This is a genomic window from Streptomyces sp. NPDC021562 (genome assembly GCF_040640875.1).
Lineage (GTDB): Bacteria > Actinomycetota > Actinomycetes > Streptomycetales > Streptomycetaceae > Streptomyces.
On the sequence record NZ_JBFACN010000027.1, the window covers coordinates 1 to 57,388 of the forward strand.

A 57,388-nucleotide genomic window follows, 5' to 3' on the forward strand; every position below is an offset into this window, starting at 1 on the left:
AAAAAATAAACTTTTTTTTTTTTTTTTCCCCTGTCTCCCTCTCCCTTTCTCCGGGGGGGGTTACCCCCCCCCCCCCCCCCCCCGGGGCCCCCCCCCCCCCCCCCCCCCCCACCACGCCCTAGTCGAGCAGGCGTTCGCGCAGCCGCTCCCGGGTCGCCGGGGTGAGCCCGAGTCCCTGCTCCAGGTAGGTGTCGACGTCGCCCCAGGTCTCCTCGATGCTCTCGACGGCCGCCGCCAGGTACTCCGCGCGCGCGTCGAAGAGCGGGCTGAGCAGTTCCATCACCTCGGGGCTGTAGACGCTGTCCCCGCTGCCACTGCGCTTCACCCGGTAGCGGCGGTGCTTGGCGTTGGACTCCAGGTAGTCGGCGAGGATCGCGTCCCGTTCCACACCCACCGCGAGCAGCGTCACGGCGATCGAGATGCCCGCGCGGTCCTTGCCGGCCGCGCAGTGCATCAGCGCCGGGACGCTGTCCTCGGCGAGGGCGTGCAGCACGCGCGCGTGCTCGCCGGTACGGTCCTTGACGATCATGCGGTACGAGTTGACCATCCGGGCCGCCGCCCTGCCGTCGCCCAGGAGCCCCCGCAACTGCTCGATATCACCCTCGCGGACCATCGTCCAGAACTCGGCGCCGTGCGCCGGGTCGCTCAGGGGCAGGTTCACGTTCCGCACGCCGGGCAGTTCGACGTCCGGGCCCTCCAGCTTCTGGTCCGCCGCGTTGCGGAAGTCGAAGATCGTGTGCAGGCCCAGGGAGGCGAGGAACTGCGCGTCCTGCTCCGTCGCGTGCGCGAGGTGCCCGCTGCGGAACAGCACGCCGTGCCGCACCCGGCGCCCGTCCACGGTCGGCAGGCCGCCCACGTCACGGAAGTTGCGCACACCGGCCAGCTCGGGCTCGGTGGACGGGACCTGCTGCGTCACGGGGGCTCCTCCCGGCCGGCCCCGTCGGCGCGGCTCGTCGACGGGCACTGCGTCGACCATACGACATCGGTTTCCACAGGCAATGAGTTGTCCACAGACGTTGCCTCCGGGGCCCGCGGCCCTTGATGATGTTGGGGCTTGAGCGGATCTGTTGGCACCTGTGTGAGGTTTCTCGATGGTGGACATCGCCGAAAACGGTCGTACCTGGCTCCTGTCGGGCCCCGGGAGCAGCTACGCGCTGCATCTGACGGAGGCCGGCGAACTGCTTCACCTGCACTGGGGGCCGCGTATCCGGCTCGCCGACGCCGAGGCCCTCAGCACCCGGGTGCTGCCCGGCTACTGGCCCTTCGAGTCCCCGCTCGACGGCCGTGAGGAGTACCCCGTCGAGGGCGGCCCCCGCTTCGTGCGCCCCGCGCTGTCCGTGCGCACCGAGGAGCGCCGCGGCACGGAGTGGACCTTCGAGTCGTACGAGACGGCGGGCGACGCGGGCGACGAGGAACTGCGCCTGCGCTTCCGGGACGACGGGATCGTCATCACCCTGCACTACCGGATGCGCGGCGACGTCGTCGAGCGCTGGGTGACCGTCGGCAACGAGGGCCAGGCGCCCGTGGAGCTGCTGCGCGCCGACGCGGCCACCTGGACGCTGCCCGACCGCGAGGGCTGGCGGCTCTCCCAGCTGCACGGCCGCTGGGCCGCCGAGTCCCGGCTGGTCAGCACCCCGCTCACGTACGGCGAGAAGGTCATCGGCAGCCGTCGCGGCCACACCGGCCACCAGCACCTGCCCTGGGTCGCCCTGGAGACCGACGCCACCGAGGAGCACGGAGAGGTCTGGGGCTGCGCCCTCGGCTGGTCCGGGTCCTGGCGGATCGCCGTCGCCCAGCTTCCCGACGCGCGCGTGCAGATCACCGGCGGCGCCGGCTACGACGACTCGGGCCTGCTGATGCTGGCCGAGGGCGAGTCGTACACCAGCCCCGTGTTCGCGGCCCTGTGGTCCGACGGCGGCTTCGGCGGGGCGAGCCGGGCCTGGCACGCCTACCAGCGGGCGCACGTCATCCCCGACGCGGACCGGGACCGGCCGGTGCTGTTCAACTCGTGGGAGGCGACCACCTTCGACATCTCCGAGGAGCAGCAGGCCACCCTCGCCCGGCGGGCCGCCGCGATCGGCGTCGAGCTGTTCGTGGTGGACGACGGCTGGTTCGGCGCCCGCACCTCCGACCGCGCCGGCCTCGGCGACTGGACACCGAACCCGGACCGGTTCCCGAAGGGCCTGGCGCCCCTCGCCGAGTACGTGCACGCGCTCGGCATGCAGTTCGGCATCTGGGTCGAGCCCGAGATGGTCAACCCGGACAGCGAGCTGTACCGCGCGCACCCCGACTGGGTGCAGTACCAGCAGGGCCGGAAGCGCACGGAGCTGCGCAACCAGCTCGTCCTCAACCTCGCCCGCGAGGACGTCCAGGAGTACCTCTGGGAGCAGCTCGACGCCCTGCTGTCCAGCGCGCCCATCGACTACGTCAAGTGGGACTTCAACCGCTGCTTCACCGACGCGGGCTGGCCGGGCGAGCCCTACCCGCAGCGCCTGTGGGTGGACCACGTGCGGGGCCTGTACGCCCTGCTCGACCGGATCCGCGCGGCCCACCCGGACGTCGCCATCGAGTCCTGCTCCGGCGGCGGCGGCCGGATCGACCTCGGCATCATGAGCCGTACCGACGAGGTGTGGACCTCCGACAACACCGACCCGCTGGACCGGCTCGCCATCCAGCACGGCTTCAGCCAGATCCACCCCGCCCGGGTGATGTCCGCCTGGGTCACCGACAGCCCGAACCACCAGCTCAACGGCCGGGTCAGCTCGCTGCGTTTCCGGTTCGTCAGCTCCATGGCCGGGGCGCTCGGGGTGGGCGGCGACCTCTCGAAGTGGACCGAGGAGGAACTCGCCGAAGCCGGTCACTGGGTGGGGCTCTACAAGGAGATCCGGCCGCTGGTGCAGCGCGGCGAGCAGTTCCGGCTGCGGCCCCCGGCCGGCGGGCTCAGCGCGGTGCAGTACACGCTCGGCGACGAGACCGCCGTCCTCGCCTGGCTCCAGGCGCAGAGCTACGGCGAGCCGGTGCCGGCGCTCCGGCTCAGGGGCCTCGACCCGGAGGCGTCGTACGAATGCCGCGAAACGGGCGAAGTGCACCGCGGCGCCGTGCTGCTGCACCACGGGCTGCAGGTGGGGCTCAAGGGTGACCTGGATGCGGCAGTCATCCGACTCCGTCGCATCTGATCCTTCTGCCTGATTTGGTGCCTTCGTTCCAACTCGCTCTGGAATAGGGGGACGTGGCGTGACGTGCGTGAGGAGCGTCATATCGGTGACCGACCGTCGCGCGTCATGTCCACGTAATGGAGGTGCCTCACAAGGAATTCCCGGGAGCGGAAAAGGCCGGGATGCACGGAGGGTGACCGGGAATTCCCGTAACGGATCAACCGGAGCCAGGAGGTCGGGAACCGATCGCTTGTCCGGGTGCGTCCTGCTCGCTTACGTTCGCCACGCATCCGGACGGAACGCCGAATCCTGCCGCCGCCCGGAGTCCCCACACACTCACCCGTGCCCGGCAGGAGCGGGGGACCCACCAGGCAAGACCGCCTGTTCCGGTTCCCGGGACAGGCCAGGGGTGTAGTCACGCCTTCCGGCGTGGCCGGGCAGCTCCAGCCCGAACCCGACAGCTCACCTCGCAGGCGCCGGAGAGGAACGCGCCATGCCCGCGAGGGGTAAGCACCGCCGCCCGAAGACCCAGCGTCTCACCCGTTCGATGGCCGTCGCCGGAACCGGTGGCGCCGCGCTGGCCCTGCCGCTCATGGGGGCCACCGGCGCCCACGCGGCCACCGCGCAGTCCGTCTCCGCGAAGGCTCCGCAGGCGCTGCCGGCCGTCGCGAAGGCGGCGCCCGGGAAGGCGACCGTACGGACGTCCGCCGCCGCGCGTTCCGCGCACCGCACGTACACCGTGGTGCCGGGCGACTGCCTCTCGGAGATCGCGCGCGACCAGCACATCAGCGGGGGCTGGCACCGGCTCTACGCCGACAACCGGCAGGCCGTCGGAGACAACCCCTCGCTGATCCACCCCGGCCTCGAGCTCACGCTCGGCGGCCGCGGCGCCACGACCACCGGTACCGCCGACTCCGGTGCCCGGCCCGAGGCGCACTCGGCCACCTCGCCGGCCGCCTCGTCTCCGGCGGCCACCCCGTCCGTGCCGTCCACCCCGTCGACCCCGGACGACTCGACGGCGGCCGCCTCCGGACACGTCCTCCCGGTCAGCGGCGCCACCGTCGGCACCGGCTACCACGTGCCGGGCGCCATGTGGTCCAGCGGCTACCACACCGGCGTCGACTTCGTCGTGCCCACCGGCACCCCCGTCAAGGCCGTCGGTGCCGGCACGGTCGTCACGGCCGGCTGGGGCGGCGCCTACGGCAACCAGGTCGTCATCCGGCTCGCCGACGGCTACTACGCGCAGTACGGTCACCTCTCCGCGCTCTCCGTCTCGGCCGGCCAGACCGTGACCGCGGGCCAGCAGGTCGGCCTCTCCGGCGCGACCGGCAACGTGACCGGCCCGCACCTGCACTTCGAGATCCGTACCACCCCCGACTACGGCTCGGACGTGGACCCGGTCGCCTACCTCCGCTCGAAGGGCCTCGCCGTCGGCTGACGGCCGCCCCCGTCGGCCCGGCAATCATCGCGTCAACGTCGCTGAGCAGGCCGTTATTCCAGCCTTGGCCCACTATTTAAAGGTGTCTTATCTCACCGATCGTCAACCCTTTATTACGGTCGCGTAGGTCACAGTCAAAGGTGAATCATGATCCGACGTGGCAGACGATTCGAAGAGTGACAACGCATCAGTGATCGGGTCGTACGTGGCGCTGGGGGACAGCTTCAGCGAGGGCGTCGGCGACCCGGGCCCCGACGGGGCGTTCGTCGGCTGGGCCGACCGGTTCGCGGTACTGCTGTCGGACCGGCGCCCCGAGGACGACTTCCAGTACACCAACCTCGCCGTGCGCGGGAAACTGCTCGACCAGATCGTGGCGGACCAGGTGCCCAAGGCCCTGGAACTCGCCCCGGACCTGGTCTCCTTCTGCGCCGGCGGCAACGACATCATCCGTCCCGGCACCGATCCGGACGAGGTGGCCGAGCGGTTCGAGCGGGCCGTGGTCCGGCTGACCGGGGCCATCGGCACGGTCATGGTGACCACCGGCTTCGACACCCGCAACGTGCCCGTCCTCAAACACCTGCGCGGCAAGATCGCCACCTACAACGGTCATGTGCGGGCGATCGCCGACCGGTACGGCTGCCCCGTGCTGGACCTGTGGTCCCTGAAGACCGTGCAGGACCGGCGGGCCTGGGACGACGACCGGCTGCACCTCTCTCCCGAGGGGCACACGCGGGTGGCGCTGCGGGCCGGTCAGGTGCTCGGCATCGAGGTCCCCGCGGACCCCGACCAGCCCTGGCCGCCGCTGCCGCCCCGCGGCACCCTCGAGATCCGCCGCGACGACGTGCACTGGGCCCGCGAGTACCTGGTCCCGTGGATCGGGCGACGGCTGCGCGGCGAGTCCTCGGGGGACCACGTCACGGCCAAGGGCGCGCTCTCGCCGGACGACATCAAGATGCGGATCGCTGCCGTGGCCTGAGGCGCCCGCCCGCGGGGCGGGCCGGCGGCGGCCCTCTGGGGGCCGCCTCTCACTGCCCCGCGGGCAGCCCCAGTTCCCTGGCCAGCGCCTCGTCGGCCCACTCCTGCGCCCGGGAGCGCGGTACGGCGCCCGGGTAGGAGGTGAGCTGGACGGCGAGCCCGTCGAGCAGGGCCGTCAGCCGCAGGGCCGTGGCCATCGGGTCGGGGCACCGGAACTCACCGGCGGCCACCCCCTCGGCGATGACCTCGGCGAGCGCGGCCTTCCACTGCTGGTCCAGACTGCGGGTCACGTCCCGCAGAGCGGGTTCGCGCAGCGCCACCGCCCAGCCCTCGATCCACAGCCGCCACCCCTTGGCCTGCCCGGTCGGCGCGTACCAGCGCACCGCCGCCCGCAGCCGGCGCAGCGCCGACGTCCGGCGGCCGAGGAGCCGGCGCAGATGCGCGAGATCGCCCTCGGCGGCGTGGGTGAACGCGGCGGCGACCAGCTTCTCCTTGGTGGAGAAGTGGTACAGCACCAGAGCGTTGCTCACGCCGAGCGCCGACGCGACGTCGGCGATGCGCACCGCCGCCACGCCCCGCGCCTCGATCTGCTCGACGGCGGCCCGCAGCAGCTCCTCGCGCCGCTCGGCCACACTCAACCGCACTCTCGCCACGCGGTCACCCTAATCGGTCGTCCCGCCACCCGCGTCGCGGTCTCAGGACAGCGGCAGCCGCATGAGCGTCAGGTCCAGCCAGCGGCCGAACTTGGTGCCCACCTCCCGGACCGTTCCGGCGTGTTCGAAGCCGAACCGCTCGTGCAGCCGGACGGACGGGTCGTTCCGGGCCTCGATACCGGCGATCATCACATGGTGGCCCGCCTCGCGCGCCGCGGCGATCAGCGCGGCCAGCAGCGCGGAGCCGATGCCGAGTCCCTGGCTGCCCTCGCGCACGTAGACGGAGTCCTCCACCGTGTGCCGGTAGCCGTCCAGGGCGCGCCACGGTCCGTAGACCGCGAATCCGGCCACCTCGCCCGGAGCGCCGGCGGCCTCGGCCACGAGCGCCGAACCGCGTGCCAGGTGCGTGGCGAGCCAGGCCGCTCCCTCGGCCGGGGTCTGCGGCGTGTCGGTCCACAGGGCGGTCGAGTGCTCGATCGCGTGGTTGCGGATCGCCCGCACCGCCTCCGCGTCACCGGCCTGTGCCGGGCGGACCGTCACCACGGGGGTCCTCTCGTATAGTGGATTCATGTCCAACATAGTAGATCCCGCGCCGGACGACCTCGTGGCGAGGATCGCGGCCAGGGTCCGCGCCGAACGGGAACGGCGCCGCTGGACCCTGGCGCAGCTCGCGGACGCGTCCGGGGTGTCCGCGGCGATGATCAGCCGGATCGAACGGGGCGAGAGCAGCCCCACCGCCGTCGTCCTCGGCAAGCTGTCCGCCGCCTTCCGGCTCGGCGTCGCCTCCCTGCTCGCCCTCGCCGAGGGCGCGCCGGACGCCGTGGCCGACACGGCGGGCGTACTGCGCGGCGCGGACGCTGCCGAGTGGCAGGACCCCGGCACCGGCTACCGGCGCCGTCAGGTCACCGGCCCGCGCTTCCCGGCGGAGATCGCCGAGATCCGGCTGCCCGCCGGAGCCCGCGTCCCGTACCCGGCGGCGGCCTTCGCCTTCGTACGACAGCTCGTCTGGGTCCTCGACGGGCGGCTGACCTTCCACGACGGCGACGCCGTCCACGAACTCGGCACCGGCGACACCATCGAACTCGGCGCCCCCGCCGACCGCGTCTTCGCCAACACCACCGCCACCGAGTGCCGTTACGCCGTGGTCCTCACCCGCGACACCCGGCCGTGAGCCACCGGCGCCCCGCACGCCTCGCCTCGGGTGGTTCCTCCGACGCGGTTCCCGTGCGCCGCTCGCACGGCTGTGCCGCGCGACATCCGGCCGTGAGCCACGGCCGGATGCACGCCTCGGCACCGCGCGGCTCCTCGACGCGGCACCCGTGCGCCGTCGGCCCGTCAGCGGTACCAGCCGAACCGTTCCGCGATCACCGGCAGCCGGTCGGTCACCAGTGCGTGCGCGGCGGCCCGCGGCGTCGTGCCGTCGGACTCCGCACGGTCCAGCATCAGCCCCACCAGGGCCCGCATCGAGCGCCGCATGTGGGCGAACGCCTCGTCGGCGTCCGGGCCGATGTCGCCGAACAGGGTCCACCACCACCAGGCGTTGGTGCCCGAGTTGACCACCACGTCCGGCAGCACGGTCACCCCGCGCGCGGTGAGCCGTTCCTCCGCCTCGGGCAGCACCGGCATGTTGGCCGCCTCGACGATCCAGCGGGCGGTGACCAGGTGCTCGTTGGCCGTGTCAATGGCGTACGACACCGCGGCGGGCACCAGCACCTCCGCGTCCGTGCCGAGCCAGGCGTCCCCCGGCAGTTCGAGGTCGCCGGGGCGCAGCACCGCGCGGTCGACGGTGCCGTACGCGTCCCGCGCGCGCAGCAGGGCCTCGACGTCCAGGCCCGCCGGGTTGGCGATGGTGCCCTTGACGTCGGCGACGGCCACCACCGTGAGCCCCGCGCGGGCGAGGAAACGTGCCGTGGCCCCGCCCATCGTGCCGAGCCCCTGAACGGCGACCCGGGTCCCCCGGTGCGGCACCCCGGCCCGGTCCAGGGCCGTCAGCGCCGACTCGGCGACCCCGCAGCCGCCGGCGAGCTCGTCGAGTCCGAGGCCGTCCACCTCGACGGCGAAGGCGTCCGCCAGCCGTCGCCGGGCCGCCGTCTCGTCGTCCAGCAGCGGGTACACCGCCTGGACCGAGGAGACCAGGCCCGCCTCCGCGGCGGCCCGGTCCACCAGGTCCTGGGTGAGCCCGAGGTCCTCGCCGGTGGTCCAGAGGCTCTCGATGTACGGCCGCATGGCCCGCAGGTAGCGGACCAGCAGCGGATACGCCCCCGGGTCGCGCGGATCGCAGTCGATGCCGCCCTTGGCACCGCCGAGGGGGACGTAGCGGCCCTCGGGGTCGTAGTGCAGGGCCTCCTTCATCGTCATCCCCCGGGCGAGCCCGGTGACCTCCTCCAGGGTGCAGCCCGGCCGCATCCGCAGACCGCCGCTGGCCACGCCCCGCACCAACCGGTCCACGACCAGGAAGCCCTGGCGGCCGGTGACGTGGTCGGTCCAGACGAGAGACATCAGGGGAGCGGACACGGGGGCTCCTCGCGAACTGTGTGAAGAAAGAGTGTTACTGAACAGTGGGTCAGTATTGGGACGCGGGTGGCGCGGTGTCAACGCCGACCGCCCGCGGGGCCGACCATAATGGAGGCCTCGGCAACAGCACTGGAGGCACCGTGACCGGTTCGAGTCCCCTGAGCTCCGGGCTCCGCGCGCTGCGGCCCGCCGCCTTCGGCGCGGACCCCGGCGGTGAGCGCCTGGCCCGCATCCAGGGCTCACCGCACTTCAAGGACGGTGTCTTCCAGAACCCCGGCGGGGTCGCGCGCACCCGGCCCTCGGGTTCGATGCTGGACTTCGCGAAGAAGTACTTCGAGAAGGAGCAGCGCGCCCGCCGCGCTCCCCGGGGCACCGTCCCCGTGCACCCCACCGCCGTCGCCGACCTCGCCAAACCCGCGGCGAGCGGTCTCCGGGTGACCTGGATGGGGCACTCCAGCGTCCTCGCCGAGATCGACGGGCACCGCGTCCTGTTCGACCCCGTCTGGGGCGAACGCTGCTCGCCGTTCCCCTTCGCCGGCCCCAAGCGCCTGCACCCGGTCCCGGTGCCGCTCGCCGCGCTCGGCCCGGTCGACGTGGTCGTCATCTCGCACGACCACTACGACCACCTCGACCTGCCGACCATCAGAGCGCTGGCCGGCACGGACACCCTGTTCGCCGTGCCGCTCGGCGTCGGGGCCCACCTGGAGCAGTGGGGGGTGGCGCCCGGCCGGATGCGCGAGCTGGACTGGCACGAGGCGACCGAGGTCGGCGGTCTCACCCTGACGGCCACCCCCGCCCGCCACTTCTGCGGCCGGGGGCTGCGCAACCCCCAGCACACCCTGTGGGCGTCCTGGGTCGTGGCGGGCGCGGAGCACCGGATCTACCACAGCGGTGACACCGGCTACTTCGACGGTTTCCGGGACATCGGAGCCGACCACGGCCCCTTCGACCTGACGATGATCCAGATCGGCGCGTACAGCGAGCACTGGCCCGACATACACATGACACCCGAGGAGGGCATGCGCGCCCACCTCGACCTCCAGGGGGGCCGCCCGCACGGCGTGCTGCTGCCGATCCACTGGGGGACCTTCAACCTCGCCCCGCACGCCTGGGCCGAGCCGGGGGAGTGGACCAAGGACGCGGGTGACGAGGCGGGCCAGGCGGTGGCGCTGCCGCGCCCCGGCGAGCCCTTCGAACCGTCCGGGAAGCTGCCCGCCGACCCCTGGTGGCGCACGGTGTCGGCGCCGATCACCCGGCCCTGGCGCCTCGCGGTACGGCCGGAGAACGCACCGGGACGAGGAGACCTCGACCTCGCGGGCGAGGCGTGACCCGGACGCGTCGGTGACGAGACCGTGAGGTGAAAGTGGCGTGCGTGCCCCTGCCCGGACCGGGCGGGGGCACCGTCATGACCGGCCGTGCGGTCGTGCCGTTCCTCTGCCGCCGGGGGCCGGCGGCAGTCGGCAGGCGGAGGCCAAAGGGGTCACTCTGGGTGATGCTTTCGGGGTGGTGGTGAGGGTGTGAGGGGGTGGTCCGGTCCTCGGTCCGGTCGGTCGGTGCGTTGTGCGGCGCGCTCCGCTGCGGGGGAGCGGTACGACGGGCGGCCCGGCTCGCCCCTTCTGGCGGTGACCGTTTTTGAGCAGGTCGGATCGGTCGGTGGTCGTTCGGGGACGTGGCGCCGACGAGGTTATCGGGCTTTCGTACGACGGCTCATACCAGAGCGGGACCATCTCCGGGTGACTTTGTCAACTGCCCACCGCACATGATGCCTGGGCGACTACTGTGAGTGTCCGTCGGACGACGCGGGGCCGGAATCTTCTGCGATCCCCTCGGCCGGCACCGCGATGGCGCATGCCCAGCTCGCGCGACCCGCGCGAGAGACCAGGCCCGACGGACCAGTACGAGGACGCAGATGTCTCACCTCCGTGCACCGGCCGCCCGCGCCGACCGCCGTGAGGGCGGCCGGCACGGACGTCCGGTCGCCCGACCCGTTCCCGCGCTGCCCGAGGCACACATACGGCCGCAGCTGATGCGTCTCGCCGTGCTGCCGCCGGTCGCGGTGGCGCTCAGCGGCTGCGCCGCCGTCCTCTTCACGATCCGCTCCACCGGCGCCCGCCCCGGCCTCGGCCTGCTGGCCGTGCTCGCCGGAGCGCTCTCGGTGACCGCCGCGGGCATCGTGATCGCCGCCGTGGCCGCGGCCCGCGCCGCCCGCTCGGTCAGCGACCGCGTGGACGTGCTGCGCCGCACCGCCGCCCGCGGGGAGACCGATCTGCGCGCGCTCGTCGAGGCGCTGCGCCGGGGCGAGAACCCGCCCCCGCGCACACCGCGCGGCGGACCGCCCGAGGACGCCGACGACTTCGAACTGCTCGCCGCCGACCTGTCGCGCGCGCACGACGGCGCCGTCACCGCCGTCGTTCAGGCCGCCCAGCTCTCCAGCCAGGCGGGCAGCGAACAGAAGCTGGAGGTCTTCGTCAACCTGGCACGGCGGCTTCAGTCCCTCGTGCACCGGGAGATCTCCATCCTCGACGACCTGGAGAACGAGATCGAGGACCCGGACCTCCTCAAGGGCCTCTTCCACGTCGACCACCTGGCCACCCGCATCCGGCGGCACGCCGAGAACCTCGCCGTGCTCGGCGGAGCCGTCTCCCGGCGGCAGTGGAGCAACCCCGTCTCCATGACCGAGGTGCTGCGCTCCGCCATCGCCGAGGTCGAGCAGTACTCCCGGGTCAAGCTCGTCCCCCCGATCGACGGCGAACTGCGCGGACACGCCGTCGCCGACGTCATCCACCTCCTCGCCGAACTCGTCGAGAACGCCACCGTGTTCTCCGCCCCGCACACCCAGGTGCTGCTCCGCGCCAACCTCGTCACCTCCGGCCTCGCGGTCGAGGTCGAGGACCGCGGGCTCGGCATGCCGGTCGGCGAACAGTCCAAGATGAACGCCCTGCTCGCCGACCCCGACCAGGTCAACGTCGCCAGCCTGCTGGCCGACGGCCGCATCGGCCTGTTCGTGGTCTCCCAGCTCGCCCGCCGCCACGGCATCCAGGTGCGCCTGCAGACCAACATCTACGGCGGCGTCCAGGCCGTCCTCGTCGTCCCGCAGGCCCTGCTGGGTACGGCGCCGGGCGCACTCGGGGCCGTACCGCAGCCGCGCGGCACGGCGGCCGGAGGCGGTACGCCGACGGCGCCGGGGGGTGCCCCGGGCACCGGGACCGCGTGGCCGTCCGCCGGCACCGGGGCAGCGGAGGGCGGCGCACCGCCCGGCGCCGCGGGGACCGGCACCTTCACCGGCACCGGCACCGACACCGGCACCGGGAGCCGGGCGGCGACCGAGGGCGGCCCGCCGGCCGGAGGACGCACCGGGCGACAGCCGGGGGCTCCCGGTGCGGCCGGCGGTGAGCGTCGTCGGCACGCGCAGCCCGGCGGGGCACCCGCGCCGCTGCCCGTGCGCGGCGCCCGGGACACCCGGCCCAACCCCGCCGAGGCGCTTCCCGGTATCCGGCCCGAGGACCGGCCCACGGTCGCCGGGAACGCCGGCGCCCCGCCCGTGCCCCGCGTCGGCGCCGTGCGCGGCACCATGGGCAAACCCCAACTGCCGCGCCGTCGCGCCCAGGAGCACATCGTCCCCCAGTTGCGCGGCGGCCCGGCGCCCCGCCAGGACAGCACCGAGGCTCCGGCCGGACACGACCCCGGCCTGATGGCCGCCTTCCAGCGGGGCATCGGCCTCGCCGAGGCCCAGCAGCACCTGGAGGCCACCCAGCCGGACCCACCGGCACCGGCCACCGCACCGGCCGAACCGGCGCCCCCCGTCATCGGAGCGCTCGACACGGCGGTGACGGGAGCAGGCGGCGGCGCGGGCGCCTCCGGGGGCGACCCGGCGAGCAGCACCTCGGGCGCCACCCACGTCCACGCCACCCACGTCCACACCGCGCACGACCACCTGGCCGACGAGTACATGGCCGGCGACCACTCGGCCCAGACGCACCTGAGCTGGGCACACCGCGACCCCGCCGACCCCCCGTCGGTGTCCCGGCCCTCGTCGCACTCCCAGGCCCTGCGCCCGGTGCACACCTCCGAGTTCACCGCCCGGCCCGACGGGAGCACACCGGCCGGATGACCAGCACCGTCACCACCCCCACCGCCCACTCCACCCCCACCCCCAGTGCTCCCGGGGACCTTCGTACTTCAAGGAGTCGATCCACCATGGCGAGCGATGCGACGACCGCCCAGGTATCCGACCTCGACTGGCTGATGAGCGGCCTCGTGCAGCGCGTACCGCACACCACCAGCGCCGTGCTGCTCTCCTGCGACGGGCTGGTGAAGTCCGTCCACGGCCTCGACCCGGACAGCGCCGACCACATGGCGGCGCTCGCCTCCGGGCTGTATTCGCTCGGCCGCAGCGCGGGCGTCCGGTTCGGCGACGGCGGCGACGTCCGCCAGGTCGTCGTCGAACTCGACTCCACCCTGCTGTTCGTCACCACCGCCGGCTCCGGCACCTGCCTCGCGGTACTGGCCGGCCGGGAGGCCGACGCCGCCGTCCTCGGCTACGAGATGGCGATGCTGGTGAAGAGCGTCCGCCCGTACCTCGTCACCGCGCCCCGGCAGCACGCCGTCGAACCCACGGCGATGAGGCCTTGAGGGTGGCGGCAGCCGGCGACGGGCCGTGGCTGGACGACGCGGCCGGACGCCTCGTGCGCCCGTTCACGGTCAGCAACGGCCGCACCGAGCCCAGCATCGCCCTCGACCTGATGTCTCAGGTGATGGCCACGGGGACCACGCCCCTCGGCTACCTCGGCCCCGAGCACGCGCAGGCGCTCGACCTGTGCCGCGGCCCCCTCTCGGTCGCCGAGATCGCCGCGCACCTCAAGCTGCCCGCCGTGGTCACCAAGGTGCTGCTCTCCGACCTCGTCGACTGCGGGGCGCTCACCGCCAAACCCCCCGCCTTCCGCCACAACCCCACTGACCGGTCCCTCCTGGAGGCAGTGCTCGATGGACTACGACGACAGCTCTGACCCCTTCCCCACCGCGCTGAAAATCCTGGTGGCCGGTGGGTTCGGGGCCGGCAAGACCACTTTCGTGGGCGCGGTGAGCGAGATCGCACCGCTGTCCACGGAGGAACTGCTCACCACGGTCAGCGCCGCCACCGACGACCTCGAAGGCATCGAGAACAAGGTCGAGACGACGGTGGCCATGGACTTCGGCCGGATCACCCTGGACCCGGAGCACGTGCTGTACCTGTTCGGGACGCCCGGGCAGGAGCGGTTCTGGTTCATGTGGGACGAGCTGTCCGAAGGCGCGCTCGGCGCGGTCATCCTCGCCGACACCCGCCGGCTGGAGGACTGCTTCGCGGCCGTCGACTTCTTCGAGGAACGCGGCCTCGGTTTCATCGTCGCCGTCAACGAGTTCGACGGCTCCTACCGCTACGACCCGGAGGAGGTGCGCGCCGCCATCGACCTCGACCCGCAGATCCCCGTCGTCCGCTGCGACGCCCGGATCTCCAGCTCCGGCGTCCAGACCCTGCTCACCCTCGTCCGCCACCTCATCGCCCACGCGCCGGTCTCCGCGCCAAGCCACGGCGCCCACAGGTGAAGCCCGCACATCCCTCACGGAGCCCGTACATGACCCACGTCCACAGCGCCGGAGCCCGCGCATGAGGTACGACCCTGCGCGCCCGGCCGGCCGTCTGCTGCTCACCCCGGAGGACAAGGAGGCACCCGAGCGCACCCGGCGCCTCGGCCAACTGCGCCTGGGCGGCCGCCCCGACCCCGAGCTCGACATCTACGCGGACCGGCTCGCCGAGATCACCAGGGCGCCGTACGCCATGGTCAACTTCATCGACCAGGACCGCCAGTTCTTCGCGGGCCTGCACCTGCCGGCCGTGGCGCCACCCGTGGTGAAGCCCGACGGCAGTACGCCGGTGCTCGGCCGTGAGCTGGCCCGCGACCACGGTTTCTGCCCCCACGTGGTGGTGCGGCGCAAGGCGCTGGTCCTGGAGGACGTCTGCGACTACCCGCGGTTCGCGGGCAACCCGATCGTCGACGAGTTCGGCATCCGCTCCTACCTGGGCGCCCCGCTCGTGGACAGCACGGGGACGGTGCTCGGCACGGTGTGCGCGGTCGACGTGGAGCCACGGCCCTGGGGGCGGCCCGGTCTGGAGACCATCAAGGCGTCGGCGGCGGAGCTGGTGGCCCGCCTGGAGCGACGCGAGGCCGACGGGTTCCCGCTGCTGTGACGACGGGAACGCCCCGGTCACCAGCCGACCGGTCTAGTACCTCCGTACCCTGGTCCCATGGGACGTACCAGTGACGCCAAGCTGAAGATCCTCGCCGCCGCCCGGTCGCTGATCGAGGGGCGCGGGTACGCGGCGCTCGGGGTGGCCGAGATCTGCCGGGCGGCCGGGGTGCCCAAGGGCAGCTTCTACTACTTCTTCGAGTCCAAGGAAGCGCTCGCGCTCGCGGTCGTGGACGAGCACTGGGCGGCGCAGAAGCGTGACTGGACCCGGGCCCTGGCCGGTGACGGTGAGCCGTTGCGGCGGCTGCGGCGGCTGTTCGAGGAGACGGAGGCCGGGCAGCTCGCGGGCCAGCGGGACTGCGGCACCGTTGCGGGCTGCCTGTTCGGGAACCTCACCCTGGAGCTGAGCAACCAGACCGAGGCGGTCCGCGGACGGCTGCAGGAGATCTTCGACGCCCAGGTCGACATGGTGGAGTCAGTCGTCACCGAGGCCCGCCGGCGTGGTGAGGTGGACGTGACCGACAGCCGGGAGGCGGCGCGGGCGGTGGTGGCCCAGCTGGAGGGCCAGGTGATGTTCGCCAAGCTCTACAACAGCCCGGGCCGGCTGAGCCCCCTGTGGCAGAACTGCCGGGCCCTGCTGGGGGCGACGGAGGGCTAGCCCCCTCGGGGGACGACGGCCGACGCCCGTGCCGTGGCGAGCGCGGGCCGGGGCCGCCGAGGGGCGGGCGCGCTGCCGCGCGGCCAGGACCGGCTGCCTCGCGGCTGAGAGGCTCGGCCTTCCAGCACGCGTAGCATGGCGCGCGTGGAACTCCGCCAGCTGCGGTACTTCGTCGCGGTCGCCGAGGAACTGAACTTCGGCCGGGCCGCCGAGCGGCTGCTCATCGCGGGGCCCTCGCTCTCCCAGCAGATCAAGGCGCTGGAACGGGACCTGGGCGTCCGGCTGTTCGACCGGGACCGCCGCTCGGTCTCCCTCACCCCGGCCGGCGCCGACCTGCTCCCCCACACCCGCGCCCTGCTGGAGCGGGCCGACGACCTGCGACGCCGGGCAGGCCGCCTCTCGGGCTCCCAGTCGGTGCGGCTCGGCTACGTCAACTGGCTGCCACCGGACCTGACCTCCCGTACGGCCGCGGTGGCGCGGGTGCACCTGGACGCCTGGGTCGCCCCCTCCCACACCCAGGCCGCCCGGGTCGCCGACGGCAGCCTCGACCTCGCCGTCTGCTGGGTGCGCACCGAGGACCTGAAGCGGCTCGGACTGCGCGCCAGGCTGATCGGCGCCGACCGGCTCTACGCCGTCGCGAAGGGCCCCGACACCGGCGAGGTGCGGGCCGGTGACGTCGACGTCCTCATCGACGACGACGTCACCTCCTGGGCCTCCTGGAACGCGTACGCCGAGGAACTGACCGAGACCGTCGGCGCCCGCGCCGTACGCATCTCCGACGGCGCGGTCACCGGTCCGGCCTTCTTCGACCACGTCCGCCGCTGCACCCGCCCCGTCCTGAACTCGCCCAAGGGACAGACCGCCCCGCTCCCGCCCGACCTGGTCCGCCGGGAGGTCGCCGGGCCGAAGGTGTACTGGACCTGGTCCCTGGTCATGCGGGAGAGCGAGGACCGCGCCGGGGTCCTGGCCGCCGCCGACGCCCTGTGCGACGGCGTCGGCGACCTCGGAATCCAGGCCCCGGACGCCTGGCTGCCCACCGGCGACCCGTACGCGCCCCTGCGCTGAGCTGCGCTGGGAGGCAGCGCCTCCCAGCCAGGAGGAGACTGATCCTGGCATGCCCCGCCCGTCCGACCTACCGTCCAAATAGTCGACCGGTCGGCTAGTAACCGGTCAGCCATACGGAGAAGGTCATCATGAGCACACCCCAGCAGAAGGTCGCGATCGTCACCGGTGCCTCCCAGGGCATCGGTGCCGCCCTGGTCGAGGGCTACCGCAAGCTCGGCCACGCCGTCGTCGCCACCTCGCGCACGATCACCCCCGCCGACGATTCCGACGTCCTGACCGTCCAGGGCGACATCGCCGACCCGGAGACCGCCGAGCGGGTCGTGGCCGCGGCCGTCGACCGGTTCGGCCGTGTCGACACCGTGGTCAACAACGCGGGTGTCTTCGTCGCGAAGCCGTTCACCGAGTACACGGCCGCGGACTACGCCACCGTCACCGGCATCAACGTCGCCGGCTTCTTCCACCTCACCCAGCGGGCGGTCCCGCACCTGCTCGCCCAGGGCGGCGGACACATCGTGAGCGTCACCACCAGCCTGGTCGACAGCCCGGACGCCCGCGTCCCCTCCGTCCTCGCCTCCCTCACCAAGGGCGGGCTGCAGTCCGCGACCAAGTCCCTGGCGATCGAGTACGCCACCCGCGGCATCCGCGTCAACGCCGTCTCGCCCGGCACCATCAAGACCCCCATGCACCCGACGGAGACCCACGAGTTCCTCGCCGCCCTGCACCCGGTGGGCCGGATGGGCAACGTCAGCGACATCGTCGACGCGGTGCTCTTCCTGGAGACCGCGCCCTTCGTCACCGGCGAGATCCTGCACGTCGACGGCGGCATGAGCGCCGGGCACTGACCGGGCGCCACACCGAAGACAGGAGTGGACATGATCACCACGGCTGACGACACGGCGGTCCTGAGCCGGGTGCTGGACCGGTGGAAGGCGGCCGTCGACGGGCACCGTCCCGCGGACGTCGCCGCCCTCTTCACCGAGGACGCCATCTTCCAGGGACTGCACCCCTACTCGGTCGGGCGGCCGGGCGTCGCCGCGTACTACGCCTCCCAGCCCCCGGGTATGAAGGCGGCGTACCGGATCCTGGAGACCCGGCGGCTCGCCGACGGGGTGGTGCTCGGCTACCTGGCCGTCGAGTTCTCCTTCCGGGACCGGTCACCGCTGGAGGTGAAGCTCTCCGTCGTCGTCACCCGGGTGGCGCAGGACTGGTACCTCGGCCACTACCAGGTCTCGCGCCTCGAATAGGCAGACGCCGCCGGGGGTTTCGGGGGGCGTGAAGCGCAGCTGTGGCGGCGCTTAAGAAAACCTCGATGGACCCCGGCGCCCGGGTGCGGCAGATTTCTGTGCGATACCACCCCCCATGCCCGGTCGCGGGCCGCTTCGGCGTGCCCGCGACCGGCATCTCACGCACAGGAGCCGTAGCGTTGAAGGCGCTGGTCAAGGAGAAGGCGGAGCCCGGCCTGTGGCTCGCGGACGTGCCGGAGCCCGCGGTCGGACCGGGTGACGTCCTGGTCAGGGTGCTGCGGACCGGGATCTGCGGCACCGACCTGCACATCCAGGCCTGGGACGGCTGGGCGCAGCAGGCCGTCACCACGCCGCTGGTGGTCGGGCACGAGTTCGTCGGCGAGGTGGTGGCCACCGGACGCGACGTCGTGGACATCAAGGCCGGCGACCGGGTCAGCGGCGAGGGCCATCTGGTGTGCGGCAAGTGCCGCAACTGTCAGGCCGGGCGGCGTCACCTGTGCCGGGCCACGGTCGGCCTCGGTGTCGGCCGCGACGGCGCGTTCGCCGAGTACGTGGCACTGCCCGCCGGGAACGTCTGGGTGCACCGGGTCCCGGTCGACCTCGACGTGGCCGCGATCTTCGACCCGTTCGGCAACGCCGTGCACACCGCGCTCTCCTTCCCGCTGGTCGGCGAGGACGTACTGATCACCGGTGCCGGACCGATCGGCCTGATGGCGGCGGCGGTGGCCCGGCACGCGGGCGCCCGGCACGTCATGATCACCGACGTCAGCGAGGAGCGCCTCGACCTGGCCCGCAAGATCGGCGTGAGCCTGGCACTGAACGTGGCGCAGGCCTCCATCGCCGACGGTCAGCGGGAACTGGGCCTGCGCGAGGGCTTCGACATCGGCCTGGAGATGTCCGGCCGGCCCGAGGCGATGCGGGACATGATCGCCAACATGACGCACGGCGGCCGGATCGCGGTGCTCGGCCTGCCCACCCAGGAGTTCCCCGTCGACTGGGCCCGTATCGTCACCTCGATGATCACCATCAAGGGCATCTACGGCCGGGAGATGTTCGAGACCTGGTACGCGATGTCCGTCCTGCTGGAGGGCGGTCTCGACCTCGCCCCCGTGATCACCGGCCGCTACGGCTACCGCGACTTCGAGGCCGCCTTCGCCGACGCGGCGAGCGGCCGCGGCGGCAAGGTCATCCTCGACTGGACTGCGTAATCCCTTAGGAGCTTCTGCCATGTTCGACTCCGTACGCGACGACCTGCGCGACACCCTCGACGAGATCCTCGCCGCCGGGCTGCACAAGCCCGAGAGGGTCATCGGCACCCCGCAGTCCGCGACCGTCGCCGTGACCGCCGGAGGCCGCCCGGGTGAGGTCCTCAACTTCTGCGCCAACAACTACCTCGGCCTCGCCGACCACCCCGAGGTGATCGCCGCCGCCCACGAGGCACTGGACCGCTGGGGCTACGGCATGGCCTCGGTCCGCTTCATCTGCGGGACCCAGGAGGTCCACAAGGAGCTGGAGGCGCGGCTGTCGGCGTTCCTCGGCCAGGAGGACACGATCCTCTACTCCTCCTGCTTCGACGCCAACGGCGGCGTCTTCGAAACCCTGCTCGGCGAGGAGGACGCGGTGATCTCCGACGCCCTCAACCACGCCTCGATCATCGACGGCATCCGGCTCTCCAAGGCCCGCCGCCTGCGCTACGCCAACCGCGATCTCGACGATCTGGAAAGGCAGTTGAAGGAGGCGGCCGGGGCGCGGCGCAGGCTCGTCGTCACCGACGGGGTGTTCTCCATGGACGGCTACGTGGCGCCGCTGCGCGAGATCTGCGACCTGGCCGACCGGTACGACGCGATGGTCATGGTCGACGACTCGCACGCCGTCGGCTTCGTCGGCCCGTCCGGCCGGGGCACCCCCGAGCTGCACGGCGTGATGGACCGCGTCGACATCGTCACCGGCACCCTCGGCAAGGCCCTCGGCGGCGCCTCCGGCGGCTATGTGGCGGCCCGCGCCGAGATCGTCGCCCTGCTGCGTCAGCGCTCCCGTCCCTACCTCTTCTCCAACACCCTCGCCCCGGTGATCGCCGCGGCCTCGCTGAAGGTCCTCGACCTGCTGGAGTCCGCCGACGACCTGCGCGTGCGCCTCGCCGAGAACACCGCGCTGTTCCGGCGCCGGATGACCGAGGAGGGCTTCGACGTCCTGCCCGGTGACCATGCCATCGCCCCTGTCATGATCGGCGACGCGGCCGAGGCCGGACGGATGGCCGAGCTGCTGCTCGACCGGGGCGTGTACGTGATCGGCTTCTCGTACCCGGTGGTCCCGCAGGGCAAGGCCCGGATCCGCGTCCAGCTGTCCGCGGCCCACTCGACGGCCGACGTCAACCGCGCGGTGGACGCCTTCGTGGCGGCCCGCGCGGAACTGACGAGCTGAGCGCGGGGCCCGCCGAGCAGCCCAGCACCGGCTCCGGAGACGACCGGCACCAGCGACCGCCGCCCACGCGCTCGACCGGGAAGCCGGGGGAAGCAGCGCTTCCCACCCGGTCGGCACCCGCGGCCGGTGCCCGGGGGCGGTGCCTGCGGCCAGTGGCCGGTGTCGGCGGCCCCCTGCCTGCATTCCGGTTGCCGTAACCCGGTGTCCGCGCCCCCCTGCCTCCCCGCCGGCGGTTCGGGGGCGCGGACATATTGCAATAATCGGCCCCGTGATCGAAGCGCGGCGGCTCCATATCCTTCGTGCGGTGGCGGACCACCGCACCGTGACGGCGGCTGCCGCCGCGCTCTTCCTGACCCCGTCGGCCGTCTCCCAGCAGCTGGCGGCCCTGGAGCAGGAGACCGGCCACCGCCTGGTCGAGCGCAGCGCCAAGGGGGTACGGCTCACCCCGGCCGGCGAGATCCTGCTCGGCCACACCAACGTGGTCCTCGCCCAGCTGGAGCGGGCCGAGGCCGAACTGGCCGCGTACAGCTCGGGCGAGGCCGGCACGGTCACCGTCGCCGCGTTCGCGACCGGGATCGCGCAGGTGGTCGCCCCGGCCGTGGCCCACCTCGCCCGTACCGCCCCCGGCATCCGCATCCGGGTCCAGGACGCCGAGGGCGACGCCAGCCTCCCGATGGTCCTGGACCGGCAGGTCGACGTCGCGGTGGCCGTCGAGTACCGGGGGGCCCCGCCCGCCGACGACCCGCGGCTCACCCACGTGCCCCTGTACGCCGAGCCCTTCGACGCCGTCGTCCCGCTCCACCACCGTCTCGCCGAGCTCCCCGAGGTCTCCCTCGCGGAGCTGGCGAAGGACGTCTGGATCGGCCCGTACCCCGGTAACCCCTGCCATGACGTGGTCGTCCTGGCCTGCGAGAACGCCGGTTTCCAACCCCGCCTCGAACACTCCTCGGACGACTTCCGTGCCGTGGTCGCCCTGGCCTCGGCCGACGCGGGCGTGGCCCTCGTACCCCGCTCCGCGCTGCGCGGCATGGACCTGACCGGTGTGGTCGTACGCCCCGTCGACGGGGACGCCCCCACCCGCCGGGTGTTCGCGGCCGTACGGCGCGGCGCCGAGGGGCATCCGCTGATCCGTCCGGTGCTGGAGGCACTGGGCGGGGCGGCGCGGCCGTGAGGCATCCGTAACACCGGTGTTTCACATGTGGGATAGCGTCCCGAATGTGAAACGCGACGACGATGTGATCGCCCCCGCCCCCGCCCCCGCCGGTACCGGTCTCGATGTGCGTCTCGGGGCTCGCCTCGCCGCCCTGCGTGCCGAACAGGGCTGGTCCCTCGGGGAGCTGGCGGAGCGCAGCGGGTTGAGCAGATCGACCCTCTCCCGGGCCGAACGGGCCGAGACCAGCCCCACCGCGGCCCTTCTCAACCGGCTCTGCGGCGTCTACGGCCGGACCATGTCCCAGCTGCTCAGTGAGGTCGAGGCGGAACCCGCGCCGGTGCTGCGCGCGGCCGAACAGCGGGTGTGGGAGGACCGCGCCTCCGGTTTCGTGCGGCGTTCCGTGTCGCCGCCGCACGACGGGCTGCGCGGCGAACTCGTCGAGGGCCGGCTCGCCACGGGCGCGGACATCTCCTACGACCGCCCGCCGGTCCCCGGCCTGGAACAGCACCTCTGGGTGCTCGACGGGACGCTCGCCGTGACCGCGGAGGGCACCGAGCACCTCCTGGACACCGGCGACTGCCTACGGCTGCGGGTCTGGGGGCCGACGCGGTTCCGGTGCGCCGGGACGGGGGAGACCCGGTACGTCCTGGCGGTGGTGCGGCCATGACCACAGTGCGCCTCGGGGCGGACCAACTGAGGGAGCGCGCGGCCGAGTTGGCGGACCTGCTGGCCGACACGGTGAACGCGGGCGCGTCCGTCGGCTTCCTCGCGCCGTTCGCGCGCGAGCATGCCCTCGACTGGTGGCGGGGGAGGGCGGACGCCGTGGCGGCCGGGCAACTCGCCGTGTGGGCGGCGCTCGACGGCACCGGCCGGGCCGTCGGCACGGTCGGCCTCGCCTTCCCCGAGAAGCCCAACAGCCGGCACCGCGCCGAACTGGTGAAGCTGATGGTCCACCGCCAGGCCCGCGGGCAGGGCCTCGGGCGCGGGCTGCTCGCCGTCGCCGAGGAGGCCGCCGCGGCCCACGGGATCACCCTGCTCCATCTGGACACCGAGACGGACAGTCCCGCCGAACACCTCTACCGGGCGGCGGGCTGGACCCGCGCCGGCGTCATCCCGGACTACGCGCTCGACCCCTACGGGACGCTGCGCCCCACCACCCTCTACTTCAAGCGCCTGGCCGCTCCCGCCCGATGACTGTCAGTGGCGGGGGCTACGGTTCGTCCCATGCCGGAAGCCGAAGACGTACGCCGTGTCGCCCTGTCCCTGCCGGACACCGCGGAGAAGACCGCCTGGAACATGCCCACGTTCCGGGTCGCCGGGAAGATGTTCGCCACCCTCCCGGAGGACGAGACCTCGATCGCGGTGCGCTGCCCCAAGGAGGAGCGCGACGAACTGGTGCTCGCCGAGCCGGACAAGTTCTGGATCGCCGATCACGAGGCGATGTTCGCCTGGGTCCGGGTCCGGCTGGCCGCACTGGAGGACGAGGCCGAGCTGCGCGACATCCTGGCCGACTCCTGGAGGCAGGCGGCCCCGCCGCGACTGCTGGAGGCGTATCCGGAGTTGGGGCTGCCGGACGAGGGCTGACCGTACGTCGCGGCTCCGCGGGCGGAAAAGCCGGGTACGACCACCAAGCCGAGTGCGGTATTGTTTCCTTGCGCGTTTCGACCGGGGAAACCCCAGGTCAAACGGCACCGGGACGTGGCGCAGCTTGGTAGCGCACTTGACTGGGGGTCAAGGGGTCGCAGGTTCAAATCCTGTCGTCCCGACTTGCGAGGAGCAGGTCACAGGGCATGTCGGAGACATCCGGCATGCCCTTTCGGTTGTGCTGCGGCGGTGCTCTGCCGGCACTCTCGTCCCCACCGCACGGGCGGGCGCTTACCTCCCGCCGACAGCCGACCGGCGTAGGCTGACGAGCGAGAGTTTGAACTCTCAAACATTCGCTCATCGGAGAACGTCATGCGCGTCGCGATCACCGGATCCACCGGCCTCATCGGTTCCGCCCTCACCCGCTCCCTCCTCGCCGACGGCCACCACGTGCTGCGTCTCACCCGCGGCCGGACCGCGCCCCGGCCCGCCGACGGCACCCGGAGCGCACTCTGGGAGCCCGGCAGGCGGCTGGACCCGGCCGTCCTGGACGGTGTCGACGCCGTGGTGCACCTGGCCGGCGCGGGCGTCGGCGACCGGCGCTGGACCGCGGCGTACAAGCAGGAGATCCGGCTCAGCCGCCTCGCCGGGACGCGGACCGTCGCCGAGGCGTGCGCCGAGGCCGCCCGGCCGCCCCGGGTGCTGGTCTCGGCCTCGGCCACCGGGTACTACGGAGACACCGGCGACCGGGTCGTCACCGAGTCCGACCCGGCCGGGAGCGACTTCCTGGCGGGGGTCTGCGTGGGCTGGGAGGCCGCCGCCGCGCCCGCCGCGGGAGCCGGCGTCCGGGTCGTCCACCCGCGGACCGGTCTCGTGGTCTCCGCCGACGGCGGCGCCTGGGGCAGGCTGTTCCCGCTCTTCCGGTTCGGACTCGGCGGCCGGCTCGGCTCCGGCGACCAGTTCTGGCCGTTCATCTCGCTGCCCGACCACATCGCGGCGCTGCGGTACGCGATCGACCACGACGACATCAGCGGACCCCTCAACCTCACGGCCCCCGCACCGCTGACCAACCGTGAGATCACCCGGGCGATGGGCCGGATCCTGCACCGGCCCACCCTCGCCGCCGTCCCCGCCTTCGCCCTGAGGGCCGTCCTCGGTGAGTTCTCGGAAGGCATCACCGGCAGCTGCCGCGCGGTCCCGGACGGCCTGCTGAAAGCGGGCTTCACCTTCCGGCACCCCGCCATCGACGACGCGCTGCGCACGGCCCTCCAGCAGGGCCCACGGCGCTGACCTAGGGGATCAGGCCGGGCTGAGGGGCTGGACGAGGGAGGCCGGGGTGTGCCGGGCCGGGTGGAGCTGCCTGGTGACCTCCGTCAGGTCGGCGATGAACATGCCCGCGAGTTCCGCGGTGAACCCGGTCCGTACGACCAGCCGCAGGACGGTGACGTCCTGGCAGGGGGCGGGGAACGCGTAGGCGGGCAGGTGCCAGCCGCGGGCGCGCATGGCGTGGGAGACGTCGAAGACCGTGAAGCCCTCCGTGCCGGGCGCCAACCTGAAGGAGAAGGCGGGGAGTTCGGAACCGTCCGTGATCAACTCGTAGGGAGGCATGGAGCGGATGCGGGTGGCGAGCGCACGGGCCGTCGTACGGCTCTGGGTCGCCAGGTTCCGCAGCCCTTCGAAGCCGTAGCGCAGGAAGCTGTAGTACTGCGCGACGACATGGGCCCCGGGACGGGAGAAGTTGAGGGTGAAACTGGGGGAACGGCCGCCCAGGTAGTCGACCTCGAAGACCAGGTCGTCGGGGAGGGCGTCGGCGTCCCGCCACAGGGCCCAGCCGAGGCCCGGGAACACATGCCCGTACTTGTGCCCCGAGGTGTTGATGGAGGCGACGCGTTCGAGCTGGAAGTCCCACATCAGGCCCGGGTCGAGGAAGGGGGCCACCATCGCACCGGACGCGCCGTCGACGTGCACGGGGATGTCGGTGCCGGTGGCGGCCTGGTAGCCGTCCAGGGCCATGCAGATGTCGGCGACGGGTTCGTAGGAGCCGTCGAAGGTGGACCCGAGGACGGTGACCACGCCGATGGTGTTGTCGTCGCAGTACGCGGTGAGGGTGTCGGGCGTGAGGTGGTAGCGGCCGGGTTCCATCGGGACGTAACGCGGCTCGACCTCGAAGTAGTTGGCGAACTTCTTCCAGCACACCTGGACGTTCGCGCCCATCACCAGGTTCGGGCGCGCGGTGTCCTTGCCCTGGGCGCGACGGCGCGCCTGCCAGCGGCGCTTGAGCGCGAGGCCGCCGAGCATGGCCGCCTCGCTGGAGCCGGTGGTGGAGCAGCCGCGGACCTGCTCCGGACGCGGCGCGTGCCAGAGCCGGGCGAGCATCCGCACGCAGCGCTCCTCCATCGCGGTGATCTGCGGGTACTCGGCGCGGTCCGCGAGGTTCTTCTCCGCGGTCTCCGCCATCAACTGCCGTGCCTGCGGCTCCATCCAGGTCGTCACGAAGGTGGCGAGGTTGAGCCGGGCGTTGCCGTCGAGCATCAGCTCGTCGCGGACCCGCCGCAGGACCAGGTCGGGCGGCGCCGCCGACTCGGGCAGCTCGTCGACGGGCGACAGGAGGTCGGCGGCGGAAGCGGTCAGGGTGTCGAACTCGGTCGCGGGCAGGACGTCGGTATTCGGGAGGACGTCGGTATTCGGGATGGGCATGCGTGCCTCGGTGCTTTCTGGTCCGTGGTGGCCCCCGTGCACTCCGACGCTAGATCGCCACGCGGTCCGACATGTCTGCCGATTACACCGATCCAGCGATCGATTTGCGCACTGATGAACTGAATTTTCCCTCGCGCATACTGGCCTTTGCCGTGGCCGGCCGCCATCGCCTCACCGGGGACCCTGCCCCGACCGGCCACGGCGCGCCCGGCGGGCCTCCACCAGCAGGGGCACCACGGAGAGCACGACGATCACGCCGACCAGCGGCAGCAGCCAGTCGTCGATGTGGGAGACCGAGGAACCCAGGGCGTACCCGGCGAGGACGAAGCTCTGGGACCAGAGCAGGCCACCGACGCTCTGCCAGAGGGTGAACGGCCGCATCGGCACCCCGAGCGCCCCGGCCGCCGGATGCAGCACGGAGCGCAGCATCGGCACGAAACGGCCGATCACCAGCGCCTTGCCGTAGCCGTAGCGGGCCAGCAGCCGTTCCGCACGGGCGGCGCCCTCGCGCACCCGCGTCCGGGAGGTCCGGGCCAGCAGCGGCCGGCCGCCGTGCCGGCCGATCAGATAGCCGACCTGTCCGCCCGCGACCGCGCCCACGGCCGCGCACACCAGCACCTGCCACAGCTCCAGCCGCGGCGGCCGGTCCGCGGTCGCCGCGCACAGCACACCCGCCGGGAACAGCAGCGTGTCGCCCGGCAGGAAGAACCCGACGACCAGCAGCGCCGACTCGGCGAAGATCACCGCCAGCACGCCCAGCGCCCCGAAGGCAGCCAGCAGCGAGGCGCTGTCCGTCGGATTGACGGCAATCACCACGCTCGCCTCCACGCTGTTCGCCGACCGCCTTCCCCCCAAGTGTCCCGTGACGACCTCCGGCACACTCCTTCCCCACCACACTGCGCGCCACCCCGACCGCCCCGGAGCGGGGAGCGCGGGAGCCGAATGAATCGACCACCCTGGGGCACCCGACCGGCGAGGCCGCCGAGTGCGACGTAGCGCCTTGTCGGCTGCTGTCAATGCAGCCGTCACCCGATCGGATTGCTGCCGGACGGAGAATCCTGGGGGCGGGACACGAGGCGTACGGTCGCTGGATCGCCCCGGCCGACGTGGCGGGTGGCATGGGAACGGGAGGGGACGGCACCATGGCGGTCAGTGCTGGCGAGGAGTGGCAGGCGCGGGCGAAGTGCCGTACCGCCGACCCTGAGGAGTTGTTCGTCGAAGGGGCCGCCCAGAACCGGGCGAAGGCCGTCTGCACGGGCTGCCCGGTGCGCACCGAGTGCCTCGCCTACGCCCTCGACCACCGTGTGGAGCATGGCGTGTGGGGCGGGATGACGGAGCGGGAGAGGCGCGGTCTGCTGCGACGCCGACCGACGGTGACCTCGTGGCGGCTCCTTCTCGAGGCCGCGCGCACCGAGCACGAGCGCCCGGCCGACCACCTCCGGAAGCAGGCCTGCTGAACGGAGCCACCCACCCCCACCGCGGCCTCGGTCACACGGCGCGCTCCATGCAGACCAGTCGGTCCCGTGCGTCCCAGGAGCCGGTGACGGTGAAGCCGAGGCGCTCGTACAGGGCGATGGCGGCCGCCCGCCACTGCCAGACCGACAGCCGTACCGTGTCGACACCGGTGTCCGCGGCATGGGCGAGCGCGGCGTCGACCAGGTCGGACGCGATGCCACGGCCCCGGAACGCGGGAGCGGTCCAGAGCCTCTTGATCTCGCACCGCCGGTCGACGGGAGCGGTCACCACCAGGCAGCCGACGGCGGTGCCCCCACTCGACGCCAGCAGCACGACATCGTCGGCGAACGCGGCGCGCGGGTCCAGGATTTCCGCCCGGTAGCGGTCCGGCAACGCGTCGGCATCCGCGACGGCCTCGCCCTTCTCGGCCTGCGTCTGCAGGTGGTAGGCCGCCAGCAGTGCGGCCGGCCCGCCCTCGTCGCCGGGGTCCCGGCCTGCCCAGCGGACGATGGCGACCTCGCGTCGGTTCGTCATGCCGCCAGCATGGCACGCCGTGTCGACGCCCTTCAGGGCAGCCGGGGCAGGATGTCCCGGGCCGAGTGGCTCAGGATGCGCAGGTCCTCCGCGAACCGCTCCCGGTCCTCGGCCGGCAGCGGCTCCAGGAAATACCGGCGGATGTTCTCCACGTGCAGCCGCGCCGCGCGCACGCTGGTCCGCGCCCCCAACTCGGTGAGGGACACCAGCTTTCCGCGCCGGTCGTCGGGATCCTCGACGCGTTCCACCAGCCCGGCCGCCTCCATCCGGTCCACCAACCGGGTCGCGCCGCCCGTCGTCAGCACCTGCTCCTGGGCGATGGCCCGCATGGAGAGCCCGGCGCCCCCGGCCCGGCCCAGGATGAGCAGCACCTCGAAGGTCAGGTGCGTGATACCGCACTGCCGCTCCAGATCCCGGCCCAGGATGTACCCGAGCCGGTTCGCCGCCCCCTGGAGTCTGCCGAAGGCCAGCACCAGGGGGTCGTTCGCGGCCTGCGCCGGCGACGTGATCCCCGACCGCTCGTCCACGTCCCCACCGCCTTTCGGGTCTTCCACGGCGTCCATCCCCTGATCATGCCGTGTCCGCGCGCGCCCTGCCGAACTCGCGTCGAGGTCGAGGACAGCAGCTGGTGCCGGTCGCGCCGGGCGGGCGGGGCGTCGGACGGCGGACCGGGGTCCGGCCCGACGCCCCCCCGCCCGGGCATCAGCCCTTGACGGGACCGCCGTTGATGGCGACGCGCTGGCCGTAGCGGGCGTACGGGTAGTAGTCGTACGTCGCATGGTGCTGGACACAGCGGTTGTCCCAGAAGACCAGGGTGCCCGGGGTCCAGCGGACGCGGCAGTGCAGCACCGGCCTGCGGGCGACGATGTCGAACAGCACGTCCAGCAGGGCCCGGCTCTCGTCGGCGGAGAGCTGCGGGATCCGGCTGGTGTAGGCCTTGTTGACGTACAGGAGTCTGCGGTCGGTCTCGGGATGCCGGGCGATGAGCGGGTGCTCGCTCTTGGGGATGACGTAGTCCGCGGGCGGTGTGTACCCGGCCAGCGCCTGCGCCCCGTCGTGGATCGCGGTCAGCGGGTCCAGCAGGCCGCGCATGGCCGGTGACAGCATCTCGTAGGCGAGGTGCATGTTGGCGAAGAGGGTGTCCCCGCCGCACCCCGGCTCCGGTGTCTCGGTGATGTAGAGCATCGACCCGAGCGACGGTTCGGCGTCGGCGGTGCCGTCCGCGTGCCAGCCGTTGCCCGCCACGTCCGCCGCGGCCGAGGTGGTGCGGATCTCCAGGATGTACGGATCGCCCTCGGGCGGCGGCGGGTTGACGGGGCGCAGCTCGCCGAAGGCGGCGGCGAAGCGCTTGTGCTGCTCCGCGGTGATCGTCTGGTCGCGGAAGACGAGGACGTGGTGATCGAGGAAGGCGGTCCGGATCTCCTCCAGTTGCTCCGCCGGGATCTCCCGTGACAGGTCGACGCCCGAGACCTCGGCCCCCAGTACGGGGGTGATCCGCTCGACGGTCAGCGTGCGGTAGGGGTGCACGGGACGCGTGGTCACCGCTTCCAGGGCTTCGCGTTCGTATGACTCCAAGGCAACCTCCAGAGCGGGATGGGGTTTACAGGTGGGCGGTCCCGTGGGTCCCGGAACCCGGGGGCGCCAGCGTCGCCCTGATGGTCTCGGCCACCTCGTGCACGTGGGGGGCCGCGACGACGCCGTAGTGGTCCGTGGGCAGATACCCGAGGACGGCGGACGGGGGCAGGCAGACGGTCCACTGCCGGTCCGGCCGCTCGGGGTCCGCGGGGACGGGCAGGCCCGCCGTGGGGTGTCCGGCCAGCCACAGGTACGTGGGGACCGAGACGAGCGGCCGTACCCGGTGTTCCCCGAGACTGCGCAGGTTGGCGCGGCAGCAGCGGGCCAGCCTCTCGGCGTACGCCTGTGCGTGCCCGGTCGGCGGCGCGGAGCCGCCGGCGCCGAGTTCGGCGGCGAACACCCTCTCCAGGTGCGCCTCGTCGTAGGCGGCGACGAGCGCCTCTGCCCGGGGTGGTGGCGGATCCAGCAGGTAGAGCGCCTCCGGTGGGCGGCCCGCCGACTCGGCCAGGGCCGCCATCTCCATCGCCACCCGGGCGCCGAAGGACCACCCGGCCAGGTGCAGCCGGTGGTCAGGACCGCCGAAGCGGTCACGGAGGGCCGTGTCGTAGTGGCGGGCGCGGTCGGCCAGCGACCACGCGGGCGTCCCGGTGCCGCGGAGTGCCGGGTCGGCGATGAGGCACACGGTCGGCGCGGGTCCGAGGGCCGCCACCAGGGTGCGGTAGGCCTGGATGTCTCCGCCCACGGGATGCACCAGGCACAGGACGGACGGACCGGTGCCCTCCTGCCAGATGTCGAGGCCGACGGGGGAGGCGCCTGCGGGGGGCTCGTCGCTGGTGAGTGCCGCCTCGATGTGTTTCAGGATCTCCGTGAGGCTGACCCGGTGGCTGAAGGAGGCCAGGTCGAACTCGACGCCGTAGTCGTCCTCGATCTGCGCGATCAGGGTGATCAGGGTCAGCGAGTCGGCGCCCAGGTCGTAGAGGGAGTCCTCGGGGTCCAGTTCGGCCACGCCGAGCAGCTCCCGGACCGCCCGGGCCATGGCCTCCGCGCGCGCCACGGACCCACCGGCGGCGGAGGGTTCCTCCGCCGTGGCCGTCGGCTGTGCCGGTGCGGTTCCCGAGGATGTGCCGGCGGTCCCGGGAGCGTAGAAGCCCCGGGAGACATCGATGTCGGTGGTGGACACGAGGAGTTGCGGCAGTTGCAGGGCGAGGGCCCGGCCGAAGACCGCTCTGCCCTCCTCGGCGGTCAGGCCGACCGCCAGGTGGGCCTGGTGGCGGCTGTCCGTGTGCAGCACCCGGGCCGCCATTCCGGTCTCCCGCCAGATGTCCCAGTCGATGCCGATCCGGACGGTCGTCTCCGCGTCGTCTGCCCGGTGGTGGGCGAAGGCGTCGAGGAGGCTCGCGCCCGCCGCGTAGTCGCTCTGGCCGACACCGCCGAGCAGCGCGGACATGGAGGAGCAGTAGACCGCGATCTCCGGACGGAACGCTGCGATCAGCTGCTCGACGACGAGTGCGCCGCGCTCGCGGACCGCGGCGGCGTCGCGCATGGCGGTGGCGTCGCGTCGTACCAGCAGGCCGCCGTGGCCGAGACCGGCCGCGTGCACGACGCTGTCCAGCCGCGCCGTGCGGTCGGCGACGGCCTCCGCCACCTCGTGCACGGGCAGGGCCGCGAGATCCGCCGGGACGAGACCGACGCGGTCGGCCCATCCCCGCAACTCCTCGGGCAGCCGCGGGTTGCGCGACAGCAGCAGCACCCGGCCGCGGGTGTGTTCGAGCAACCAGGCGGCGACGGCGCGGCCGATACCGCCCGTGCCGCCGAGCACCAGGTGGACGGTGTCCGCTCCGGCCGGCACGGGGGAGCGCGCGCCCACCGGCTCCCGCGCCGCCACGGGCACGGTGCCCGGCCGCCACCAGTACCCCTGCCGCAGCGCGAGCTGGTGCGGCAGGGCCGGTTCGTCGCCCTGCCCGGCGGCACGTGCCCCCGCGACGACCGCGGCCACGTGCCCGGCCCAGCGCGTGAGGTCGCCGTCGGGCAGGTCGAGCCAGTGGCCGCGCAGCGCGGACTCCTGAGGGGCGACCTCGACCGGCCCGGCGAGGAGCGCCAGTTCCGGCCTGTCCACCGCTCCCGCCACGGGCCGGGCGCCGTACGACAGCCACCACACGCGTGGGGAGCCGTCCCGCCCGGCCAGCGCCTGCGCCAGCGCGGCCGCGCTGTCCAGGCAGGTGTGCCGGGCCTGCGCCAGGGTGCCGGTACCGACCGGGCCCGTCACGTCGAGGGGCAGGGCGTGCACCCACTCCGTGTCGACGGAGACCGGGGCACCGTCCTCGGCCAGCGCGTCGAGCAGCAGGCGCACTGACGCGGGGTCGGCGGGGTCCACGGCGTAGGTGTCGGGTCCTGTGCGGGCGAAGGCGCCGGCCGGGTGCACCCGTAGCACGCGCGACGCGACCGCCCCGAAGGGCGCGAGCGCCGTCCCGGGGGTGTTCCCTGGGGCCACGACGACGACGGACGCGCGGCCGGCCGGTGCCGTGGTGTCCGCGACGGCGGCGCGCCGCAGCCGTACCCAGTGCGGCTGATGCAGCCAGTCGTCCTGGGGCAGCCGCCGGGGGACGGCGGCCGGGACCTCGCGCGGCTCCTCGCCCGGCTCCCCGTGCGTCTCCCCGGACGGGCGCTCGGGCACGGGCTCGGACAGCCGCTCGAAGTCGTACGTCGCGAGGGAGAAGGACGGGGGCGGGAAGTCCCACGGGGCCGGCGCGGGGCCCGGCCCCCAGTCGACGGGGCGTCCGGCGATCCAGTCCTCGGCGAGGTCCTGGGCCGTACGGCCGGTCGCGGAGACCGCCGCGGCGTCCGGGTCCGCGGTACCGGGCGCCACCGCGCCCGCGGCCACCGCGCGCAGCCAGTGCCCGGCCGTGGCGGCGTCCGCCACGGCCGCCGCGGTCCGCAGACGGCGCGGGACCCGCCCGGACTGGAGGTGACGCAGCACCGCCCCGTAGCGCTCGGGCCTGAGCCGGAGGTAGTCGGCGATCCGGGCGGCGTCGGCGGCGAGGGCGTCCGCGCTGGACGCCGACAGCACGAGGCACCCGGGTGCCTCGCCGACCGTCGCCGGTCCGGGCGCGGTGTCCTGCTCCACGATGACGTGGGCGTTGGTGCCGCCGATCCCGAAACTGCTGACGGCCGCCACCCGTGCACGCCCCCCGGGCCAGGGCGCGGCCTCGGCCGGGACGTGGAAGGGGGTGGGATCGGGGCCGATCTCCGGGTTGAAGGCACGGAAGTTGAGGCTGGGCGGGAGCGTCCCGTGGTGCACGGCGAGGACCGCGCGGACCAGGCCCACCACACCGGCGGCCGCGCCCATGTGGCCGAGCTGGCTCTTGACGGAGCTCAGCGCGCAGCGGCCGGACTCCCGCACGTCGAACGCCTGGCGCAGCGCCCCCACTTCGACCGGGTCGCCCAGGCGGGTGCCGGTGCCGTGGGCCTCCACATAGCCGACGTCGGCGCCCGTACGTCCGGCGCGGGAGAGGGCGGTCCGGATCACCTCCCGCTGCCCGGCCAGGGACGGCGCGGTGTAACTCATCTTCGCCGCACCGTCGTTGTTGACGGCGGAACCCGTGACGAGCGCGTAGACGGTGTCGCCGTCGCGGCGTGCCTGCCGCAGCGTCTTCAGGACCACGACCCCGACGCCGCTCGCGCCGACCGTGCCGGTGGCGTCGTCGCTGAAGGGGCGGCAGTCGCCGTCCGCGGAGAAGATGTGCTGCGGACGGTAGCGGTACCCGCCGGTCAGCCCGGGGTCGACGAGCACACCTCCGGCGAGCATCACGTCGGCCTCGCCCTGCCGGAGCAGACCGGCGGCGAGATGCACGGCCACCAGCGAGCTGGAACAGGCCGTCTGGGCGCTGAACGCGGGGCCGGTCAGCCCGAGGTGGTACGCCACCTTCGTGGCCAGGAAGTCCTTGTCGTGGTGCAGGGCGAGCTGGAAGCCGTCGGGCAGCCGGCCGGGGTCCGCCTCGCGCAGCAGGGACTGGAAGTAGGTGTTCTCGCCCGCACCGGCCACCAGGCCCACCCGGGTGGCCGAGGTGTCCGCCACTCCGGCGTGCGCCAGGGCCTGGACGGCGGCCATCAGCAGATGGCGCTGCTGGGGGTCCATCAGACGGGCCTCTTGGGGGCTGATGCCGAAGTGGCCCGGGTCGAAGTCGAGGATGCCGTCGAGGGTGCTGTGCACGCCGATGACACCGTCCGGCGCGTCGACGCGGCGGATTCCCGTGCCGCCGGACACCACCAGCTCCCAGAAGGCGGCCAGGTCCGGGGCGCCGGGCACCCGCACGGCCATGCCGACCACCGCGATCGGCTCGCCGGGTAGCGGGGTCCCGTCCTCCTGCGCGGCCGGCCCGGGGAGCGGTCGGGGGGCGGTGAGGTGGCGGGCCAGGGAGCGGACGGTGACGTGCTCGAAGAGGTCCGCGACGCTGAAGCGCAGGCCGAGCGCCGTGGTGCAGCGCAGGTGGAAGCGCATCAGGGCGAGACTGGAGGCACCCGCCTCGAAGAACGTCTGGTCCGGTGCGATCGGCGCCCCGGTGACCTCCTCGAAGGCGGCGCTGAGCCGCTCCTCCTCGGCCGACAGGCCCGTGCGGACGGCCGCGGAACGGCGTATCTCTTCCCCCGGCGCCCGGACGGCGGCCCGCCGGTCCAGCTTGCCGCTGGGGGTGCGGGGCAGTCGCGCCAGCCTGCGGAACCGGTCCACGCGTACGTAGGCGGGCAGCAGGGCGGACAGATGCGCGGCCAGCTCGTCGGCGGACGGTGTGTCGCCCCGCACCTCCAGGCCCGCCGTCAGCCCGTCGCCGTCACGGGTGACCACGGCGTTGACCACCGCCGGGTGGCGCAGCAGGGCCGCCTCGACCGACCCGAGTTCGAGCCGGTGCCCGCTCAGTTTGACCTGCTGGTCGTCCCGGCCCGCGAAGTGCAGCAGACCCGCACGGTCGAAGAACGCCCGGTCACCGCTGCGGTAGAACAGTCCGGCACCGGGGAGTTCGACGAAGCGGGGATCGTCGGACGCCGGGTCGTCGAGGTAGCAGCGGGTGGTCATGGTGCCGCCGATCAGCAGCTCGCCGGTGCACCCGGCCGGGACCGGGTCGCCCTGGGCGTCCACCACCCGCAGATCCGCGCCGGCCACCGGGCGCCCCACGGCGGGCCGCTCGGGCCACCGCCCCGGGTCTCCCGCCAGGCACAGCGCGCTGACCACATGGGTCTCGGTCGGCCCGTAGTGGTTGAACAGGCGCGCGCCGGACAGCCCAGCGAACCAGCGCCGGATGCTGTCGGTGCACACCAACTGCTCGCCCGCGGTGACCACGTCGCGCAGCCGGGAAGGGTACCTGTGCAGGCGGACGGCGTACTCGGCGAGCAGTTGCAGGGCCACGTAGGGCATGAAGATCCGCTCGGCGCCGGAGGACTCCAGCCGGTCCAGGAGCGCGGGCACGTCCTGACGCCACTCGGGACGTACGAGATGGAGACTGCCCCCGGTGCACAGCGTCCCGAAGATCTCCTGGAAGGACACGTCGAACGCCAGCATCGAGAACTGCTGGGTGGCCGCGGGGGCGGTCAGGCCGCCGGGCCCGGACTGCCACCTGATGAGGTCGCACAGCGTACGGTCCTGTATCTGCACCCCCTTGGGGACGCCGGTGGAGCCGGAGGTGAACAGCGTGTAGAGGGGGCGGGCGCCGTCGTGCGTCGGCGGGCCGGCGGTGCGCCGGTCGTCCGGGTGCCCGCCGTACGACGCGCCCGTGCCCTCGCCCCGCGGTGGCGCCGGGTCCGACGTGCGGACGGTGTGGCGCGCCACACCGTCCGGGAGCAGCGTGTCCAGAGCCGATGAGCTGTCCCGTGCGGTCAGGACGCAGAGGGGGTCGATGCGGGCTAGGACGCGGCGCAGCACGTCGGCCGGGTACGACGGGTCGAGCGGGACGGCGGTGACGTTCAGCCGCGCCAGTGCCAGCAGCGCCACCACGTGTTCGGGGGAGGGGTCCAGGTACAGGGCCGCCCGGCAGGGGCTGCCGTCGGCCGGGATCGGGTAGCGGTCGGCCAGCTCCGCGGCGAGGGCCGCGGCCCGGGCGTCGAGGGCCGCGTAGCTCAGGGTGGTGCCGTCGGCCGTGACGACCGCGGTGGCGTCCGGAACGCGGGCGACCTGCCGGGCGAAGCCTTCGGCGACCGTGGTGAAGCCGGGTTCCGGAGCGGGTCCGCGCCCGTGCTCCGGAAGCGACCGCCGGTACGGCTCGACGAGTTCGCGGGCGGTGCGGCGGCCACCGGCCGCGAGCGCGTCCACGCCCCGCCGGAACAGCTCCGCCATCGCCTCGACGTCCTCGCCGGTGAAACGGTCCTCGGCGTACTCCCAGAGCACGTCGAGCCCGTCCGGGTGCTCGACCACGGAGACCGTCATCGGGCACTTGGCCTCGGGTGCCGCCCACCATAGCGGGCGCTGGACGCAGCCGGGCAGCCGCAACGCCCCGAAGTCGGTGTTCTCCAGGACGAACAGGAAGTCGAACGGTGCCCCGTCCGGTGTGCCCTCGCCGACACCCTCCCAGCCGGTCAGGACGTCCGCGAAGGCCACGTCCTGGCGTCCCAGCACCTGCCCCGTGGCGGCTGCGGTGCGGTCGAGGTGCGCGCGCAGGTCCGCACCGGGCACGACGGTCAGCGGCAGCAGCACGGTGTTCGCCATCATGCCCGTGCTGTTCTCGAACTCGCGCACCGGGCGGCCCGCGACCGGCGCGGCGATGCGCGGGCGGACCAGGCCGGTCACGCCGTACAGGCACCAGGAGAAGACGCTCAGCAGGACCTGGAACCGGGTCAGTCCGAACTCGGCGCACAGCTGGTCGACCTGCGCCCGGCGGACGACGTCGAGCGTGGTGTGCAGCAGGCGCGCCCGCGGTGCCGGGCCGGCGTCCCGTGCGGGCAGCGGCTCCTGCGGCTCCTCCCGGCCACGGTAGAACGCGAGGAGTTCGGCGCGTTGCCGCTGGTAGGCCGAGCTCGCGAACCGGTCGCTCTGCCAGGCGGCGAAGTCCAGCGGCGTCGGAGCGGGCGGCTCGGCCCGGTCGTCCTCGGCGTAGGCGGCCGTCAGGTCGTGCAGCAGGATGCCCAACGACCAGCCGTCCACGGCGATGTGGTGCAGGTGCAGCAGGAGCGTGCCGCCGCCGGCCCGCGGCAGCCAGCAGGCCCGGAACATGCGGGGACGGGCAAGGTCGAAGGGCTCGGCGAAGAACGCGTCGGCGAAGGCGTGCGCCTCCTCCTCGTCCCAGTCCCGCCGGGGGCCCGGCTCGTGCCACGGGTCGTACGGCTCGCCGACGGCCTGCTCCAGGCCGTCCGGCCCGAGGACGAAGCCGGTCCGCAGCGCCTCGTGGCGCACCACCAGGCCGCGCAGCGCCCGTCGCAGGGCGGCGGGGTCGACGGGGCCGTCCACCCGGAAGGCCTGGTTGACCGAGTAGGCCCGCGAGCCGGGGGAGTGGCGCTGTATCAGCCACAGCCGCTGCTGTTCGCTGGTGGCGGGCGCGGAGCGGGCCCCGGAGACCACCGGTGCCGGCAGGGCGCTCTCGGCTGCGGGGGGTGGGGTGTCGAGGTACCGGGCCACGGACGCGAGGTCACCGTGCAGGACGGCCGCCCGGGGCAGCTCGCGTCCCCAGCGCTGTCGTACGGCGAAGCAGAACCGCAGCGCCTTCAGCGAGTCGCCGCCGGCGGCGATCCACCGGTCGCCGAGCCCGAGGCCGGTGGTGCCGAGCACCTCCTCGGCCAGCTCGACGACCTGACGCCCGGTCTCCGTGACGGCCGGTCCGTCGGAGCCGTGGGCGGAATCGGGCGCGGTGGGCCGCCAGGGCCGGTCGGCCCGGCGCAGCAACGCGGCCTGGTCGACCTTGCCGTTGGCGTTGAGGGGCAGCTCGGCCACCAGGTGGATCTGGTGGGGGCGCATGTAGACCGGCAGGTGGGTCACCAGGTGGCGGTCGAACTCCTCGTAGGACAGTTCCTGGCCGAGGACGACGAACGCCAGCAGTTCGTTGGGCCCCTCCGGGCCCGCGCGGCGCGTGCACACGTGGGCCCGCAGGACCGCCGGGTGGCCGAGAACGCGCCGTTCCACCTCGCCGGGCTCGATCCGGAAGCCACGGACCTTGACCTGGCGGTCGGTGCGTCCCACGTACTGCACCAGGCCCTCGTCGTCGGCCCGTACGAGGTCGCCGGTGCGGTAGTACCGCTCGTCGCCGCCGTCGAGCCACGGCAGCCGCACGAAACGCCGCTCGGTCTCCCCGGGGAGGTTGCGGTATCCGACGGCGAGTCCGGCCCCGGACAACAGGAGTTCGCCGACCTCACCGGGCGCGGCGACCCGCTCCCGGCCGGGTACGACCACGACCGCACCGGTCCCCGGCAGCGGACGGCCGATCGGTACCACGTCGCCGTCGAAGTCCCGGGGGATCGCATGGCACAGGGCGAAGGTGGCGGACTCCGTCGGACCGTAGACGTTGAACAGGCGGGTGTCGCTGCCTGCGTTGTCCCGGTACCAGCGGCGCATCACTCCCGCGTCGAGCTGCTCACCGCCCACGAGCACCTCGGCCGCCCCGGCGAAGCAGTGCGGTACGGCCGTGACCACCGCGTTGAACAGCGCCGTGGTGATGAAGACGGTGTCCACGCGCCCGTGTTCCAGCGCCGCCGCGAGCCGCTCGGGGCTCTGCACGTCCCCGTCGCGCACGATCACGCAGCAGCCACCGGTCAGCAGGGGCACCCAGACTTCGAAACTCAGCGCGTCGAACGCCGGATTGGCCAGGCAGGCGTAGCGCAGACCGGGCTGCACGCGGAGGTGGCCGGGGCGGGCCAGTCGCCGGACTCCGGCGCCGGGTACCTCGACTCCCTTGGGCTGCCCGGTCGTTCCGGAGGTGTAGAACAGGAAGGACACCTCGCCGGGAGCGGACGGTTCCGGCACGGGGGCAGTGGCGTCCGGAGGTCCGGGCAGCAGCGCGTCCGCGGCGACCGCCCGCACGTCCCGCGGCAGCCCCGTGGCGCTCTCGGCGGTCTCGTACACCAGGGCGGTCGCGGCCGAGTCCCGGAGGACGAAGTGACGGCGTTCGGCGGGACTCTGCGTGTCGAGGGGCACGACCCGCGCCCCCAGCCGCAACACGCCCAGCATCACGCAGACCAGTCGCCACGATCGCGGCAGCGCCACCGCCACGGCCTGCCCCGCGGTGACGCCCCGACGCTCCAGCTCCCGCGCGACGGCGGCGGCCGCCGCGTTCAACGTCGCGTAGTCCAGCGTCACGTCACCGTCGGCGACGGCCTCCGCGTGCGGGGTGCGAAGGGCTCGGCGGTGGACATCGAGGGCTATGCCGGCCGAGGCACTCACGTCCTCGGCCACGTCGCGCGGTCTCATCGTGCCTCCGACGTGTCTGAGGGAGTGGTGTGCTCCGGCTCGCCGCAACCGGGCGCGGCGGTCAGCCGGTTGAGTTCGGCGGTGAGGACGGCGGCGACCCGGGGCAGTTCGTCGCTCTCCAGCATGTCCCAGTGGCCGCAGGCGACCGGCTCCACCACGAACCCGCCGCCGGCGCGCTGCCGCCAGAACGCGCGCAGGCGAGCGGCGGCGTCCTCGGCGTCCGCGTCCTCGGCCGCCACGGCCGTCGCCTGCAACAGCACGACGCGGGCGGGTGTCTCGGGGACGGTGTAGTCGCGCGCCGTCTCGCGATGGTGGTTGTAGACGTTCAGGTACCGGGCCACCTGGGCGTCGTCGATACCCGGGTACATGCCGTTGAAGCGCACCAGCTTCTCCCGGAACTCGGCCATGCCGACCGGCGCGATCGCGGCGCGTTGCCCGTCGTCCTGGGCGCCGTGTGTGTCGAGGAGGACCACGCTCACCTTCGGGTGCCCGGCCGCCACCAGACGGCGGCCCATCTCGTAGGCGACCAGGCCGCCGTAGGAGAGCCCGCACAGCACCAGTGCCTCGTCGGCACGGGGGGCGACGAGCCGCAGATACTCCTCGGCCATCGCCCCGACCCCGGGCAGGAGGGGCTCACCGGGATTGATGCCGGGAGCCTGGAGCCCCACCACGCCGACCTCGTCGCCCAGTTCGGCGGCGAGCGGCAGATAGCAGAACGCGGTGCCGCCGGCGGGGTGCACACACACCACGCGCTGCCGGCCGTCCCCGGCACGGAACTCGACCAGGCTGCCGGGTTCCGCGGACCGCGCAGCGCCGCCGTCACCGCGCACCCGCTCGGCGAGCGCCTCGATGGTGGGGTGCAGCATGACCTCCCGCACGGGCAGGGCGACGCCGAGTTCCTCCTGCACGGCGGCCGCCATCTTGATCGCCGATATCGAGGTGCCGCCCAGCTCGAAGAAGTTGTCGCCGACCCCGATGTCCGGGTGCAGCAGCACCCGGCGCCAGACCCGGTACAGGGCCATTTCCACATGGTCACGGGGCGCGGCCGTGTTGACCTGCCCCGCGTGGGCTCCGGCCGCGGCGCGCAGCACCTCCGCCCGGTCCACCTTGCCGCTGCGGTTCAACGGGAGCCGCTCGAACTCGGCCACCACGGCGGGAATCATGTAGTCCGGCAGACGGTCCTTGAGGGCCGCACGCCACTCGTACGGCAGCCGTGCGGGCTCGGCGCCGCACCCCACGCCGGCGACCAGACGGGGGCCGCCCGGTGCGTCGCGATCGGCCAGGACGACGGCCTCCCGTACGCCGGGGACCGCCAGCAGCGCGGCTTCCACCTCGCCGGGTTCGATCCGGAAGCCGCGGAGCTTGAGCTGGTCGTCGCGGCGGCCGACGTACTCCGCGTTGCCGTCCGGCAGCCAGCGCGCCAGGTCACCGGTGCGGTACAGGCGTTCACCGGGGACGAACGGATCGGGCACGAAGACCTCTGCGGTGAGGTCGGGGCGGTTCAGATAGCCACGGGCCAGACTCGCCCCGCCGAGGTGGACCTCGCCCGTGACCCCCACCGGCACCGGCCGCATCCGCCGGTCGAGCAGGTACAGGCGGGTGCCGCGCAGCGGCCGGCCGATGGGACACGACCGCTCGTACGGCTGCGGGTCGGTGTAGGCGGTGGAGTAGAGCGTGGCCTCGGTCGGGCCGTACCCGAAGCAGACGCGCAGACCGGGCAGCAGCTCCCGCATGCGGTACAGGGTGCTCTCCGGCAGTGACTCCACTCCGGTGAGGAGCCGGCTCAGGCTGGACCCGGCCAGGCGCGCGGCGGGATCCTCGCCGATCCACAGGACGTAGGCCGGGGGCAGGAACGCCTGGGTGACCTTGCGTTCGCGCATCCAGTCCAGCAACGCCGCCGGATCACCGCGGAGTTCGTCGGGCACCAGGTGGAGGACGGCGCCGGTGGTCAACGGGACGAGCAGTTCGTGCACCGACGCGTCGAAGCCGATGCTCGACCAGGCCGAGGACGCCTCTCCGGGAGCATCCTCCATGAGGTCGCGCCAGTGGTCGAGGAGGTTGACGACGCTGCCGTGCGTCACCGCCACGCCCTTGGGGCGGCCGGTCGACCCCGAGGTGTAGATGACGTAGGCCAGCCGGGCCGGGTCCGCGTCGACGGCGGGTGGCTCGTCCCGCGTTCCCGCCGCCTCCAGCTCCGCCAGGTGCTCCCACGGCTGTCCGCCGTGGCCTGTGCTGTCGCTCCGGTCGGTGAGCACGAGGACCGGTCGGGCGTCGCGCACCATGGCGGTGAGCCGCTCGGGGGGCTGGCCGGGATCGAGCGGCAGGTAGGCGGCGCCCGACTTGAGGATGCCGAGCACCCCGACGACGAGATCGGTGGTGCGTCCCGCGTGCAGGCCCACCACACGGTCGGGACCGGCACCACGGGCGATCAGCGCATGGGCGAGACGGTTGGCCCGGCGGTCGAGCGCCGCGTAGTCGAGCTCCGCGTCCCCGGCCACCACCGCGCACTGCCCGGGGCGTTCGCGGACCTGCGCGGTGAAGCGTGCCAGCACGCCCCGCGCGGGGCCGGTCACGGCGGGTCCGGTGCCGAACTCGGCCAGCAGCGCCCGCTGTTCTTCCTCGTCGAGCAGCGTCAGGTCGGCGATCTCGGCGTCGGGCCGCTCGGTCATCAGCCGCAGTACGCGGAGGAACTGCCGCATGTACCGTTCGATCGTCGCCCGGTCGAAGAGGGCCACCGCGTAGTCGATCTCCCCGGTGAGCTGCCGGCCCTCGTCGGCCAGGGCCAGCACCATGTCGAACTTCGCGGGAACGTGAGCGGCGTCCTCCCGCAGTTCGACCTCCAGACCGGGGAGTTCGAGTTCCCCGCGCATGGAGGGGACCCAGGCGAACATGGTCTGGAACAGCGCCGTGCAGGCCGGGCTCCGCGGCGGGTTGACCAGTTCGACGACGCGCTCGAAGGGGAGGTCGACGTGTTCGAGGGCGTCACGGATCCGCTGGTTCACCCGCTTCAGGGCGTCGCTGACGGTGGGCGAGCCGGCGAGGTCGGCGCGCAGGGCGAGGGTGTTGACGAAGAAGCCGATCAGGTTCCCGACGTCCCCGCGGCGGCGGTTCGACGTGGGGGCGCCGACCACGATGTCGTCCTGCCCGGAGAGCAGGGACAGCAGCACGGACCAGCCGGTGAGGACGGTCGCGTAGAGGGAGACATCGTTGTCCGTGGCCAGCGCGCGCAGGGCCCGCGTCAGGTCCTCGTCCACGGTGACGGGCAACCGGTCACCGCGGAAGTCCTGTTCGGGTGGCCGGGGCCGATCGGTGGGCGGGGAGGTCACGGCGGGGGCGTCCGCCAGTGCCGCGGTCCAGTAGTCGGCGTGCGAGGCGGGTTCGTCCCCCGCCATCCACTCCCACTGATGGCGCGTGTAGTCGCTGTACTGCCAGGTCAGTTCGGGCAGCGACGCGTCCCGGCCCTGCTGGAGCGCGGAGTACACCAGACCCAGCTCGCGCAGCAGCAGGGAGCGGGACCAGCCGTCGAAGACGATGTGATGCACTGTCAGGATCAGTACGTGATGGTCCGGCCGCAGCGCCAACAGGCAGCCGCGCGCCATGGGTTCCTCGCCGAGACGGAACGGGGTGCCCTCGACCTCCGACCGGATGCGCGTGAACCGGTCGGACGCGTCCGGCAGCCCCGTCAGATCCTCGAAGGCCACCGGGAACCCCTTGCCCGGCGGATCGACGACCTGGAGAGCCGAACCCCCGGAGGGCACCAGCCGGGTGCGCAGGGCCTCGTGCCGGGCCCCGAGCAGACGCAGTGCCTCGATCAGCAGGTCCCGGTCCAGCGGGCCACGGATGTCGAAGGGCATCGGCTCGTTGTAGGCGGCGCTGGCCTCTCCGTCCATGCGTGCCATGACCCACAGCCGCTCCTGTGCCAATGACAAAGGAGCGGATTCTGTCTCTGCCGGAAATTCTTCGCCGGAATGATTACCGACTGCGATTCGGGGTAAAGACACGGATTACCCTTCCCGAGAATTGAGCACGGCGCAAAGCAGTCGAAGTGACATCGGGGAAAATGCCTGCGGGGCTGGGTCTCTACGGTGGGATCGCAGCGGGCGATCGACTGTCCGGCCTGGTCAACGCCTTTTTCGTGCCGCTAGGAGGGCAGCGCGGAGGGCGGGGAGAAGTGGGGGCTCATTTCCGTCGATGCTAAATGCGCTTCGATTGAATGGTCAACGGTGACCAACGCCACACCCATTCCGTGGCGGCGTGCCGTTTGCGCTCGGTGCGCGATATCGAGGGATTTGCCTGGAAGTGGCTCACCGTGACTCGTCGACCAGCCGGCGTGCGGCCACCTCCGCCCCGTCGGTGCGGAGTCGGCTCGCCAGGGCCTTCGCGCGCGCCCCGGTCTCGGGCGACAGGGCCGACTCGAGGGCGGCGCCCAGGGACGCGACGGTCGTGGTCGGGGCGTCGAGGGCCGCACCGAGGCCCAGCGCCGCCACCCGGCCCGCCCAGTACGGGTTGTCCGACAGCTGGAGAGGTATCACCACCTGCGGCGTGCCGGCCCGCGCCGCCGTCAGCGTCGTGCCCGCGCCACCGTGGTGGACGACGGCCGCCACCTTGCGGAACAGGTTCTGATGGCTGACCTCGCCGATGGCGAAGCAGTCGTCCCCGTCGTCGACGAGATCCAGGTCCGCCCAGCCGCGGGACACCAGGACGCGGTGGCCCAGGGCGCGGATCGCCTCGACGGCCATGCCGCCGATGCCATCCGCCGGGGACATGCTGCCGAAGCCCACGTAGACCGGCGGGGCGCCCGCGTCCAGGAAGCTCTCCAGGTCCGCCGGGAGCGGGCGTTCGTCCGCGAGGGTCCAGGCGCCCGTCTGTACGACGTCGAGGCCGGGGGCCCCGGGCCACGCTCCGAGGACCGGGTCCGCCGCCAACCACGGCCGGGCGGTGAGGATGTGGTCGCGCACGGCGCCCACCGGTGGCAGACCGAGCGCCGCCCGGTGGCCGTTGAGTGCCTCCGCGAACTGCGCGTCGACGCTCCGGGCGTCCGACTCCCACAGCGTCCGGTTGTCGGCGGCCCCGGGCTCCGGCCAGCCCGGCCGCGGTGGTGGCGCGTGGTGCGGCGACGGCAGGTGGACGGCCGCGTAACTCACGTACACGTAGCGGATGTCCGCTGCCTCGGCCACGGACCGAGCGGCGACCTGCCCCAGGCCCGCGGCCACCACCACGTCACATCCGTCGAACGCCGCCGGGAAGGTGTCGAACTGGGTCTCCACCAACTCGTCGCGGTAGCGGGCCAGTTCCGCCGCCGACGGCAGGGTCTTCCCGCGCATCAGCTCCCGGACCGGGGGCCCGACCGGCACCAGCCGCACTCCGATGCCTGCGAGCCGCTCGGCGAACTCCTCGTCCGGCGGGGCGCACATCCGCACCTCCGCGCCGAGCGCCCGCAGCCGCACCGCGAGCGCCACCAGCGGCTCGACGTCGCCACGTGTCCCGTAGGTAGACAACAGCACGCGCATCGGGCGTCCTCTTTCATCGGCTTTCGTTGGGGCCGGCGGCAGCAGTGTAGGTCGCACGGCGGCAGGCGTGGGTGATCGTCGCGTCACGCCGCCGCGCTCGCGCACGCGGGCCAACTCGGCTATTTCGGCGCAGAATTGGGTCTTCGGGAGGTACCGGTGACGGGGTCCTGGTGGCCGCGGCGCGCAACCGGGCCGGAGGTTCGGCGTCGGCCGGCTCTGGGCAGTCTGTGCTCGGTGAGGTGTGCAAGATCCCCATCGGCCACACGACCGGAGTGCCACGCGATGCAGAGTTCGTCCACACCCGTACCCGATGTCTCGGTCATACTGCCCTGCGCCGGATACGGAACACGTTTCGGAGCTCCCTATCCGAAGGAACTGCACTGTCTGGCCCCCGGGGTCACCGTCCTGGACCGCAGCCTGGAAGCCGTCGTCGAACTCGCCAAGAGCGGACTCACGGTGCGCCTGGTCGTCGTGTTCGCGACGCACAAGCTGGACACGGTGAGCTATCTCGCCCGCTATGCCGACACGTTCCAGATGGTCTTCGTGTACCAGGACGAGTCGTTCGGACCCGGTCTCGACGGGGCGATCCGGTCCGCCCTGCCGATGACACAGGGGCCGGTGGCCCTCGTCCTGCCCGACATCGTTGTCGCCGGCCCGGACGCGCCGGGCCGGCTCCTCGACGCCCTGCGGCATGCCGAGACGGCGGGCTGGAGCGTGGTGGCCGCCGAGGAACGGGACCACGACACGCTGCGGCAGATGGGCGCGTTGGCCGTGTCCGAGGCGGGCGGCGTCCTGACCGTGGGGGCGGCCACCGACAAGCCGGCGGACCCGTCGGGCTTCAACGCGTTCTGGGGGATGGTGGCCGTCACCGAGAGCGAGGCGCACAGGCTGCCCGAGGTCGTGGGCACGGGAGGGGTCAGCCCGTTGGCCGGTGCGGTCGCCCTCATGGTGGAGGGAATCGTCAACTACAACACTCCGACGGGCTGACCCGGTTCTGCCCTGTGCTAGCTTTGAGGTTTTGCAGTGCCGCTGTGCCGGCGCCCGCTTCGGGGCCGGTCGGCGGCCGGATCCCCACCGCGCCTTCCTCGGTACGGTCCCTTCGGAGGAAGGCTCTCTGTGAGCGAATCTGCACGTGCCGACGCCCGGCGGCAGGACGAGGCGCCGGGTGCCACCGCGGCCCTGCCTCCGGCGGCGTCCTTCGCCGAGCTGGGCCTCCCGGCCGAGATCCTGCGGGTGCTCGACGAGCAGGGTGTGACGGTGCCCTTCCCCGTCCAGGCGGCGACGCTGCCCCCTGTGCTCGCGGGCCGGGACGTGCTGGGCCGGGGCCGCACCGGATCCGGCAAGACGCTCGCCTTCGGCCTGGGCATGCTCGCCCGCACGGCCGGGCGGCGCGCGCGGCCGCGGGAGCCGCTCGCGCTCGTCCTGGTGCCCACCAGGGAGCTGGCGCAGCAGGTCGGCGAGGCGCTCACCCCCTACGCCGAGGCGCTGCGGCTGCGGCTCGCGACCGTCGTGGGCGGAGTGTCCCTCGGACGGCAGGCCGCCGTGCTGCGGGACGGCGCCGAGATCGTCGTCGCCACCCCCGGCCGCCTCCACGACCTCATTGAACGCAAGGGCTGCGGACTCGGACAGGTACGCATCACGGTCCTGGACGAGGCCGACCAGATGTGCGACATGGGGTTCCTGCCACAGGTCACCGCGGCCCTGGAGCAGGTGCGACCCGACGGGCAGCGGATGCTGTTCTCCGCCACCCTCGACCGCGACGTCGACCAACTGGTGCGGCGCCACCTGCGCGACCCCGCCGTCCACTCCGTGGACCCCGCCACCGGCGCGGCCCCCGCGATCGACCACCACGTCTTCGTCGTGCACGGCCCCGACCGGTACGCGGTGACCACGGAGATCGCCGCCCGGCACGGCCGGGTCCTGCTGTTCCTGGACACCAAGCACGGCGTCGACCTGCTCACGCGGCACCTGCGGGCCAGCGGTGTGGCCGCCGGGGCCCTGCACAGCGGGAAGTCCCAGCCGCAGCGCACCCGGACCCTGGCACAGTTCAGGAACGGGCAGGTCACCGCACTGGTGGCGACGAACGTCGCCGCACGCGGCCTGCACGTCGACGACCTCGACCTCGTGGTCAACGTCGACCCCGCCACCGATCCGAAGGACTATCTGCACCGCGCCGGCCGCACAGCCCGGGCCGGCCGCTCCGGCACCGTCGTGACCCTCGCCCTGTCGGGACAGCGCCGCGAGACGAGCCAGGTCATGGCGGCCGCCGACGTCGTCCCCGAGGTCACCCGAGTGCGGTCGGGCGAGGCGGAGCTGAGCCGGATCACCGGCGCCAGGGCCCCCTCCGGCAAGCCCCTCGACGACGGGCCGGCCGCACCGCGCCCCAAGAACCACAACGCCCCGTTCCGCGGCCTGGGCAGCACCAAGGACACGAAGGGCGGCTCCGGGGGCAGGCCGTCCCGCAGGACCAGCGAGGCCCGCAAGCTCGCGGAGGCCCGTGAGGCGGCCCGGGTACGGCGGGGCGGCTGAACCCCGCTGTCGGCGGACACCCTGACGCTCCCCGTGGCCGGCCGTACGGCGCTCTCGTCCCGGGTACCGCGATCGGGGTTCCGTCCTGCGCGTGCGGCGGGCAGGGCGCCGGGGGGATCCTCGAAAGGGAGAGCACGCTTCCTGGGAGACGGAGGGCGCCGCCATGCAACCCGTCGTCACCGTGGGCCTCGACGGATCGCCCGAGAGTCTCGCCGCCGCCCGCTGGGCGGCCGACGAGGCCGACGACCGCAGGCTCACCCTGCGTCTTCTGCACGCGTGGCCGACGCTGGCCCCCGAACCGACCCGTGTGGCCGCGGAGTTCGACCAGAACTACTGGTCGAAGCGGCTCGTCCACGACGCGCAGACGGAACTCCAGGCCCTGCACCCGGCGCTGCCCGTCGTCACCAGCCTCGTCGCCGACGACGCGCAGAACGCCCTCCTGGAAGCGGCGTCCGAGTCGGAGATGACCGTGCTCGGTTCACGAGGTCTGGAGTCCGTGCAGAGCTACTTCCTGGGTGACGTCAGCATGCCCGTGGTCGCACGGGCCGAGCGGCCGGTGGTCCTCGTCCGTGCCGGGCGCCGGGACGAGGCACCGTCCTCAGCCGTCCCGGGCCGCGTGGTCGTGGCCCTGAAACTGCGCGGGTCCTGCGACGACCTGCTCGACTTCGCCTTCCACTCCGCCGCGGCCCGCAACGTTCCGCTGCTGGCCGTCCACGGCCGAAGCGTTCCGCTCCATGCCCGGGTGCCCTGGGGGGTGGACCAGGACATCGCCGGAGAGATGACACGGGACGTGCGGAAGCAGCTGAGCAAGGCGCTCCAACCGTGGCGCGAGAAGTACCCGCGGGTGGACGTGGCCGACGGCATCGGTCTCGACAGCCCGGCCAGGGCCGTCGTGCAGGCGGCCGAAGGCGCCGCGCTGCTGGTCGTCGGCCGGCCCGCGCACCGTCTCGGTCCGGCACCCCACCTGGGTCCTGTGGCGCAGGCCGCCATCCACCACGGCCGCTGCCCCGTCGCCGTCGTCCCGCACGACTGAGCCCGGTCGGCGACGCGACGGCAGGGGCCGACAAGGAACTGGTCAGGTTGCCGGCGTGGTCTCGGTCACCGGGACCACGCCTGGCGGCGCGACGACACGCGCTCCTCCGCTTCCGGTTCCCGAGCACCTGGCGGCCCGCGCCCGCGGACGTGCCAGGACGTCAGGCGATGCGGGTCAGCGGAGGACACTCCCAGGTCGCGTCGGTGACCTCCGGGCGTGGCCGGTACATGCGCAGGGCCACGAACCAGCCGCCCTCCTTCGCGGTGGGCAGCCAGTTGGCTTCCCCGGCCTGGTCGGGCGGCTCGTTCTGCAGGTGGATGGTCAGTCCGCCGTCCGCGTCCCACCGCAGACCGGCGCTGCGGTCGCCCACCGAGTAGCGGTCGGCCGGGTTCGGGACGAGGTTCATGTCCTCGCCGTAGGCGGTGAGCGACCAGAAGGCGTCGACCGGGGGCAGCGCGTCGGCGGCGAAGCGCAGTTCGTACCGGCCGTCGGGGGCCAGTGTGTGGCCGTCGGCGTCGTCGAAGTTGAGCAGGTAGACCGCCTCGGCGGGGTCGTTCGCGGCGACGCCGATCAGCGACTGGTCCGCGGCACGCTTGAGGAAGTCGTCGCCGAAGCGCCCCATCTGCGGAGGCGGGTACCGCCAGCCGTGGACGAGGCGGGCCCAGTCGCCGCTCAGGAGCTGCTGCCTGAGCAGGGGCACGCCGACCGCGGCGGCCCGGGCCAGGCTTCGTTTCACCGCGTCGGGCTGGGCCTCGACGTCGAGGCCGGGGCCCACCCCGATCTGGGCGAACTGCTGGAGGAGGACCTGGTGACGGGAGGGCGGAGGGTTCTCGGCCAGCATCGCGTTGAGGGTCTTCCACGGCCCGAGGGGATCCTCCTCCGCCGTGATCGGCGTCAGGACGTCGCGGCTCTCGGGGAGCTCCGCGTCCGGCTCGCCGAACAGGCTGAGCGGGGTGAGCCGGTACCGCTCCTGGAGTTCCCGGACACGCGGCACGTCCTCGGGGCCGTCGACGAGGGTGCGTCCGAGGACGAGGACCCAGGGGCTGGGCGCCTTCTTCAGGCGCCGCACGCCGACGGGCAGCCCGCCCTGCCATGTCGGGCCCACGAGGGCGAAGTGACCGGCGTCGGAACCGGTGGTGCGCTGGCCGACGTAGTCGAAGTTGTCGGAGGTGATCCCCACCAGTTCGAAGGTGAAGTACCGGTCGCCCATGTCGGGATGGGAGAGAACGACCGGCTCGCTGCCGAGGTCCACCCAGGCCGCCGAGTACAGGGTGTCGTTGTTGGGGCAGCCGCCGTCCCGGTACGTCGCGTCCAGCAGCCGCTCGGCGTGCCAGAAGTGGTTGACGGGCGCGTAGGGAACCGTCGAGGGGTTCCGCGGCTGGGTCACCCAGTCGTGCCTCAGCCGGGCGTTGTAGATGTACGGAAAGCCGTAGACGAACGCCTGCTCACCGAGGGTGTAGGCGTACTCGCCACGCCAGTCGTCCACGCGCCCGGTCAGGATCGGCTTCGCCGCGTCGCCGAGCGCCGGCACGATGTCCGGCAGCCGGCGGGCGCGCTCGACCGTGCTCTTCGGGTGGCGGACCGCGTGCCCGGCGGCGCGCGCCACCGTGACCGCCGCACCGGCCACGTCCTCGGGGATCCGCCGCCAGGCTGGGCTCTGCGAAGTATCGGACATATCGGCACCACTTCACTCGACAGGGCCGAGGGTGGGGTCTTCCCGGCCGCGTGGTCCCCCCCCCAGGGGCCATGCTCCCTCGCGTCGCGGGCCGACGCAGCCGGAGGGCTCACGACTGCCTGAGCCCCCCGGTGTCCTCGGTGGCACGCCTGACCAGCGCTTGAGACGATGACCACGGAAGGGCTTCGTGCCGAAGGAGGTCGGTCATGACCGTCGGCACCGATGTGAACGCCTCCCCGGCCGCTCCGCGGTCCGACGGGTTCGTCATGGGCAAGGACGGCATGGCGGCGCTGGTGGACGCGCTGATCAGCCGTGGGTACACGGTCGTGGGACCCACGGTGCGGGACGACGCGATCGTCCTCGCGGAGCTGCGGTCGGCCGACGAGCTGCCGTACGGCTGGGGCGTCGAGCTGGAGGCGGGGCGCTACCGGCTGCGTGAGCGGTCCGACGGGGCGGCCTTCGCGCACGCGGCGGGCCCGCAGTCCTGGAAGCCGTTCCTGCACCCGCCACGGGTGCGGGAGTGGAGCGCCGACCGGACGGAGGACGGGCTGGTCATCGCGGCCGACCGGCCCACGCCCCCGCGCTACGCCTTCCTCGGCGTGCGCCCGTGCGACCTGCGGGCCATCGCCGTCCAGGACCGGGTGCTGACCGGTGGGACGCACCGCGACCCCGGCTACGAGGGACGGCGGGACGGAGCGCTGCTGATCGTGGTCGAGTGCACGGAACCCGGTGCGACCTGCTTCTGCGTCTCGATGGGCAGCGGCCCCGCCGCCGGCCCCGGCTACGACCTGGCCATGACCGAGGTGGTGGACGGGACCGGGCACCGTTTCTGGATCCGCAGCGGCAGCGCGGAAGGCGCCGCGATCCTGACCGGACTGCCGGTCCGCCCGGCCGACCCGGAAACCCGCGAGACGGCCCGCGCGGGCGTCGCGGACGCCGCGCACCGCATGGGCCGCACCATGCCCGAGACCGACCTCCGGGAACTGATGGCCGGCACGCTCGACGCGCCCCGCTGGGACGACGTCGCCGGGCGGTGCCTGACCTGCGGCAACTGCACCATGGTGTGCCCCACCTGCTTCTGCACCACGACCGAGGACGTCACCGACCTCACCGGAGACCACGCGGAGCGCTGGCGGCTGTGGGACTCGTGCTTCGACCTGGACTTCTCCCAGCTGCACGGCGGCCCGGTCCGCGCCTCCGCGCGCAGCCGCTACCGGCAGTGGATGACCCACAAACTCGGCACCTGGTACGACCAGTTCGGCTCGTCGGGCTGTGTGGGATGCGGACGCTGCATCGTGTGGTGCCCGGTCGGCATCGACATCACGGAGGAGGCCGCCGCCCTGCACGACTGGACACGCTCGGGAGAGGCGCGGCCGTGACCACCGTGGCTCCTCCGCTGCCGTACCGGGTCGCCGGCACCTGGGCGGAGACCGCCGACACCCGCTCCATCGAACTGGTCCCGGCCGGTCCCGGACTGCCGCCGTTCGCACCGGGACAGTTCGCGATGATCTACGCCTTCGGGGTCGGCGAGGTACCCGTCTCGGTCAGCGCCCTGCGCGGTCCCCGGGGCGGTCTGGTGCACACCGTGCGTGCCGTGGGCGCGGTCTCGTCCGCGCTGTTCCGGCTACGGCCGGGGGAGACCGCAGGTCTCAGCGGGCCCTACGGCACCGGCTGGGACCTGACGGCGGCGGCCGGGCAGGACCTGCTGGTGATCGCCGGAGGCATCGGTCTGGCCCCGCTCCGGCCGGTCGTGCACGCCGTCCTGCACCGGCGGGACGCATACGGTCGGTTCGCGGTCCTGGTGGGCGCCCGTACCCCGGCCGACCTGGTCTACCGGGACGAGATCGAGAGCTGGCGAGGCCCGGCGGGGGTGGCGGTGGCCGTCGACCGTCCGGGCCCCGGCTGGCGCGGCGCGGTCGGCGTGGTCACCACCCTCCTGGACCGCCTGGACCTGCGCCCCGATCGGACGCACGCGCTGGTGTGCGGGCCCGAAGCGATGATGCGGCACACGGCACGCGACCTCCTGGCCCGGGGACTGGCCCCGGACCGCCTCCAGGTGTCCCTCGAACGGAACATGCGCTGCGCCACCGGCCATTGCGGCCACTGCCAGCTCGGCCCGCTCCTGCTGTGCCGGGACGGTCCCGTCGTACGCTACGACCGCGTGGCGCGGCTGCTCCTGGTGAGGGAGCTGTGACATGGTCGCCGCACCCGCCCCGGTCCCCGGCCACCGGCCCACGCTCGCCGTGTGGAAGTTCGCCTCCTGCGACGGCTGCCAGCTCACCCTGCTCGACTGCGAGGACGAACTCCTCGCCCTCGCCGACCGGCTGCGGATCGACCACTTCCTGGAGATGACCTCCGCCGAGGGCGGCACCGACGGGGAGCGCGCACACCAGGCGGGCCGGGGGCCCTACGACCTCTCCCTCGTCGAGGGGTCGATCACCACCCCCGAGGACGCCGAGCGGATCCGGCACGTCCGCCGTGTCTCCCGGTACCTGGTGACCATCGGAGCCTGCGCCACCGCCGGGGGCATCCAGGCCCTGCGTGACTTCGCCGACGTAGACGAGTTCCTCGCGGCGGTCTACGCCCGCCCGGAGTACATCTCCACGCTCGGCACCTCGACACCGATCTCGGCGCACGTGCCGGTCGACTTCGAGCTGCGCGGTTGCCCCATCGACCGGCGCCAGCTCCTCGAGGTGATCACCGCCTACCTGGCCGGGCGCAAGCCGCGGATCCCGAGCCACAGCGTGTGCTTCGAGTGCAAGCGTCGCGGCACCACCTGCGTCACCGTCGCCCACGGGACACCCTGCCTCGGCCCCGTCACGCACGCCGGATGCGGCGCGATCTGCCCCGCCTACGGACGCGGCTGCTACGGCTGCTTCGGCCCCTCCCCACAGCCCAATCTGCGGTCCATGGTCGCCCAGCTGCACCGCGACGGGATGAGCGAGCGGGACATCCAGCGTGTCTTCCGCACCTTCAACGCCACGGCGCCGGAACATGCCCCCGTACCCGAACTCGCGGCCGAGGAGTGCCACCGCTCCCCGCGCGGCTCGCGAACCCGTCCCGAAAGGCCGGTATGAAGCCTCGCGGAACCCGCGTCCTGCGGCTGGACGCGCTGGCCAGGGTGGAGGGCGAGGCGGCCCTCCACCTGCGCGTCGAGGACGGTTCGGTCACCGGGACACGGCTGCGCATCTACGAACCGCCCCGCTTCTTCGAGGCACTCCTGACCGGCCGGGGCCACGCCGAGCCCCCCGACATCACCTCCCGCATCTGCGGCATCTGCCCGGTCGCCTACCAGATGAGCGCCTGCCAGGCGATCGAGAACGCCTGCGGGGTCACGGTGGACGGCCCCCTCGCGGACCTGCGCCGCCTGCTCTACTGCGGCGAGTGGATCGAGAGCCACGCCCTGCACATCCACCTCCTGCACGCCCCGGACTTCCTGGGCCGCGCGGACGTCGTGGAACTCGCCCGCGACCAGCGCGCGGCCGTCGAACGAGGTCTACGCGTCAAGCAGGCCGGCAACGCGATCCTCGAACAGCTCGGCGGGCGACCCGTCCATCCGGTCAACATCCGGATCGGCGGCTTCCACCGGACCCCGGCACCCGACGAACTCGGGCCCCTGGCGGACCGGCTGCGTCAGGCACGGGCCGACGCGCTGGAGACGGTCCGCTGGGTGGCGGCGTTCGACTTTCCCGACGCCGTGTGCGACCACGCCCTGCTCGCACTCAGCGAACCCGGCCGCTACGCCATCGACGCCGGGACGCCCACGGTCCTGGACCCGGCGCCCCGCCGGTTCCCCCTGTCCGACTTCGAAGAGCACGTACGCGAGGAGCAGGTACCGCATTCCACCGCGCTCACCGCCACCCTGGACGGCCGCCGTTTCCTGACCGGACCGCTGGCCCGCTATGCGATCAACGGCCGTTGGCTGCACCCCGTGGCGGCCGACGCGGCGCGGGACGCCGGGCTGGGTGATCCGACGGCGGGCGCCGTCTGCGACAACCCCTTCCGGAGCATCGTCGTACGTGCCGTCGAGGTCGTCCACGCCCTCGAAGAAGCCCTGCGCATCATCGACGGCTACGAACGCCCTCCCCGGCCCGCCGTCGACGTACCGCCGCGTGAGGCGGTCGGCGTGGGAGCGACCGAGGCGCCCCGCGGCCTGCTCTACCACCGCTACGCCCTCGCCGGCGACGGTACGCTCACCGGGGCCCGCATCGTCCCGCCCACCGCCCAGAACCAGAGGGCCGTCGAGGAGGACGTCCGCAGGGCGGTCCAGTCGTGCCTGGACCGGGACGGTCCTCCCGCTGACGACGACGAACTCATCCATGTGTGCGAGCGTGCCATCCGTAACCACGACCCCTGCATCTCCTGCGCCGCCCACTTCCTCGACGTGACCGTGGAACACGCATGAGCCCGCGGGTCGTGGTGGTCGGCGTGGGCAACCCGCTGCGCGGTGACGACGGGATCGGCCCGGCGGTGGTGGAGGCACTGCGGGGCCGGGTGCCCGACGAAACCGTGCTGGCGGTCAGCGACGGCGAGCCCGCCAGGCTGCTCGAGCTGTGGCGCGACGCGGACACCGTGATCATCGTGGAAGCACTGTGCAGCCGCCCGGGCCGGCCCGGTGAGCTGCGCACACTGACACCCGCGGAGGCCGCCGGGCACGCCAGGGCCACGGCGAGCACGCACAGCCTGGGTCTGGGGGAGTGCCTGGCCCTGGCGGAGACCCTCGACCGCATGCCGCCGCGGCTCGTGGTGCACGCCGTGGAGGCGGCCGACCTCGGACTCGGCGAGCATCTGAGCGACGCGGTGCGCTCCGCCCTGCCCGAGCTGACGGAACGCGTGGCCGTCTCCGTGCGACAGGCGCACGAACGCCACCACGGGCCGTAGAGACCTCCAGCTACGGCACCGCACCTGCACGTCCCCCCGCACGGTCACGCCGGCCCACCGCTTCCGTGGGGGGCGTACAGGTCGAGCAGGCGGATCCGGGAGGCCTGCAGCCGCCGGGCGACCACCCGCCCGACCCAGACGGCGATCGCCCGGCCGTACTCGGCGTCCTCGGCGCACGTCTCCCGGACCGCCCGGGCGTCGAACTCCCAGGCCCGCACCGGGCTCATCGCCTCGGCCCCCAGCTGCCAGAGGTACGGCGGGAAGTGCCAGGACCAGCCGACCAGGTCACCCCGCCCGAGGGTCTCGACGACGGCGGGACGCCGACCGGGCACGAGCAGATCCAGGGCGACGGCTCCGGTCCGTACGACCCAGAAGCGCTCGGCGGGCAGCCCCTCCTCGAAGAGCCGGGTCCCCACCGTGAAGGAGACCTCGCGGGCACACTCCATCAGCCGCTCGCGGTGCGCGGACGCAAGCGCCGCGTTCAGGGTGGCGGCGGCCATCGGCACGGACTCCTTCCGTTCACTGATCGGCCGCGGTGATCCGACGGCCCGTCAGGCTCGTCGGCCTGATCGAGATCCACATCTCCCGGGCACCGCCGGCCCAGGGCGTGCTGTGCGCACGCAGGGTGAGCCCGCGCACGGCCTCCGGATCCGTCACCACGCTCGCGGGACCGACGGCGAGCACACTCCAGCCCCGGCTCAGGGCCTCGTCCACATGGTCCACCTCGAAGGCGACCTCCGTCTCGGCGGCGGACGCGGCCACCGAGTGGGGGGCGGTCCGGAACACGATGGCGTCGTGGACGACCTCGTAATTGACCGGTACCACCGCCGGACGGCCGTCGGCCGACGTCACCGCGATGCGTCCGACCCCGTGCGTGGACAACAGGGCACGGCACTCGTCCGCGTCGAGGTCCCGCAGCAGCGGACGGAACAGGGCACGCCCCTGGCCAGGGGGCAGTTCCATGCCTCCGCCGCGCAGGGCGGCGACCGAGGTGCCCAGTGCGGCGGCCAGCCTGATCAGGGCCGACGTCGACGGATCGGCGGGCTGTTCTTCGAGGTAGGCCAGGTAGTCGGGGGCCATCCGGGCCCGGTGGGCGGCCTCCGCCCGGCTGAGTCCTCGTCTGCGGCGTAGCGCGGCCACCCGTCGGCCGATGTCGCCGGGGTCGGCCGTCCCGGTCGGCGGTACGGCCTGCGCCGCGTCCGCCTGCGCCGCTTCCGGCGGTACCTCGCGGCCGGGGCCGCGCTGTGCGCGTTCGACATGGCGGACGTGGGCGTCGGGCCCCGGGAACACGAGCGTCACCTGGTCCGTGTCCGACCAGCGCACGTCGTAGGGGGGCGTGCCGTCGTCGTGATGGAGTCCGACGATCTCTCCGTCGCGCCGGGCGGCGCCGGTCGCCGGGGTTTCGATGACGAGTTGGTCACCGAGGTGCGCTCGCATGATCGGCCCCTCTCTCCTTCCCGGTTCGCGATCTCCTGCCCGCCCGGGATCAGACCGGCCATCCGGAGGTCTGCCGGACGTCCGGCCGGGCTCCGGCCATGCCTCGGATGTCCCGGTCGGCGGTGCTCAGCAGCTGCCGGGCGAGATCGTTCATGGCCCTGCCCGTCGCCAGTTCGTCCCCGATCTCCGGCACGTTCGTGTCCGCCGGGTGGCAGTGCGCCGTCCCGTTGCCGGAGAGTTCCGTGGTGCCGGTGTCCAGCACCACGTGTGCCCTGGTCGTGCCGTCGTCTTCCTCGAAGAGGTGGAGGCGTACCTTCCACTCACCTGTGTGCGACATCGTTCACTCCTGGGGTGGTCCGTCTTCCACCCTCCACTGTCGGACGGAGCCCCCGCGCGGCACAGGGCCGAAAGTCCCCGAGGGACCGGCGTACGGCCCCAGGAGGCGGACGGGCCGCCGCGGAGTCTCCCGGGTGCAGCGGTGCCGTGAACGGGTCGGTGTGCCCTGCGCGAGGGACCGGGTCAGCCGAACAGACTCCGCACGCGGATCGTCTCCACGTGCCGCCAGGTGCCGTCCGCCAGGAGCAGCCGGTCGTGGGCCGTCCGGCGCGGGCGGAAGGAACCGACCGCCGCCCGCGGCCGGGCCGGGCTCGCCGCCGGCAGCCGGGCGCCGCAGGGGGCGCGTCCGGCCCGCCGTCCGGCGGACGTGGGCTTGCTCATGGTCACTCCTCTGCGTCGGGGACGCCGGCCTTCACGTCCCTGTGGGAACGGCGAGGACAGGGCAGCGGGCGTGGTGCAGGACGCCCTGACTGACCGAGCCCAGCAGCATGCCGGTGAAGCCACCACGTCCACGGGTACCCACCACCAGACCCAACGCGTGCGCCGAGGCGTCGGCGAGCACCTGCACCGGATGGCCGACGACCAGCTCGTGCCGTAGTTCCACGTCCGGGTAGCGGGCCCGGCGGCCGGCCACCGTCTCGGAGAGCAGCCGACGGCACTCCTGCTGGGGTTCGTACTCGTCGAAGATCCGCAGGGGACCGGGCTGCCACACGTACAGCGCCCGCACCTCGGCTCCGCGCAGCGAGGCCTCCTGGAAGGCCAGGTCGACCGCCGCGGCGGAGTGCTCGCTGCCGTCGACGCCGACCACGTAGTACGCCGGGTCCTGCGTCACGTGCTCCGGTTCCGGTACGACGACCACGGGACAGCGGGCGTGTGCCATGACGGGCAGGGCGACCGAGGCGGAACCGAACACTTCCCGGGCCCGGCCCAGGTGGCGCGAGCCCAGCACGACGGCTGTGGCGTCGCGGCTCTGTTCCCGCAGCACCCACGCGGGCTCCCCCTCCGCGAGCACGGCGTCCACCTCGATGCCGGGATCCCTGGCCGCGACGAAATCCACCACCTCCGCGAGGATCTGCTTCCCGCCGCGGTGCAGTTCCTCGTTCCACTCCTCCCAGGACGGCGGGACCGCCCCGCCCCGGTGACCCCGGGTCGGCACGCCCTCGGCGTGGACCGCACGCAGCGGAACGTGCCGCCGGGCCGCTTCGTCGGCCGCCCAGGCCAGTGCCGACCGCTGGGCCGGGTCGGCATCGACACCGACCACC

General features: G+C 73.2%; 48 protein-coding genes, 1 tRNA gene and 1 riboswitch (1 of these 50 cut by a window edge). Of the genes, 31 read left to right on the forward strand and 18 right to left on the reverse strand.

Translation table 11 applies throughout. The annotated features are described in order from the left end of the window. Positions 1-118: 118 nt before the first annotated feature. A complete protein-coding gene (locus tag AB0G52_RS32535) occupies positions 119-916 on the reverse strand; it encodes a tyrosine-protein phosphatase (RefSeq protein WP_132887286.1) in 798 nt (265 codons plus the stop codon). Between the two features lie 175 nt (positions 917-1,091). Between AB0G52_RS32535 and AB0G52_RS32540 the strand changes: the two genes are divergently transcribed. From AB0G52_RS32540 to AB0G52_RS32550, 3 genes are all read left to right on the forward strand, one after another. Further along, entirely contained in the window at positions 1,092-3,176 is a 2,085-nt protein-coding gene (locus AB0G52_RS32540) for an alpha-galactosidase (RefSeq protein ID WP_132887287.1), read from the forward strand. Between the two features lie 306 nt (positions 3,177-3,482). Continuing rightward, positions 3,483-3,644, forward strand: a riboswitch (cyclic di-AMP (ydaO/yuaA leader). Positions 3,645-3,648: 4 nt separating this feature from the next. Next, positions 3,649-4,593: a M23 family metallopeptidase gene (locus AB0G52_RS32545; RefSeq protein WP_132887288.1), complete on the forward strand. Its 945-nt coding sequence runs from the start codon at positions 3,649-3,651 to the stop codon at positions 4,591-4,593. Positions 4,594-4,783: 190 nt separating this feature from the next. Then, a complete protein-coding gene (locus tag AB0G52_RS32550) occupies positions 4,784-5,569 on the forward strand; it encodes an SGNH/GDSL hydrolase family protein (RefSeq protein WP_361341474.1) in 786 nt (261 codons plus the stop codon). Positions 5,570-5,618: 49 nt separating this feature from the next. Here AB0G52_RS32550 and AB0G52_RS32555 read toward each other — a convergent pair whose 3' ends face one another. Continuing rightward, a complete protein-coding gene (locus tag AB0G52_RS32555; RefSeq protein WP_361341299.1) occupies positions 5,619-6,221 on the reverse strand; it encodes a TetR/AcrR family transcriptional regulator in 603 nt (200 codons plus the stop codon). 42 nt (positions 6,222-6,263) lie between these two features. Further along, a complete protein-coding gene (locus tag AB0G52_RS32560) occupies positions 6,264-6,791 on the reverse strand; it encodes an N-acetyltransferase family protein (protein WP_361341302.1) in 528 nt (175 codons plus the stop codon). Between AB0G52_RS32560 and AB0G52_RS32565 the strand changes: the two genes are divergently transcribed. Further along, positions 6,790-7,392 carry an XRE family transcriptional regulator gene (locus tag AB0G52_RS32565; RefSeq protein WP_361341305.1) on the forward strand — a complete coding sequence of 201 codons (603 nt, stop codon included), beginning with the start codon at positions 6,790-6,792 and terminating at the stop codon, positions 7,390-7,392. The genes AB0G52_RS32560 and AB0G52_RS32565 overlap by 2 nt on opposite strands. 164 nt (positions 7,393-7,556) lie before the next feature. On the opposite strand, the gene AB0G52_RS32570 is transcribed toward AB0G52_RS32565, so the two are convergent. Then, positions 7,557-8,735 carry a glutamate dehydrogenase gene (locus tag AB0G52_RS32570; RefSeq protein WP_132887291.1) on the reverse strand — a complete coding sequence of 393 codons (1,179 nt, stop codon included), beginning with the start codon at positions 8,733-8,735 and terminating at the stop codon, positions 7,557-7,559. Positions 8,736-8,875: 140 nt separating this feature from the next. On the opposite strand from AB0G52_RS32570, the gene AB0G52_RS32575 reads away from it, so the two are divergent. The 18 genes from AB0G52_RS32575 to AB0G52_RS32660 all read left to right on the forward strand — a co-directional run bounded on the left by AB0G52_RS32575 (position 8,876) and on the right by AB0G52_RS32660 (position 24,375). Beyond that, on the forward strand, positions 8,876-10,063 hold the full coding sequence (locus tag AB0G52_RS32575) for an MBL fold metallo-hydrolase (protein ID WP_361341308.1): 1,188 nt from the start codon (positions 8,876-8,878) through the stop codon (positions 10,061-10,063). A gap of 581 nt (positions 10,064-10,644) precedes the next feature. Then, a complete protein-coding gene (locus tag AB0G52_RS32580; protein ID WP_361341311.1) occupies positions 10,645-12,846 on the forward strand; it encodes an ATP-binding protein in 2,202 nt (733 codons plus the stop codon). 86 nt (positions 12,847-12,932) lie between these two features. Beyond that, positions 12,933-13,367 (forward strand): roadblock/LC7 domain-containing protein, encoded by a 435-nt coding sequence (locus AB0G52_RS32585; RefSeq protein WP_132887295.1) that lies wholly within the window; start codon positions 12,933-12,935, stop codon positions 13,365-13,367. 2 nt (positions 13,368-13,369) lie between these two features. Then, complete coding sequence (locus AB0G52_RS32590) at positions 13,370-13,741, forward strand: DUF742 domain-containing protein (RefSeq protein ID WP_132887296.1); 372 nt, start codon at positions 13,370-13,372, stop codon at positions 13,739-13,741. Continuing rightward, on the forward strand, positions 13,719-14,318 hold the full coding sequence (locus AB0G52_RS32595) for an ATP/GTP-binding protein (protein ID WP_132887297.1): 600 nt from the start codon (positions 13,719-13,721) through the stop codon (positions 14,316-14,318). Before AB0G52_RS32590 ends, AB0G52_RS32595 begins: the two co-directional genes overlap by 23 nt. Before the next feature lie 61 nt (positions 14,319-14,379). Continuing rightward, positions 14,380-14,961 carry a GAF domain-containing protein gene (locus AB0G52_RS32600; RefSeq protein WP_132887298.1) on the forward strand — a complete coding sequence of 194 codons (582 nt, stop codon included), beginning with the start codon at positions 14,380-14,382 and terminating at the stop codon, positions 14,959-14,961. Positions 14,962-15,018: 57 nt separating this feature from the next. Further along, positions 15,019-15,618, forward strand: coding sequence for a TetR/AcrR family transcriptional regulator (locus AB0G52_RS32605; protein ID WP_361341316.1), 600 nt, complete (start codon positions 15,019-15,021; stop codon positions 15,616-15,618). 135 nt (positions 15,619-15,753) lie between these two features. Continuing rightward, positions 15,754-16,683 carry a LysR family transcriptional regulator gene (locus AB0G52_RS32610; RefSeq protein ID WP_361341319.1) on the forward strand — a complete coding sequence of 310 codons (930 nt, stop codon included), beginning with the start codon at positions 15,754-15,756 and terminating at the stop codon, positions 16,681-16,683. A gap of 128 nt (positions 16,684-16,811) precedes the next feature. Next, positions 16,812-17,525 (forward strand): SDR family oxidoreductase, encoded by a 714-nt coding sequence (locus tag AB0G52_RS32615; RefSeq protein ID WP_361341322.1) that lies wholly within the window; start codon positions 16,812-16,814, stop codon positions 17,523-17,525. Between the two features lie 30 nt (positions 17,526-17,555). After that, positions 17,556-17,927 (forward strand): nuclear transport factor 2 family protein, encoded by a 372-nt coding sequence (locus AB0G52_RS32620; RefSeq protein ID WP_361341325.1) that lies wholly within the window; start codon positions 17,556-17,558, stop codon positions 17,925-17,927. Positions 17,928-18,106: 179 nt separating this feature from the next. Then, positions 18,107-19,135: an L-threonine 3-dehydrogenase gene (tdh, locus tag AB0G52_RS32625; protein WP_132887303.1), complete on the forward strand. Its 1,029-nt coding sequence runs from the start codon at positions 18,107-18,109 to the stop codon at positions 19,133-19,135. A 19-nt stretch (positions 19,136-19,154) separates the two neighbouring features. Beyond that, positions 19,155-20,348, forward strand: coding sequence for a glycine C-acetyltransferase (locus tag AB0G52_RS32630; RefSeq protein WP_361341328.1), 1,194 nt, complete (start codon positions 19,155-19,157; stop codon positions 20,346-20,348). A gap of 268 nt (positions 20,349-20,616) precedes the next feature. Beyond that, the gene (locus AB0G52_RS32635) at positions 20,617-21,519 is read left to right on the forward strand and encodes a LysR family transcriptional regulator (RefSeq protein ID WP_132887305.1); all 903 of its coding nucleotides are present in this window, start codon (positions 20,617-20,619) and stop codon (positions 21,517-21,519) included. A gap of 46 nt (positions 21,520-21,565) precedes the next feature. Continuing rightward, the gene (locus tag AB0G52_RS32640; protein WP_361341332.1) at positions 21,566-22,168 is read left to right on the forward strand and encodes a helix-turn-helix domain-containing protein; all 603 of its coding nucleotides are present in this window, start codon (positions 21,566-21,568) and stop codon (positions 22,166-22,168) included. Continuing rightward, positions 22,165-22,695, forward strand: a complete 531-nt coding sequence (locus AB0G52_RS32645; RefSeq protein WP_132887307.1) for a GNAT family N-acetyltransferase — start codon at positions 22,165-22,167, stop codon at positions 22,693-22,695. Before AB0G52_RS32640 ends, AB0G52_RS32645 begins: the two co-directional genes overlap by 4 nt. Before the next feature lie 30 nt (positions 22,696-22,725). Further along, positions 22,726-23,085, forward strand: coding sequence for an MmcQ/YjbR family DNA-binding protein (locus AB0G52_RS32650; protein ID WP_132887308.1), 360 nt, complete (start codon positions 22,726-22,728; stop codon positions 23,083-23,085). A gap of 108 nt (positions 23,086-23,193) precedes the next feature. Next, positions 23,194-23,267 (forward strand) — tRNA-Pro (locus tag AB0G52_RS32655). Positions 23,268-23,457: 190 nt separating this feature from the next. Continuing rightward, positions 23,458-24,375: a TIGR01777 family oxidoreductase gene (locus AB0G52_RS32660; protein ID WP_132887309.1), complete on the forward strand. Its 918-nt coding sequence runs from the start codon at positions 23,458-23,460 to the stop codon at positions 24,373-24,375. A gap of 9 nt (positions 24,376-24,384) precedes the next feature. On the opposite strand, the gene AB0G52_RS32665 is transcribed toward AB0G52_RS32660, so the two are convergent. After that, a complete protein-coding gene (locus AB0G52_RS32665) occupies positions 24,385-25,782 on the reverse strand; it encodes a glutamate decarboxylase (RefSeq protein ID WP_361341337.1) in 1,398 nt (465 codons plus the stop codon). Between the two features lie 171 nt (positions 25,783-25,953). Continuing rightward, positions 25,954-26,595: a DedA family protein gene (locus AB0G52_RS32670; RefSeq protein WP_132887680.1), complete on the reverse strand. Its 642-nt coding sequence runs from the start codon at positions 26,593-26,595 to the stop codon at positions 25,954-25,956. A gap of 329 nt (positions 26,596-26,924) precedes the next feature. Between AB0G52_RS32670 and AB0G52_RS32675 the strand changes: the two genes are divergently transcribed. Continuing rightward, positions 26,925-27,239: a WhiB family transcriptional regulator gene (locus tag AB0G52_RS32675; RefSeq protein WP_132887311.1), complete on the forward strand. Its 315-nt coding sequence runs from the start codon at positions 26,925-26,927 to the stop codon at positions 27,237-27,239. Positions 27,240-27,270: 31 nt separating this feature from the next. Here the strand turns inward: AB0G52_RS32675 and AB0G52_RS32680 are convergent, their stop codons facing one another. The 6 genes from AB0G52_RS32680 to AB0G52_RS32705 form a co-directional block, all read right to left on the reverse strand. Beyond that, positions 27,271-27,771, reverse strand: coding sequence for a GNAT family N-acetyltransferase (locus AB0G52_RS32680; protein WP_361341340.1), 501 nt, complete (start codon positions 27,769-27,771; stop codon positions 27,271-27,273). Positions 27,772-27,803: 32 nt separating this feature from the next. Beyond that, complete coding sequence (locus AB0G52_RS32685) at positions 27,804-28,298, reverse strand: MarR family transcriptional regulator (RefSeq protein ID WP_132887681.1); 495 nt, start codon at positions 28,296-28,298, stop codon at positions 27,804-27,806. A 175-nt stretch (positions 28,299-28,473) separates the two neighbouring features. Next, the gene (locus AB0G52_RS32690; RefSeq protein ID WP_132887313.1) at positions 28,474-29,346 is read right to left on the reverse strand and encodes a TauD/TfdA family dioxygenase; all 873 of its coding nucleotides are present in this window, start codon (positions 29,344-29,346) and stop codon (positions 28,474-28,476) included. A gap of 25 nt (positions 29,347-29,371) precedes the next feature. Then, the gene (locus tag AB0G52_RS32695; RefSeq protein WP_361341343.1) at positions 29,372-38,725 is read right to left on the reverse strand and encodes an amino acid adenylation domain-containing protein; all 9,354 of its coding nucleotides are present in this window, start codon (positions 38,723-38,725) and stop codon (positions 29,372-29,374) included. Beyond that, entirely contained in the window at positions 38,722-42,654 is a 3,933-nt protein-coding gene (locus AB0G52_RS32700) for an amino acid adenylation domain-containing protein (RefSeq protein WP_361341346.1), read from the reverse strand. Before AB0G52_RS32700 ends, AB0G52_RS32695 begins: the two co-directional genes overlap by 4 nt. A 375-nt stretch (positions 42,655-43,029) precedes the next feature. Then, on the reverse strand, positions 43,030-44,235 hold the full coding sequence (locus tag AB0G52_RS32705; protein ID WP_361341348.1) for a glycosyltransferase: 1,206 nt from the start codon (positions 44,233-44,235) through the stop codon (positions 43,030-43,032). A gap of 282 nt (positions 44,236-44,517) precedes the next feature. Here AB0G52_RS32705 and AB0G52_RS32710 point away from each other — a divergent pair, with 282 nt between their 5' ends. The 3 genes from AB0G52_RS32710 to AB0G52_RS32720 all read left to right on the forward strand — a co-directional run bounded on the left by AB0G52_RS32710 (position 44,518) and on the right by AB0G52_RS32720 (position 47,797). Next, positions 44,518-45,222 (forward strand): NTP transferase domain-containing protein, encoded by a 705-nt coding sequence (locus tag AB0G52_RS32710; RefSeq protein ID WP_361341351.1) that lies wholly within the window; start codon positions 44,518-44,520, stop codon positions 45,220-45,222. Between the two features lie 129 nt (positions 45,223-45,351). Then, positions 45,352-46,764, forward strand: a complete 1,413-nt coding sequence (locus AB0G52_RS32715; protein WP_361341354.1) for a DEAD/DEAH box helicase — start codon at positions 45,352-45,354, stop codon at positions 46,762-46,764. A 163-nt stretch (positions 46,765-46,927) separates the two neighbouring features. Then, positions 46,928-47,797, forward strand: coding sequence for a universal stress protein (locus AB0G52_RS32720; RefSeq protein WP_132887319.1), 870 nt, complete (start codon positions 46,928-46,930; stop codon positions 47,795-47,797). A 160-nt stretch (positions 47,798-47,957) separates the two neighbouring features. Here AB0G52_RS32720 and AB0G52_RS32725 read toward each other — a convergent pair whose 3' ends face one another. Next, complete coding sequence (locus AB0G52_RS32725; RefSeq protein WP_361341358.1) at positions 47,958-49,472, reverse strand: DUF1254 domain-containing protein; 1,515 nt, start codon at positions 49,470-49,472, stop codon at positions 47,958-47,960. Positions 49,473-49,678: 206 nt separating this feature from the next. Here AB0G52_RS32725 and AB0G52_RS32730 point away from each other — a divergent pair, with 206 nt between their 5' ends. From AB0G52_RS32730 to AB0G52_RS32750, 5 genes are read left to right on the forward strand one after another with little or no spacing between them, the layout of a single operon-like run. Then, a complete protein-coding gene (locus AB0G52_RS32730; protein WP_361341361.1) occupies positions 49,679-50,851 on the forward strand; it encodes a 4Fe-4S dicluster domain-containing protein in 1,173 nt (390 codons plus the stop codon). After that, positions 50,848-51,666: an FAD/NAD(P)-binding protein gene (locus AB0G52_RS32735; protein WP_361341364.1), complete on the forward strand. Its 819-nt coding sequence runs from the start codon at positions 50,848-50,850 to the stop codon at positions 51,664-51,666. Before AB0G52_RS32730 ends, AB0G52_RS32735 begins: the two co-directional genes overlap by 4 nt. 1 nt (position 51,667) lies before the next feature. Beyond that, entirely contained in the window at positions 51,668-52,549 is an 882-nt protein-coding gene (locus AB0G52_RS32740) for an oxidoreductase (protein WP_361341367.1), read from the forward strand. Continuing rightward, positions 52,546-53,877 (forward strand): nickel-dependent hydrogenase large subunit, encoded by a 1,332-nt coding sequence (locus tag AB0G52_RS32745; RefSeq protein WP_361341370.1) that lies wholly within the window; start codon positions 52,546-52,548, stop codon positions 53,875-53,877. The genes AB0G52_RS32740 and AB0G52_RS32745 overlap by 4 nt, the downstream gene beginning before the upstream one ends. Beyond that, positions 53,874-54,353: a hydrogenase maturation protease gene (locus AB0G52_RS32750; protein ID WP_361341373.1), complete on the forward strand. Its 480-nt coding sequence runs from the start codon at positions 53,874-53,876 to the stop codon at positions 54,351-54,353. Before AB0G52_RS32745 ends, AB0G52_RS32750 begins: the two co-directional genes overlap by 4 nt. Positions 54,354-54,397: 44 nt before the next feature. On the opposite strand, the gene AB0G52_RS32755 is transcribed toward AB0G52_RS32750, so the two are convergent. From AB0G52_RS32755 to AB0G52_RS32775, 5 genes are all read right to left on the reverse strand, one after another. Further along, complete coding sequence (locus tag AB0G52_RS32755) at positions 54,398-54,853, reverse strand: cyclic nucleotide-binding domain-containing protein (protein WP_361341376.1); 456 nt, start codon at positions 54,851-54,853, stop codon at positions 54,398-54,400. A gap of 19 nt (positions 54,854-54,872) precedes the next feature. Further along, a complete protein-coding gene (locus AB0G52_RS32760; protein WP_361341379.1) occupies positions 54,873-55,790 on the reverse strand; it encodes a pyridoxamine 5'-phosphate oxidase family protein in 918 nt (305 codons plus the stop codon). 49 nt (positions 55,791-55,839) lie between these two features. Continuing rightward, positions 55,840-56,127: a DUF1876 domain-containing protein gene (locus AB0G52_RS32765; RefSeq protein WP_132887328.1), complete on the reverse strand. Its 288-nt coding sequence runs from the start codon at positions 56,125-56,127 to the stop codon at positions 55,840-55,842. Between the two features lie 182 nt (positions 56,128-56,309). Further along, positions 56,310-56,507 (reverse strand): hypothetical protein, encoded by a 198-nt coding sequence (locus AB0G52_RS32770; RefSeq protein WP_132887329.1) that lies wholly within the window; start codon positions 56,505-56,507, stop codon positions 56,310-56,312. Positions 56,508-56,538: 31 nt separating this feature from the next. Next, positions 56,539-57,388, reverse strand: partial view of a universal stress protein gene (locus tag AB0G52_RS32775; protein WP_132887330.1) — the 3' portion only. It continues 35 nt past the right edge of the window; only the last 850 of its 885 coding nucleotides appear in the window; its start codon lies beyond the right edge, outside the window; it ends in the stop codon at positions 56,539-56,541.

Bases quoted from the DNA above. Each gene is read 5' to 3' on its own strand.
- AB0G52_RS32540 (WP_132887287.1), top strand. From the start codon at position 1,092: ATGGTGGACATCGCCGAAAACGGTCGTACCTGGCTCCTGTCGGGCCCC.
- AB0G52_RS32545 (WP_132887288.1), top strand. From the start codon at position 3,649: ATGCCCGCGAGGGGTAAGCACCGCCGCCCGAAGACCCAGCGTCTCACC.
- AB0G52_RS32565 (WP_361341305.1), top strand. From the start codon at position 6,790: ATGTCCAACATAGTAGATCCCGCGCCGGACGACCTCGTGGCGAGGATC.
- AB0G52_RS32560 (WP_361341302.1), bottom strand. From the start codon at position 6,791: ATGAATCCACTATACGAGAGGACCCCCGTGGTGACGGTCCGCCCGGCA.
- AB0G52_RS32580 (WP_361341311.1), top strand. From the start codon at position 10,645: ATGTCTCACCTCCGTGCACCGGCCGCCCGCGCCGACCGCCGTGAGGGC.
- AB0G52_RS32585 (WP_132887295.1), top strand. From the start codon at position 12,933: ATGGCGAGCGATGCGACGACCGCCCAGGTATCCGACCTCGACTGGCTG.
- AB0G52_RS32595 (WP_132887297.1), top strand. From the start codon at position 13,719: ATGGACTACGACGACAGCTCTGACCCCTTCCCCACCGCGCTGAAAATC.
- AB0G52_RS32600 (WP_132887298.1), top strand. From the start codon at position 14,380: ATGAGGTACGACCCTGCGCGCCCGGCCGGCCGTCTGCTGCTCACCCCG.
- AB0G52_RS32605 (WP_361341316.1), top strand. From the start codon at position 15,019: ATGGGACGTACCAGTGACGCCAAGCTGAAGATCCTCGCCGCCGCCCGG.
- AB0G52_RS32610 (WP_361341319.1), top strand. From the start codon at position 15,754: ATGGCGCGCGTGGAACTCCGCCAGCTGCGGTACTTCGTCGCGGTCGCC.
- AB0G52_RS32615 (WP_361341322.1), top strand. From the start codon at position 16,812: ATGAGCACACCCCAGCAGAAGGTCGCGATCGTCACCGGTGCCTCCCAG.
- AB0G52_RS32620 (WP_361341325.1), top strand. From the start codon at position 17,556: ATGATCACCACGGCTGACGACACGGCGGTCCTGAGCCGGGTGCTGGAC.
- AB0G52_RS32630 (WP_361341328.1), top strand. From the start codon at position 19,155: ATGTTCGACTCCGTACGCGACGACCTGCGCGACACCCTCGACGAGATC.
- AB0G52_RS32645 (WP_132887307.1), top strand. From the start codon at position 22,165: ATGACCACAGTGCGCCTCGGGGCGGACCAACTGAGGGAGCGCGCGGCC.
- AB0G52_RS32650 (WP_132887308.1), top strand. From the start codon at position 22,726: ATGCCGGAAGCCGAAGACGTACGCCGTGTCGCCCTGTCCCTGCCGGAC.
- AB0G52_RS32660 (WP_132887309.1), top strand. From the start codon at position 23,458: ATGCGCGTCGCGATCACCGGATCCACCGGCCTCATCGGTTCCGCCCTC.
- AB0G52_RS32665 (WP_361341337.1), bottom strand. From the start codon at position 25,782: ATGCCCATCCCGAATACCGACGTCCTCCCGAATACCGACGTCCTGCCC.
- AB0G52_RS32675 (WP_132887311.1), top strand. From the start codon at position 26,925: ATGGCGGTCAGTGCTGGCGAGGAGTGGCAGGCGCGGGCGAAGTGCCGT.
- AB0G52_RS32680 (WP_361341340.1), bottom strand. From the start codon at position 27,771: ATGACGAACCGACGCGAGGTCGCCATCGTCCGCTGGGCAGGCCGGGAC.
- AB0G52_RS32695 (WP_361341343.1), bottom strand. From the start codon at position 38,725: ATGAGACCGCGCGACGTGGCCGAGGACGTGAGTGCCTCGGCCGGCATA.
- AB0G52_RS32705 (WP_361341348.1), bottom strand. From the start codon at position 44,235: ATGCGCGTGCTGTTGTCTACCTACGGGACACGTGGCGACGTCGAGCCG.
- AB0G52_RS32710 (WP_361341351.1), top strand. From the start codon at position 44,518: ATGCAGAGTTCGTCCACACCCGTACCCGATGTCTCGGTCATACTGCCC.
- AB0G52_RS32720 (WP_132887319.1), top strand. From the start codon at position 46,928: ATGCAACCCGTCGTCACCGTGGGCCTCGACGGATCGCCCGAGAGTCTC.
- AB0G52_RS32725 (WP_361341358.1), bottom strand. From the start codon at position 49,472: ATGTCCGATACTTCGCAGAGCCCAGCCTGGCGGCGGATCCCCGAGGAC.
- AB0G52_RS32730 (WP_361341361.1), top strand. From the start codon at position 49,679: ATGACCGTCGGCACCGATGTGAACGCCTCCCCGGCCGCTCCGCGGTCC.
- AB0G52_RS32740 (WP_361341367.1), top strand. From the start codon at position 51,668: ATGGTCGCCGCACCCGCCCCGGTCCCCGGCCACCGGCCCACGCTCGCC.
- AB0G52_RS32745 (WP_361341370.1), top strand. From the start codon at position 52,546: ATGAAGCCTCGCGGAACCCGCGTCCTGCGGCTGGACGCGCTGGCCAGG.
- AB0G52_RS32750 (WP_361341373.1), top strand. From the start codon at position 53,874: ATGAGCCCGCGGGTCGTGGTGGTCGGCGTGGGCAACCCGCTGCGCGGT.
- AB0G52_RS32755 (WP_361341376.1), bottom strand. From the start codon at position 54,853: ATGGCCGCCGCCACCCTGAACGCGGCGCTTGCGTCCGCGCACCGCGAG.
- AB0G52_RS32760 (WP_361341379.1), bottom strand. From the start codon at position 55,790: ATGCGAGCGCACCTCGGTGACCAACTCGTCATCGAAACCCCGGCGACC.
- AB0G52_RS32765 (WP_132887328.1), bottom strand. From the start codon at position 56,127: ATGTCGCACACAGGTGAGTGGAAGGTACGCCTCCACCTCTTCGAGGAA.
- AB0G52_RS32770 (WP_132887329.1), bottom strand. From the start codon at position 56,507: ATGAGCAAGCCCACGTCCGCCGGACGGCGGGCCGGACGCGCCCCCTGC.